Annotated in this window: 56 protein-coding genes and 5 tRNA genes (1 of these 61 only partly in view); 55 read left to right on the plus strand and 6 right to left on the minus strand. The window is 64.3% G+C overall.

Annotation, left to right across the window (positions count from 1 at the left end; translation table 11 throughout):
* Positions 1-754: the 5' portion of a glutamyl-tRNA reductase gene (gene hemA / locus D0Y85_RS03880; RefSeq protein WP_093818983.1), read on the minus strand. The gene continues 530 nt to the left of window position 1, outside the view; only the first 754 of its 1,284 coding nucleotides appear in the window; it begins with the start codon at positions 752-754; the stop codon falls past the left edge of the window.
* 63 nt (positions 755-817) lie between these two features.
* On the opposite strand from hemA, the gene D0Y85_RS03885 reads away from it, so the two are divergent.
* From D0Y85_RS03885 to ychF, 8 genes are all read left to right on the plus strand, one after another.
* On the plus strand, positions 818-2,503 hold the full coding sequence (locus tag D0Y85_RS03885) for a tetratricopeptide repeat protein (RefSeq protein ID WP_205420731.1): 1,686 nt from the start codon (positions 818-820) through the stop codon (positions 2,501-2,503).
* Positions 2,500-3,159: a lipoprotein insertase outer membrane protein LolB gene (lolB, locus tag D0Y85_RS03890; protein ID WP_117309611.1), complete on the plus strand. Its 660-nt coding sequence runs from the start codon at positions 2,500-2,502 to the stop codon at positions 3,157-3,159. Before D0Y85_RS03885 ends, lolB begins: the two co-directional genes overlap by 4 nt.
* On the plus strand, positions 3,156-4,025 hold the full coding sequence (ispE, locus tag D0Y85_RS03895; protein ID WP_117309612.1) for a 4-(cytidine 5'-diphospho)-2-C-methyl-D-erythritol kinase: 870 nt from the start codon (positions 3,156-3,158) through the stop codon (positions 4,023-4,025). The genes lolB and ispE overlap by 4 nt, the downstream gene beginning before the upstream one ends.
* Positions 4,026-4,036: 11 nt before the next feature.
* Positions 4,037-4,113, plus strand: a tRNA-Gln gene (locus D0Y85_RS03900).
* Between the two features lie 138 nt (positions 4,114-4,251).
* Positions 4,252-5,211 carry a ribose-phosphate diphosphokinase gene (locus D0Y85_RS03905; protein WP_025879147.1) on the plus strand — a complete coding sequence of 320 codons (960 nt, stop codon included), beginning with the start codon at positions 4,252-4,254 and terminating at the stop codon, positions 5,209-5,211.
* Between the two features lie 107 nt (positions 5,212-5,318).
* Complete coding sequence (locus tag D0Y85_RS03910; protein WP_117309613.1) at positions 5,319-5,936, plus strand: 50S ribosomal protein L25/general stress protein Ctc; 618 nt, start codon at positions 5,319-5,321, stop codon at positions 5,934-5,936.
* A gap of 50 nt (positions 5,937-5,986) precedes the next feature.
* On the plus strand, positions 5,987-6,565 hold the full coding sequence (pth, locus tag D0Y85_RS03915; RefSeq protein ID WP_093818987.1) for an aminoacyl-tRNA hydrolase: 579 nt from the start codon (positions 5,987-5,989) through the stop codon (positions 6,563-6,565).
* Positions 6,566-6,849: 284 nt separating this feature from the next.
* The gene (gene ychF / locus D0Y85_RS03920; protein ID WP_025879150.1) at positions 6,850-7,941 is read left to right on the plus strand and encodes a redox-regulated ATPase YchF; all 1,092 of its coding nucleotides are present in this window, start codon (positions 6,850-6,852) and stop codon (positions 7,939-7,941) included.
* A 677-nt stretch (positions 7,942-8,618) separates the two neighbouring features.
* Here ychF and D0Y85_RS03925 read toward each other — a convergent pair.
* The 5 genes from D0Y85_RS03925 to D0Y85_RS03945 form a co-directional block, all read right to left on the minus strand.
* Positions 8,619-9,260, minus strand: a complete 642-nt coding sequence (locus D0Y85_RS03925) for a response regulator transcription factor (RefSeq protein WP_117309614.1) — start codon at positions 9,258-9,260, stop codon at positions 8,619-8,621.
* Positions 9,257-12,454 carry a hybrid sensor histidine kinase/response regulator gene (locus D0Y85_RS03930; protein WP_117309615.1) on the minus strand — a complete coding sequence of 1,066 codons (3,198 nt, stop codon included), beginning with the start codon at positions 12,452-12,454 and terminating at the stop codon, positions 9,257-9,259. The genes D0Y85_RS03925 and D0Y85_RS03930 overlap by 4 nt, the downstream gene beginning before the upstream one ends.
* 126 nt (positions 12,455-12,580) lie before the next feature.
* Positions 12,581-13,798 (minus strand): EAL domain-containing response regulator, encoded by a 1,218-nt coding sequence (locus D0Y85_RS03935; protein ID WP_117309616.1) that lies wholly within the window; start codon positions 13,796-13,798, stop codon positions 12,581-12,583.
* A complete protein-coding gene (locus tag D0Y85_RS03940; protein WP_117309617.1) occupies positions 13,795-16,560 on the minus strand; it encodes a response regulator in 2,766 nt (921 codons plus the stop codon). The genes D0Y85_RS03935 and D0Y85_RS03940 overlap by 4 nt, the downstream gene beginning before the upstream one ends.
* Positions 16,561-16,733: 173 nt before the next feature.
* Positions 16,734-19,472 (minus strand): TonB-dependent receptor, encoded by a 2,739-nt coding sequence (locus tag D0Y85_RS03945; protein WP_117309618.1) that lies wholly within the window; start codon positions 19,470-19,472, stop codon positions 16,734-16,736.
* 170 nt (positions 19,473-19,642) lie between these two features.
* Here D0Y85_RS03945 and D0Y85_RS03950 point away from each other — a divergent pair, with 170 nt between their 5' ends.
* The 47 genes from D0Y85_RS03950 to D0Y85_RS04185 all read left to right on the plus strand — a co-directional run bounded on the left by D0Y85_RS03950 (position 19,643) and on the right by D0Y85_RS04185 (position 56,233).
* Positions 19,643-20,659 carry a cyanophycinase gene (locus tag D0Y85_RS03950; protein ID WP_117311843.1) on the plus strand — a complete coding sequence of 339 codons (1,017 nt, stop codon included), beginning with the start codon at positions 19,643-19,645 and terminating at the stop codon, positions 20,657-20,659.
* A 112-nt stretch (positions 20,660-20,771) separates the two neighbouring features.
* Entirely contained in the window at positions 20,772-21,782 is a 1,011-nt protein-coding gene (locus D0Y85_RS03955) for an isoaspartyl peptidase/L-asparaginase (protein ID WP_117309619.1), read from the plus strand.
* Between the two features lie 144 nt (positions 21,783-21,926).
* A tRNA-Tyr gene (locus tag D0Y85_RS03960) sits at positions 21,927-22,012 on the plus strand.
* Positions 22,013-22,038: 26 nt separating this feature from the next.
* Positions 22,039-22,112 (plus strand) — tRNA-Gly (locus D0Y85_RS03965).
* Positions 22,113-22,160: 48 nt separating this feature from the next.
* Positions 22,161-22,236 (plus strand) — tRNA-Thr (locus D0Y85_RS03970).
* Positions 22,237-22,276: 40 nt separating this feature from the next.
* Positions 22,277-23,467 (plus strand): elongation factor Tu, encoded by a 1,191-nt coding sequence (gene tuf, locus D0Y85_RS03975; protein WP_117309620.1) that lies wholly within the window; start codon positions 22,277-22,279, stop codon positions 23,465-23,467.
* Between the two features lie 101 nt (positions 23,468-23,568).
* Positions 23,569-23,644 (plus strand) — tRNA-Trp (locus tag D0Y85_RS03980).
* A 48-nt stretch (positions 23,645-23,692) separates the two neighbouring features.
* A complete protein-coding gene (gene secE / locus D0Y85_RS03985) occupies positions 23,693-24,106 on the plus strand; it encodes a preprotein translocase subunit SecE (RefSeq protein WP_099841962.1) in 414 nt (137 codons plus the stop codon).
* A 10-nt stretch (positions 24,107-24,116) separates the two neighbouring features.
* On the plus strand, positions 24,117-24,677 hold the full coding sequence (nusG, locus tag D0Y85_RS03990) for a transcription termination/antitermination protein NusG (RefSeq protein WP_049469630.1): 561 nt from the start codon (positions 24,117-24,119) through the stop codon (positions 24,675-24,677).
* A 196-nt stretch (positions 24,678-24,873) separates the two neighbouring features.
* Positions 24,874-25,302 (plus strand): 50S ribosomal protein L11, encoded by a 429-nt coding sequence (rplK, locus tag D0Y85_RS03995; RefSeq protein ID WP_004145248.1) that lies wholly within the window; start codon positions 24,874-24,876, stop codon positions 25,300-25,302.
* 4 nt (positions 25,303-25,306) lie between these two features.
* Positions 25,307-26,005, plus strand: coding sequence for a 50S ribosomal protein L1 (gene rplA, locus D0Y85_RS04000; protein WP_025879349.1), 699 nt, complete (start codon positions 25,307-25,309; stop codon positions 26,003-26,005).
* A 388-nt stretch (positions 26,006-26,393) separates the two neighbouring features.
* Positions 26,394-26,930 (plus strand): 50S ribosomal protein L10, encoded by a 537-nt coding sequence (rplJ, locus tag D0Y85_RS04010; RefSeq protein WP_049469632.1) that lies wholly within the window; start codon positions 26,394-26,396, stop codon positions 26,928-26,930.
* Positions 26,931-26,993: 63 nt separating this feature from the next.
* Positions 26,994-27,362, plus strand: a complete 369-nt coding sequence (rplL, locus tag D0Y85_RS04015) for a 50S ribosomal protein L7/L12 (RefSeq protein WP_049469634.1) — start codon at positions 26,994-26,996, stop codon at positions 27,360-27,362.
* Positions 27,363-27,689: 327 nt separating this feature from the next.
* Entirely contained in the window at positions 27,690-31,844 is a 4,155-nt protein-coding gene (gene rpoB / locus D0Y85_RS04020) for a DNA-directed RNA polymerase subunit beta (RefSeq protein WP_117309621.1), read from the plus strand.
* 89 nt (positions 31,845-31,933) lie between these two features.
* Entirely contained in the window at positions 31,934-36,175 is a 4,242-nt protein-coding gene (gene rpoC / locus D0Y85_RS04025) for a DNA-directed RNA polymerase subunit beta' (protein ID WP_117309622.1), read from the plus strand.
* Positions 36,176-36,571: 396 nt separating this feature from the next.
* Entirely contained in the window at positions 36,572-36,946 is a 375-nt protein-coding gene (rpsL, locus tag D0Y85_RS04030) for a 30S ribosomal protein S12 (protein WP_025879344.1), read from the plus strand.
* A 12-nt stretch (positions 36,947-36,958) separates the two neighbouring features.
* A complete protein-coding gene (gene rpsG / locus D0Y85_RS04035) occupies positions 36,959-37,426 on the plus strand; it encodes a 30S ribosomal protein S7 (RefSeq protein ID WP_025879343.1) in 468 nt (155 codons plus the stop codon).
* Positions 37,427-37,562: 136 nt separating this feature from the next.
* Entirely contained in the window at positions 37,563-39,704 is a 2,142-nt protein-coding gene (fusA, locus tag D0Y85_RS04040) for an elongation factor G (RefSeq protein WP_049469645.1), read from the plus strand.
* Between the two features lie 51 nt (positions 39,705-39,755).
* Positions 39,756-40,946 (plus strand): elongation factor Tu, encoded by a 1,191-nt coding sequence (gene tuf, locus D0Y85_RS04045; protein WP_117309620.1) that lies wholly within the window; start codon positions 39,756-39,758, stop codon positions 40,944-40,946.
* A 333-nt stretch (positions 40,947-41,279) separates the two neighbouring features.
* A complete protein-coding gene (gene rpsJ, locus D0Y85_RS04050) occupies positions 41,280-41,591 on the plus strand; it encodes a 30S ribosomal protein S10 (protein WP_010341589.1) in 312 nt (103 codons plus the stop codon).
* 11 nt (positions 41,592-41,602) lie between these two features.
* Positions 41,603-42,253 (plus strand): 50S ribosomal protein L3, encoded by a 651-nt coding sequence (rplC, locus tag D0Y85_RS04055; protein ID WP_059066096.1) that lies wholly within the window; start codon positions 41,603-41,605, stop codon positions 42,251-42,253.
* A 12-nt stretch (positions 42,254-42,265) separates the two neighbouring features.
* Positions 42,266-42,871 carry a 50S ribosomal protein L4 gene (gene rplD, locus D0Y85_RS04060; protein ID WP_049470486.1) on the plus strand — a complete coding sequence of 202 codons (606 nt, stop codon included), beginning with the start codon at positions 42,266-42,268 and terminating at the stop codon, positions 42,869-42,871.
* A complete protein-coding gene (gene rplW, locus D0Y85_RS04065) occupies positions 42,868-43,167 on the plus strand; it encodes a 50S ribosomal protein L23 (RefSeq protein ID WP_117309623.1) in 300 nt (99 codons plus the stop codon). Before rplD ends, rplW begins: the two co-directional genes overlap by 4 nt.
* Positions 43,168-43,177: 10 nt before the next feature.
* The gene (gene rplB, locus D0Y85_RS04070; RefSeq protein ID WP_049470491.1) at positions 43,178-44,005 is read left to right on the plus strand and encodes a 50S ribosomal protein L2; all 828 of its coding nucleotides are present in this window, start codon (positions 43,178-43,180) and stop codon (positions 44,003-44,005) included.
* 6 nt (positions 44,006-44,011) lie between these two features.
* Complete coding sequence (gene rpsS / locus D0Y85_RS04075; protein WP_004145340.1) at positions 44,012-44,281, plus strand: 30S ribosomal protein S19; 270 nt, start codon at positions 44,012-44,014, stop codon at positions 44,279-44,281.
* Between the two features lie 12 nt (positions 44,282-44,293).
* A complete protein-coding gene (gene rplV / locus D0Y85_RS04080) occupies positions 44,294-44,629 on the plus strand; it encodes a 50S ribosomal protein L22 (RefSeq protein WP_004145348.1) in 336 nt (111 codons plus the stop codon).
* A gap of 18 nt (positions 44,630-44,647) precedes the next feature.
* Positions 44,648-45,382 carry a 30S ribosomal protein S3 gene (gene rpsC, locus D0Y85_RS04085; RefSeq protein WP_004145350.1) on the plus strand — a complete coding sequence of 245 codons (735 nt, stop codon included), beginning with the start codon at positions 44,648-44,650 and terminating at the stop codon, positions 45,380-45,382.
* 5 nt (positions 45,383-45,387) lie between these two features.
* The gene (rplP, locus tag D0Y85_RS04090; protein ID WP_025879305.1) at positions 45,388-45,801 is read left to right on the plus strand and encodes a 50S ribosomal protein L16; all 414 of its coding nucleotides are present in this window, start codon (positions 45,388-45,390) and stop codon (positions 45,799-45,801) included.
* On the plus strand, positions 45,801-45,986 hold the full coding sequence (gene rpmC / locus D0Y85_RS04095) for a 50S ribosomal protein L29 (RefSeq protein ID WP_025879306.1): 186 nt from the start codon (positions 45,801-45,803) through the stop codon (positions 45,984-45,986). Before rplP ends, rpmC begins: the two co-directional genes overlap by 1 nt.
* Before the next feature lie 11 nt (positions 45,987-45,997).
* Positions 45,998-46,267 carry a 30S ribosomal protein S17 gene (gene rpsQ, locus D0Y85_RS04100; protein ID WP_004145355.1) on the plus strand — a complete coding sequence of 90 codons (270 nt, stop codon included), beginning with the start codon at positions 45,998-46,000 and terminating at the stop codon, positions 46,265-46,267.
* Between the two features lie 12 nt (positions 46,268-46,279).
* Complete coding sequence (gene rplN, locus D0Y85_RS04105) at positions 46,280-46,648, plus strand: 50S ribosomal protein L14 (protein ID WP_010483978.1); 369 nt, start codon at positions 46,280-46,282, stop codon at positions 46,646-46,648.
* A gap of 16 nt (positions 46,649-46,664) precedes the next feature.
* Positions 46,665-46,982 carry a 50S ribosomal protein L24 gene (gene rplX / locus D0Y85_RS04110; RefSeq protein ID WP_004145359.1) on the plus strand — a complete coding sequence of 106 codons (318 nt, stop codon included), beginning with the start codon at positions 46,665-46,667 and terminating at the stop codon, positions 46,980-46,982.
* 11 nt (positions 46,983-46,993) lie between these two features.
* Positions 46,994-47,536, plus strand: coding sequence for a 50S ribosomal protein L5 (rplE, locus tag D0Y85_RS04115; RefSeq protein WP_049470496.1), 543 nt, complete (start codon positions 46,994-46,996; stop codon positions 47,534-47,536).
* Between the two features lie 18 nt (positions 47,537-47,554).
* Positions 47,555-47,860: a 30S ribosomal protein S14 gene (gene rpsN / locus D0Y85_RS04120; protein WP_049470498.1), complete on the plus strand. Its 306-nt coding sequence runs from the start codon at positions 47,555-47,557 to the stop codon at positions 47,858-47,860.
* A 230-nt stretch (positions 47,861-48,090) separates the two neighbouring features.
* A complete protein-coding gene (gene rpsH, locus D0Y85_RS04125; protein WP_025879311.1) occupies positions 48,091-48,489 on the plus strand; it encodes a 30S ribosomal protein S8 in 399 nt (132 codons plus the stop codon).
* 17 nt (positions 48,490-48,506) lie between these two features.
* Positions 48,507-49,031 carry a 50S ribosomal protein L6 gene (gene rplF, locus D0Y85_RS04130; RefSeq protein ID WP_049470500.1) on the plus strand — a complete coding sequence of 175 codons (525 nt, stop codon included), beginning with the start codon at positions 48,507-48,509 and terminating at the stop codon, positions 49,029-49,031.
* Positions 49,032-49,063: 32 nt separating this feature from the next.
* Complete coding sequence (gene rplR, locus D0Y85_RS04135) at positions 49,064-49,417, plus strand: 50S ribosomal protein L18 (protein ID WP_093817438.1); 354 nt, start codon at positions 49,064-49,066, stop codon at positions 49,415-49,417.
* A gap of 161 nt (positions 49,418-49,578) precedes the next feature.
* A complete protein-coding gene (gene rpsE / locus D0Y85_RS04140; protein ID WP_049470506.1) occupies positions 49,579-50,121 on the plus strand; it encodes a 30S ribosomal protein S5 in 543 nt (180 codons plus the stop codon).
* Positions 50,114-50,305 (plus strand): 50S ribosomal protein L30, encoded by a 192-nt coding sequence (gene rpmD / locus D0Y85_RS04145; protein ID WP_004154497.1) that lies wholly within the window; start codon positions 50,114-50,116, stop codon positions 50,303-50,305. The genes rpsE and rpmD overlap by 8 nt, the downstream gene beginning before the upstream one ends.
* A gap of 6 nt (positions 50,306-50,311) precedes the next feature.
* The gene (gene rplO, locus D0Y85_RS04150; RefSeq protein WP_049470509.1) at positions 50,312-50,755 is read left to right on the plus strand and encodes a 50S ribosomal protein L15; all 444 of its coding nucleotides are present in this window, start codon (positions 50,312-50,314) and stop codon (positions 50,753-50,755) included.
* 7 nt (positions 50,756-50,762) lie between these two features.
* Entirely contained in the window at positions 50,763-52,130 is a 1,368-nt protein-coding gene (gene secY, locus D0Y85_RS04155; protein ID WP_025879317.1) for a preprotein translocase subunit SecY, read from the plus strand.
* Positions 52,131-52,476: 346 nt separating this feature from the next.
* On the plus strand, positions 52,477-52,833 hold the full coding sequence (gene rpsM, locus D0Y85_RS04160) for a 30S ribosomal protein S13 (RefSeq protein ID WP_025879318.1): 357 nt from the start codon (positions 52,477-52,479) through the stop codon (positions 52,831-52,833).
* Between the two features lie 11 nt (positions 52,834-52,844).
* Positions 52,845-53,234, plus strand: a complete 390-nt coding sequence (gene rpsK / locus D0Y85_RS04165) for a 30S ribosomal protein S11 (protein WP_004145443.1) — start codon at positions 52,845-52,847, stop codon at positions 53,232-53,234.
* Between the two features lie 15 nt (positions 53,235-53,249).
* Complete coding sequence (gene rpsD / locus D0Y85_RS04170) at positions 53,250-53,879, plus strand: 30S ribosomal protein S4 (protein WP_025879319.1); 630 nt, start codon at positions 53,250-53,252, stop codon at positions 53,877-53,879.
* Between the two features lie 55 nt (positions 53,880-53,934).
* Positions 53,935-54,933, plus strand: a complete 999-nt coding sequence (gene rpoA, locus D0Y85_RS04175; RefSeq protein ID WP_049470514.1) for a DNA-directed RNA polymerase subunit alpha — start codon at positions 53,935-53,937, stop codon at positions 54,931-54,933.
* A 197-nt stretch (positions 54,934-55,130) separates the two neighbouring features.
* Complete coding sequence (gene rplQ / locus D0Y85_RS04180) at positions 55,131-55,514, plus strand: 50S ribosomal protein L17 (protein ID WP_093817440.1); 384 nt, start codon at positions 55,131-55,133, stop codon at positions 55,512-55,514.
* Between the two features lie 212 nt (positions 55,515-55,726).
* Positions 55,727-56,233 carry a disulfide bond formation protein B gene (locus tag D0Y85_RS04185; protein ID WP_117309624.1) on the plus strand — a complete coding sequence of 169 codons (507 nt, stop codon included), beginning with the start codon at positions 55,727-55,729 and terminating at the stop codon, positions 56,231-56,233.
* The last annotated feature ends 70 nt before the right edge of the window (positions 56,234-56,303 follow it).

The raw sequence follows: 56,303 nt of genomic DNA on the forward strand, positions 1-56,303 counted from the left end.
CACGATGGATCACCGGTTCGCGTGCCGCGGTGGCCGAGAACACTACATCGGCCTCGGCCAGGTGACGCTCCAGTTCGGTCAGCGGCAGCGCCACACCGCCATGGCGGCTTGCCAGTTCCTGCGCATGGGCGAGGGTGCGGTTGGCGATCAGCAGCCGCCGCACCTTGCCTTCGCTGAGGTGGCGTGCGGCCAGTTCGATGGTCTCGCCCGCGCCGACCAGCAGCACGGTGGAATCGTCCAGGCGGGCAAATGCATTCTGCGCCAGGCGCACCGCTGCCGAGGCCACCGATACCGGGTTGGCACCGACCTGGGTATCGGTACGCGCGCGCTTGGCCACCGAGAACGTCTGCTGGAACAGCCGGTCCAGGCGTTGGCCGAGCAGGCCATGGTCGCGCGCGGTCGACCAGGCGTCCTTCACCTGGCCCAGGATCTGCGGCTCACCCAGCACCATTGAATCCAGCCCTGTCGCCACCCGGAACAGATGGCGAACGGCATCGGCATCGGCGTGCTGGTACAGGTAGCCCTGCAGGTCACCGGCCTGGCTCTGCAGCCACTGGTCCAGCGCCTGCGCGGACTCGGCCACGGCATACAGCTCGGTGCGGTTGCAGGTGGACAGCAGCACCGCCTCGGCGATCTGCGGGGTATCGCGCAGCGAACCGAGCGCGCGCGGCAACGCGTCACCGGCGAAGGCTGCGCGTTCGCGCAGTTCCACCGGTGCGGTCTGGTGATTCAGTCCGAGCACCCACAGGGTCATTGTTCAGTTGCTTGCGATAAGCTGCTGGCCATTGGACGACATTTTAAGGCCCCGATGCCGACGATGCCCGCATTGATTCGCATCCCCAGTGTTCTGCTGCTGTCTCTGGCCTGTGCGCAGGCCCTGGCGGCGGTGCCCGCCAAGGCGCCTGCACGGCCTGCGGTGACTGAGGAACTGGCGCTGGAGCCGGTGCTGGCCGGCGAGTTCGCCCTGCAGGCCGGCAAGCTGGCCGAGGCCGCGCGCTGGTACCTGCAGGCGGCCCAGCAGACCGACGGCGACGCCGGCCTGGCCGAGCGGGCGACCCGTATCGCCATGCTGGCCAACGAAGATGGCGCCGCGGCCAAGGGCCTGGCCCTGTGGCAGCAGCGTGCGCCGCGCTCATTGGCGATGCGCAGTGCCGCCGGTGCGCTGGCGATGCGCCAGGGCGATGTGAAGGCTGCGCGCAGCGAGCTTCAGGCCTTGTTGCAGGACCCGGGGGATGAGGGCTGGAAGTTCGCCCTGGGCGCCTTGATCGGCGGTGGCCGCGATCCGGCCGTGCCGGCCCAGGTGCTGGGCGAGCTGGTCGATGCCAACGCCATTCCCCAGAAGATCGAGGCCTGGCAGGAGTTTGGACGCCTTGCACTGCGCATGGAGAAGCCCGAGCTGGCACGGCGCATGATCGATGAGGTGGTCAAGCGCTTCCCCGAGGAGCCACGCGTGGCGTTGCTGCGCGCCAGCCAGCTGCAGCAGGCCGGCCAGACCGACCAGGCGCTGTCGCTGCTGCATGGGGTGGAGCCGAAGACCCGTCAGGACCCGGAGCTGCGCAACGCGGTGGCCATCGCCTATGACAGCCTCGGTCAGCCGGCAGCGGCCGAGCGCGTGCTGGCGGTCGGTCCCCAGGATGTGCAGACGTGGGGCATGCGCGCTTCGCTGCTGGCCAAGCAGGGCGACAAGGCCGCGCTGTCCAGTCTGTACAACGAACTGTCGCGGCAGGCGGCCAAGCCGGACCCGGCGCAGCGCCTGTTGCTGGGCAAGATCGCCGAGTACCTCAAGCGCTACCCGGAGGCGGTCAACTGGTATCACAGCGTTCCCGGCGGTGATGAGCTGAATGAAGCGCGCCTGCGCGCGGCCAATGCGCAGGGTCTGGCGGGCCGACAGTCGCTGGCGCTGGATGAAGTGCGTGCCATCCAGTCCGATGCCAGCGTGGATGACGATGTGCGGCGCGATGCGTATCTGCTGGAAGCCGAGCTGCGCCAGCGCGCCGACGACCTTCCCGGCGAGATCGACGCACTGGCCCGTGGCCTGGCCGCGTATCCGGACGAAAACGGCCTGTTGTATGCCCGTGCGCTGGCCTGGGAGCGTCGCGACGACATCGCCCGCGCCGAGGCCGACCTGCGCAAGATCCTGGTGACCGAGCCGGAGAACGTACCGGCACTGAACGCACTGGGCTACACCCTGGCCGACCGGACCGGTCGCTACCAGGAAGCGCTCGAACTGATCGACCGCGCACGCGTGGCCGAACCGGACAACGCCGCCATCGTCGACAGTTATGGCTGGGTGCTGTATCGCCTGGGGCGCAACGCCGACGCGCTGGTACAGCTGCGCCGCGCCTGGACGCTGGCCAAGGACCCGGAAATCGCCGCCCACGTGGGCGAGGTGCTGTGGGTGCTGGGCAAGCACGATGAAGCCCGTCACTTCTTCGAGGAAGCGGCCAGGCTCGACCCTGAAAACCGCGCACTGCTGCGCGCCCGCGAGAAATTCAATCCATGAGTGTTTCCATGATCCGGCCCCTGCTGCTGGTGGCCGTGACCCTGGCCCTGAGTGCCTGTACCACCGTTGGCCGGCAGAAAACGCCGGCGCCCGCCGTTGTCACCACCGTTTCGGCCGAAGCGGCCGCCGCCGAGGCCGCGCGCGTGGACGCGCTGCGATCGGCGTCGGAGTGGAATTTCCAGGGCCGGGTGGCGGTCAGCAAGGGCAAGGACGGTGGCAGCGGCCGCATCGACTGGAAGCAGGAAGGCCAACGGTATGTGGTTGAACTGAGCGCGCCGGTCACCCGCCAGAGCTGGAAGTTGAGCGGTGATAGCCATCATGAAGCCGGCCGTCTGGAAGGGCTGGCCGGTGGTCCGCGCGAAGGTGAAGACGCGCAGGCCCTGCTGCTGGAGGCCACCGGCTGGAATATCCCGGTCAACCAGCTGCCCGACTGGGTACGCGGTCTGGTCGCTGGGGACAGCGGCGGGCCGGAAAAGATCGATCGTGATGCAGATGGCCGCCCGCGGCGGCTCCAGCAGATGGGCTGGGTGATCCAGTATCTGGACTGGTACCCGGCCGAAGCCGGGCGTCCGGCCCTGCCGCGCAGGGTCGAGGCAGTCAATGGCGACGCCAAGGTGCGCCTGCTGGTCGACCAGTGGGGGCAGGGCGCGCCATGAACCCGCCGGTGGATGACGCGGGCTGGTCCTGGTGGCCGGCCCCGGCCAAGCTGAACCTGTTCCTGCATATCACCGGCCGTCGTGCCGACGGCTACCACGAGCTGCAGACCGTGTTCCGCCTGCTCGACTGGGGTGACCGTATCGGCCTGCGCCTGCGTGAAGACGGCCAGGTGCGGCGGCACGGCGAGGGCCTGGCCGGCGTCGCCGAGGCGGATGACCTGGCGGTGCGTGCGGCACTGGTGCTTAAAGAGACGGCAAATGTCGAGCAAGGTGCCGACATCATCGTCGAAAAGCATGTTCCCGCAGGCGGTGGTTTCGGCGGTGGGTCGTCCGATGCGGCCACCGTGCTGGTGGCGCTGAACCGGCTCTGGGGCGCGGGGCTGGACGACAATGCGCTGGCGGCGCTGGGCTTGCGCCTCGGCGCCGATGTGCCGGTATTCGTGCGCGGCCACAACGCCTGGGCCGAGGGGGTGGGCGAGCAGCTGCAACCGATCGCCCTGCCGCAGGCCTGGTATGTGGTGGTTGATCCGGGCGTTCATGTGCCGACCCCCCTCCTGTTCGCTGATCCGGATTTGACGCGCGACAGTCCACAGGCGAAAATAGAGGACTTCGCTTCCGGCTCGCTGGTCGGGAACGTGTTCGAACCGGTGCTGCGCCGCCGTGAGCCTGCCGTCGAGGCGGTGCTTGCTGCGTTGAGCGACATTGGCACGGCACGACTGACCGGTTCGGGAAGTGGTTGTTTCGTCGAGTTCGATTCGCAGGCTGCCGCCGAGCAGGGACGAGCGAAGTTGTCGAAGGAGTTGCGGGCAAGGGTGGCTGCGGGCGTTGCACGTTCGCCACTGCTGGATGCACTCGAGCAACACTGATTCATCAATGCAGGGGCGTCGCCAAGAGGCCCAAGGCACCAGGTTTTGATCCTGGCATTCGGAGGTTCGAATCCTCCCGCCCCTGCCAATGCGGCTGCGTCCGCGCCTTCCAGCGCATCACCTGCGCGGGACGTGGGAACAGCCGCGGTGTTGTCAGCAGCAGGGGCCGAGGTGGTCCTTGCCGTTACCGGATCCCCGCCACTCGTCCCCGCCCGAGACAATCATGATGCAAGAGTCCCCGAACCTGCTGGTCTTTTCCGGCAACGCCAACAAACGTCTGGCGCAGAACATCTGCAAGGAACTGGGAGTGCGCCCGGGCAAGGCGCTGGTCTCGCACTTCTCCGATGGTGAAGTGCAGGTGGAGATCGAAGAGAACGTCCGCAAGCAGGACGTGTTCGTGATCCAGCCGACCTCGGCGCCGAGCGCGGAAAACCTGATGGAACTGCTGGTGCTGATCGACGCGCTCAAGCGCGCATCGGTGGCCAGCGTGACCGCCGTGGTGCCGTACTTCGGCTACTCGCGCCAGGATCGCCGCATGCGTTCCTCGCGCGTGCCGATCACCGCCAAGCTGGCGGCGAAGATGTTCAGCACCGCAGGCGCTGATCGCGTGCTGACCGTCGACCTGCACGCCGACCAGATCCAGGGTTTCTTCGATATTCCGGTCGACAACGTGTATGCCTCTCCGCTGCTGCTGGCCGACATCTGGCGCGCCTACGGCACCGAGAACCTGATCGTGGTGTCGCCGGACGTGGGCGGCGTGGTCCGCGCCCGTGCAGTGGCCAAGCGCCTGGATGACGCCGACCTGGCGATCATCGACAAGCGTCGTCCGCGCGCCAACGTCTCCACCGTGATGAACATCATCGGTGACGTCGAAGGCAAGACCTGCGTCATGGTCGATGACATCGTCGACACCGCCGGCACCCTGTGCGCCGCTGCCGCTGCCCTGAAGGCGCGCGGTGCGCTCAAGGTCGCCGCCTACTGCACCCACGCGGTGCTGTCGGGCCCGGCGGTGGACAACATCACCAATTCCCAGCTCGATGAGCTGGTGGTGACCGACACCATCCCGCTGAAGGACGCCGCGCGGGTGTGCAGCAAGATCCGCCAGCTGAGCGTGGCGGAAATGCTGGCCGAAACGATGCGCCGCATCGCCTTCGGCGAGTCGGTCAGCTCGCTGTACGTGGATTGATTTTTTCGTCCCCGCCGGCAACGGCAGGGACACGCCGGGCGCTTCTGGTCGCGGAAGTGCCTTCAACCGCCAAGCCGCAAGGCAAGGCAACAACCGAGTAGTCGAAAATGTCGAAGACCCATGAAATCAAGGTCACCAAGCGTGAACTGCAGCGTAAGGGTGCGAGCCGCCGCCTGCGTCACGCCGGTGTGATCCCGGCGATCGTGTACGGCGGCAACGCCGAGCCGGTCGCCATCAGCCTGGACCACAACGAAATCTGGCTGGCCCAGCAGAACGAGTGGTTCTATGCCTCGATCCTGGACCTGAACCTGGACGGCCAGGTGCAGAAGGTGCTGCTGCGTGACATGCAGCGCCATCCGTACAAGCAGCTGATCATGCACCTGGACTTCCTGCGCGTGAACGAGAACGAGAAGCTGAGCGCTTCGGTTCCGCTGCACTTCATCAACGAAGACGCCTCGCCGGCCGGCAAGGCTGCCGACGTCGTGGTCACCCACGAACTGAAGGAAGTGGCCATCAGCTGCCTGCCGAAGGACCTGCCGGAGTCGATCGAAGTCGACCTGGGCGAGCTGAAGGCTGGCGACGTGGTGTACCTGTCGGACATCAAGCTGCCGAAGGGCGTGGAAATTCCGGCGCTGGCGCTGGGCAAGGACCACGACGACGCCATCGTCACTGCCAAGCACGGCAAGCAGGACGCTGCCGACGCTGAAGAAGCAGCGGCCGAGTAATACCCCGCGGCGCCTGTCCTTCGGGGCAGGCGCCGTATCTGGATGGAACGATGGCAGGATTGCGACTGATCGTCGGTCTGGGCAACCCCGGATCGGAGCACGCCCGGACCCGCCACAATGCCGGGTTTCATTTCGTTGAGGCCCTGGCTGAAAAGGCCGGTGCGCGATGGAACGTGGACAGCAAGTTGTTTGGCGAGACCGCCAAGGTCGACATTGCCGGACAGACCGTGTGGCTGCTCAAGCCAGCCACCTTCATGAACCTCAGCGGCAAGTCGGTCACCGCCGCGCAGCGGTTCTGGAAGATCGAGCCGGAGGAAACCCTGCTGGCCCACGACGAACTGGACCTGGCGCCCGGCGTGGCGCGGTTGAAGTTCGACGGTGGCCACGGTGGACAGAACGGCCTGCGCGACACCATCCGTCTGCTCGGCCATGGCAGGTTTCACCGCCTGCGCGTGGGCATCGGCCATCCCGGCCACAAGGACCGCGTGGTCGGCTGGGTGCTGGGACGCCCCTCCAAGGACGATGAGGTACTGATCTCCCGCGCCATCGACGATGCGATCGACGTGCTGCCGTTGGCGGTGCAGGGCGATTTCAGCGAAGCGATGAAGCGGTTGCACACCCCGAAGTAACCGGTAATGCCGGCCGCTGGCCGGCAACGGGTGCCAACCGGCGCCGGTAGGCGCCAACCGGCCCCCGGTAGGTGCCAACCGGTCCTCGGTAGGTGCCAACCGGTCCCCGGTAGGTGCCAACCGGCCCCCGGTAGGTGCCAACCGGTCCCCGGTAGGTGCCAACCGGTCCCCGGTAGGTGCCAACCTTGGTTGGCACAGATGCTGATCGACGACACCGAGATGGATTGGCCAAGCGGCGCGCGCGCTGTTTCACCAATCACTTTCACCCCAGAGAGCTGTCACCCATGGGTATCAAATGCGGCATCGTCGGCCTGCCCAACGTCGGCAAGTCGACCCTGTTCAACGCGCTGACCAAGGCGGGCATCGCCGCGGCGAACTTCCCGTTCTGCACCATCGAGCCCAACGTCGGCATCGTGCCGGTGCCGGATCCGCGCCTGAACGAGCTGGCGGCGATCATCAACCCGCAGAAGGTCATCCCGACCGCGGTGGAGTTCGTCGACATCGCCGGCCTGGTGGCCGGTGCGGCCAGTGGCGAAGGCCTGGGCAACAAGTTCCTGGCCCACATCCGCGAAGTGGATGCGATCACCCACGTGGTGCGCTGCTTCGAGAACGCTGACGTCATCCACGTCAACAACAAGGTCGACCCGATCTCGGACATCGACACCATCGATACCGAACTGGCCCTGGCAGACCTGGACAGCGTGGAGAAGGCACTGAATCGCGCCGAGCGTGCGGCCAAGGGTGGTGACAAGGACGCAGCGGCACGCAAGCCGGTGCTGGCCAAGCTGCAGGCCGCGCTGGCCGACGGCAAGGCCGGCCGTTCGGCGGGCCTGGACGAGGAAGAGAAGGCGCTGGTGCGCGATCTGTTCCTGCTGACCCTCAAGCCGGTGATGTACATCGCCAACGTGCTGGAAGACGGTTTCGAGAACAACCCGCACCTGGACGCCGTGCGCGCCCGTGCCGCCGAAGAAGGCGCGCAGGTGGTGCCGGTGTCGGCGGCGATCGAAGAAGAGCTGTCGCAGCTGGATGACGAAGACCGCGATACCTTCCTGGCCGACCTCGGCCTGACCGAGCCGGGCCTGAACCGCGTGATCAACGCGGCCTACAGCCTGCTCGGCCTGCAGACCTACTTCACTGCCGGTGTAAAGGAAGTCCGCGCGTGGACCGTGCGCAAGGGCGCCACCGCGCCGCAGGCTGCCGCCGTCATCCACACCGACTTCGAGAAGGGCTTCATCCGCGCTGAAACCATCGCGTATGACGACTTCATCAAGTACAAGGGCGAAGCCGGTGCGAAGGAAGCCGGTCGCCTGCGCCTGGAAGGCAAGGAATACCGCGTGCAGGAAGGCGACATCCTGCACTTCCGCTTCAACGTCTGATCCCACGCCAGCGGATCTCGCCGGACGCCCCGCCTTGTGCGGGGCGTTCGCGTTTGCGGCTTCGCCCGAGCAGCGTGGACAAAAATTGACCGCCTTCTGAGGCGCTTGCCGCGCATGGCTCGCAACTGCTTATCCACACCAAACTCCCATCGCTTTCCACCTGCAGTGTGGAAAACCCGGATGACTGTGCGGGGCCTGGCCGATGCGCGGCTCGTGCGGACCGCAACCGGGGCGTGGGCCCGGCGCTTCCGTGCCTGGGCAAGCGTGCATGGACAAAATTTCGCCACGCCCCCAAACGCCTGTGAGACAACACTCCCACCCACTTGTCCACATCAAGTTCCCATCGCTTTCCACGTTGCATGTGGAAAACCCCCAGCGGCATATGGACAAAAAACAGCCATGCCCTGAATCGCCCGCAGCGCAGGGCTCGCAGGCACTTGTCCACATCAAACCCCCATCGCCTTCCACGCGTGGTGTGGAAAACCTTGAGGCCGCCCCGCGTTGCCGTCTCAGGGGCACTGGCAACTTCGGATCTTTCGCATGGAGCGCTTGCGGGCGCTCCTCCATGCTGCCGCCAGACGGACGTTCTGGCCTGGCAGGGGCGATGGAATCAGGCGTGTGCTGAAGCCCTTCGTCCTCCCCCGTGGGCCGGAGGACGGCACAGCGATGGGGATGCCTCAGCCGAACAGTGATGCCTGCAGGCAGTACTCGATCAGCGCCTGGTCGCTGTCCACGCCCAGTTTGCGCATCGCGCTGATTTTCTGGGTGCTGACCGTCTTCGCACTGCGCTGCAGTTGGCGGGCGATGTCGCCTACGCTCATGCCGCCGGTGAACAGGCGGATCACTTCCAGTTCCCGCGGAGACAGGCGTGCCCGCACCACCGCTGCATCGGCAGGTTCTGCGGCTGCCACCGGCAACAGCCCATGCGGGCGATGGATGCGGTCGGCCAATACCGTGCGCAGGGCCTGCACCAGGCTCCCCAGACCGTGACTCTTGAGCACCACGCCGCCGGCGCCTGCGGCATACATCGCCGCTACCAGCGAGGGATTGGAGACCATCGTCAGCACCAGCACATGAGTCTCCGGAAAGCTGCGGCGCAGGAACGAGATCAGCTTGATGCCATCGCCGAAGGTGTCACCGCCGGGCATGCTGTAGTCGGTGATCACCGCGTGTGGGCGCGTGCTTGCCATCAACTCGATCAGCGTCGCCGGATCAGCGGCTGCGCCGACCACTTCCAGGTCCAGTTCGCCGGCCAGCACATCGCGGATGCCGGCAAGCACGATCGGATGGTCGTCGGCGATGAGGATGCGCAGTGTCATGTCGGTGTCGCGTTGCTGGAAGGTGGGGGGACGTCAGCGGGTGCAAACGGTTCAAGCAGCCGCTGCAGGCGACGCTGGAACTGGTTGAGCGCTTCGATGAGCGCCGGCAGTTCGCAACCGTCGCCGAGCTGTTGTTCGATGTGCTGGCCACATGCCACCAGTGCCGGGGCACCAACGATCACCATTGCGCCGCGGATGCGATGCAGCACCTGTGCCACCTGGCCGGGCGAGGCATCGGCAATGGCCCGCTGCAGGCTGTCGAGGTCGGCCTGCATGGTCTGCAGGAACAACGCCTGCATCTTCTCCGGAACCTGCAGGGGACCATCTTCTACGACGACTGGCTCGCTGCGCGGCAACGCCGCAACCTGGCTCAGCAGCCGCTGCAGTGCTTCGAGTGTGATCGGCTTTACCAGAACGCCCTGCATCCCCGCCTCCTGGCAGCGCTGTCGCTCGGCCGGGTCCGCGTTGGCGGTCGCGCCATGGATAGGCACATCTACGCCGCGCGCGCGCAACGCCCGCGCCAACCCGTAGCCGTCCAGGCCAGGCATGTTGAGGTCGCTCAGGACCAGAGCGAAGGGCCGTTGCTGCCAGTATCCCAATGCTTCATTGCCATCGCTGGCGACCACGGCGTGGCAACCCAGCTGTTCCAGCTGGTCGCGCAGGATGGCCTGGTTGATCGGATTGTCTTCGGCAACCAGCACGTGCAGATCGAATCGGCGTGAAGCAGGCAGGTGCCCGCCGAGGCTGCCTGGCAGGGACCGTCCGGCTGCAGCAGCCAGCGCGATCACGATCGCATCAAAGTGCTGCAGGCCGACCTGCCAATACCCCCGCACGTGCTGCGGCCGCAGCCCGCCCTGAGGACAGGCGATCACGCGCGGGCCATCCCAGGCAGGTATGGAGTCATCGAGCAGCACGTCGAGCATCACCGCCGATGGATCGAAAAGCTCGGGTGCATCCTCGCGGTACACGCTGGCCTGCGCGCCGCGCTGCTGCAGTCGTTCGCACAAAGACTGCACGAGTTCGCGGACACTGCCGCGCACCTGCACCGGCATTCCCGTCGGCAACTGCGATGACGGCGCCTGCAGCGGGTCCGGGCTCGTCGGAGGCAGAGGCAGCTCGACGGAGAAGCTGCTGCCGAGCCCGCTTTCGCTGACCACCCGCAGGTGGCCTTCCATCATGGTGGTCAGGTGGGCACAGATTGCCAGGCCCAGTCCGGTGCCACGCATGGCGTCGGTGCGCGGATTGGCCTGGAAGAAGGGTTCGAACAGGTGTGCCTGGTGTTCGCTGGCAATGCCGATGCCGGTATCGGCAACCTGCCAGCGCAGCCAGCTGCGATCATCGATGCGCTGCACGCCCAGGCGCACGACAACCCGCCCGCTGTCGGTGAACTTCAGTGCATTGCTGATCAGGTTGTTGAGGATCTGGCGGACGCGTGCGGCGTCACCGTTGACCGCAGCCGGTACGTCCGGGTCTATGCAGGCGTAGAACTGCAGATCCTTGCGTGCGGCGGCAGCGGCATAGGAATCCAGCGCATCCTCGGTCAGCCGTACCGGATCGAACGCGCCGGGCTCCAGGCTCAGCTGGCCGGCCTCGGCCTTGCTCACATCGAGGATGTCACTGATCAGCTGCATCAACGTCGAGGATGAGCGCTGGATCGTGTCCAGGTAGTCCTGCTGGCGAGCATCCAGCGGGGTCAGGCCGAGCAGTTCCAGGGTACCCAGCACGCCGTACAGAGGGGTGCGGATTTCATGGCTCATGGTGGCCAGGAACTGGCTCTTGGCCCGGTTGGCCTGGTCGGCCGCACGCCGGGCCTGCTGCAGTACCTGCTCCGCTTCGTGCTGGCTGCTGAGATCGATGAACAGGCAGAGTATCGCCGGCTCACCGCGATAGCGCGCGGGCGTGGCGGTGATCAGCAGGTGGCGATTGTCCGGGGTGGTGTAGGCCAGTCCATTGCCGCCGGTGGTGCCACCGGCGGCCAGCACGCTGCGCCGCCACGGCCCGTGCCAGCCGCCTTCGCCATGGTCTTCGCCCAGCCAGTGACGCGCCAGCGCATTGTCCAGCAGCACGCGGCCATCCGTGCGCCGCAGCAGGCACAGCCCGATCGGTGCGTTGTCGAGAATGGTGCGGCTGAAGGCTTCGCTCTCAAGCAGTCGCGCGTGGTTGCGGCGCAGCGGTTCGATCACCGACCGCCGGTAAGCGCGCAGGATCAGCGCGCCCCCAACGGCCAGCAGCAACGCCACCAGCATGCTCCCCAGCAAGGGGCCATGCGGGTGCTGGAACACCTGTTGCCAGCTGACGTGGTACACCGCCAGCCATCCCTGTTCGCTGCGCATGCGGAACAGCAGGCCGCCCACGCCCGCGCGCCAGGAGGTGTCGGCGCTGCTGGCGTCGGCCGCATCGCCGAGCAGCAACCGGCCGCTGCCGTCGAAAAGGGACATCCGTTCAAAGACCGGTGTGCCCATTACCTGGCGGTAGTCATCAACCCGGGCGGGATCCAACAGGCAGGCTACTGCCGCCAGTGACTGGTCCTCGCTTTCGCCCCACAGGTGGGCATCCTGCGGCGTGTGGGCGATGGCGAGCAGGCGGTTCTTTCCATCGCGCCAGGCCACCGGCGTCCAGACGATGCTGCCGCGTCGCAGAGCTGGTTGTTCGCCGAGCATCCGATGGACCAGCGCCAGGGCAGGTTGCAGGTGATGCGGGCTGCTCTGGCCGGCATCACGTAGCGACATCTGGATGGGTGCAAGCAGTCCACGGCGGCCCTGGCCATCGACCAGCAGGCAATGAGGAGGCGGAAACCGGGAGGCCGTCCAGAAGGCGCCATAGAAGCGCAGGAAGCGATCGCCCAGTTCGGTCGTTGCCGGTGTTGCCGCACCGCCGCCAGCACCGATGGCGGCGAAGCTGGTGAACAGCGGCCCCGATGGTGCCGGCGGAGCGGCATCGTCGGCCGCTAGTCCGCTGCTGCCCACGTCATGCAGCCGCCATTGCCGCAGGAAGCGTTCCTGCTCCTGCAGCGTGCCGTCCAGACGGCGGAAGTGGTACCGGATTTTGCCCTGTTCCTCGTTGAACAACTGGCTGCCGGTGGACAGCAGCAGGCCGGCCTGCAGCGTCGCCAGCACCACCACGCCGATCAGCAGGGCATGTACGCGCAGGGAGCGCCGCGCAAGTCGGCGTACAGGAGCGGCCTCGGCCGGCATGGGCAGGTCTCGGAAACAGAAGGCGGTCGATTGCGGCCGGAAGGGTCCAAGGCACGGCCGGTACCGCCGTGTGCACAGGATCGTCAATGACTCTTGATGGAATTGTGAAGTTTTTCAGCCACGATGTCAGTGCGACGCCGCCCGGGTGTTGCCGGCAGCCTCGTGCGGGTTTTCTTCATCCAGCAGACGGGTGAACTCGTCCGATGGCAGCGCCTGGGAAATCAGGAAACCCTGCACCTGACTGCAGCCGAGCTGGCGCAGCGCAGCCAGGTCGGCATCGCATTCCACCCCTTCGGCGACGATGGTCAGGCCAAGCCGATTGGCCAGGGCGATGACAGTGGCCAAGGTCAGATGCAGGGCGGGATCGCGCGCACAGCCGCTGACCAGCGCACGATCGATCTTGACCTCGGTGAAGGGGGTGTTGACCAGGTTGTGCACCGAACTCAGCCCTTGGCCGAAGTCGTCCTGGGCCAGGCCGAACCCCTTCATCCGCAACCGGCATGCGCCTGCATAGAAGTCGCTGACGTGGCGGGTGGTGCTGTTCTCCATCAGTTCGAAGCACAGATCAGCCGGATTGCCGCCCGCGGCCAGGGTCAACGCCAGCAGCTCATCGGGAAGGTCGGACTGCTCCAGCAGATGCGGTGGCAGGTTGATCGATACCGGTACGTGGAAACCCTGGGAGCGCCAGCGCGCCTGCGTCTGGATGCTGGCGGTGAGCATCGCGCGCAGCAGTTCGCCCTCCAGGCCATGGCGGCACAGCGCAGGCAGAAAGCTGCCAGGCGCCAGTGTTCCCAACTGCGGATGGCACCAGCGCACCAGAGCCTCGGCGGCGACCACGCGCCCGGACTGCAATGACTTCTTCGGCTGGAACCACGCGGTCAGGCTGCCGTCGGCCAGCGCCTGCCGCAGCTGCGCCGCGTCCGGCTCGGGCGCCAGCGCAGCCGGAGGCAGACGCACCGCCAGCCGGGTCTGGGCCAGTGCATCGAGCAGCGCATCGACATCGCTGGCGGCGACCGGCTTGGCCAACAGCCCGATCACGTCCAGGCCCAGTGATTGGGCCATCAGCCGTGCCGAACTCATCATCCGCCGCGAGGCTGCGCTGACCACGGCAAGCCGGGGCGGGCGCGGCTGCGCGGCCAGTGCCTGGATGAACTGGATGCCATCCTGGCCGGGCATCAACAGATCGCTTACCACCAGGTCATAGGCCTGGCAGGCACACAAGGAGATAGCTGCGTCCACATCTTCGCAGGCGTCGACCTGGACGCCCGTGTGCGCGCTGAACAGATTGACCAGATAGCCGCGCTGGAACGGCTGGTCTTCCAGGATCAGGACACGGCGGGTCACGCTGGATCTCCTTGGCGAACGGCGGAAAGCGCCTGACGCAGGCGTGCGATGTCGATGGGTTTGCTCAGATAACCCTGCATCCCGCTGGCCAGGCAGCGCTCGCGCTCCTCGGCGGTGGCGTTGGCAGTGGCGCCTATCACCGGCAGCAGAGTGCCCTCTGCCCGCAGCCGGCGCGCCAGAGTGTGGCCGTCCATGCGCGGCATGTTGATGTCGGTGACCACCAGGTCGAAGTCGTGGGTCTGGCACAGCTGCAACGCCTCGACACCATCCTGCGCGAGTTCCACCTCGCAACCCAGAGCCCGCAGCTGTTCGGCCAGGATCACCCGGTTGATGGGATTGTCCTCCACCGCCAGCACCCGCAATCCCAACGGGCCCGGTTGCACATCGCGCGCTGCGGTGGGCAGCGTTGCGCATTGCCGCTGCTGGCGTGCGACCGCCAGGGCGATCGAGGAAATGCCATGCAAGGTGACCATCAGCGCGCCATCGGCGGTAGGTGCCGGTTGGTCGCCAGCATCGATCGAAGCCAGCACCCGCGGTCCCTGCCAGGCCAACGGTTGCTCCGCCTCGCCATCCATCAGGATTGCGCCGTCATGGTCGAGCAGGGCAGGATCGCCGTGCAGGGGCTGCGCATTGGCACCCCAGCGGCGCAGCCAGCCACAGGCACTGTCCACCAGCTCGCGATCGCGGCCGCGCACGTAGACAGGCGGTTCGGCCAGCAACGCGGGCCCATCCTCGGCCGCCGCCAGCACCGGCAACGGCAGGCGCACGGTGAAACTGCTGCCCAGTCCCGGTTCGCTGACCACGCGCAGTTCGCCACTCATCAAGCGCACCAGGCGGTCGCTGATCGACAGGCCCAGCCCGGTGCCCTGTGCACTGGCAGCGCCACGGACCTGGCGGAAGGGTTCGAACAGGCGCGCCTGTTCCTCGGTGACGATGCCCACGCCGGTATCGGTGACCTGCCAGGCCAGCACGCTCGACTCGCCTTCGCGCTGCACCAGTCGCACGCGCAGCACCACCCTGCCATGCTCGGTGAACTTGATGGCATTGCTGAGCAGGTTGCCCAGCACCTGGCGGATCCGGTCGGCATCGCCGAGCACCCGTGTCGGCAACCGGGGATCGGTGCAGACCAGTACCTGCAGGCCCTTGCGCGTCGCCGCAGCGGCGAAGCTGCGCAGCACGCTTTCGGTCAGCTCGCGCGGCGAGAACGATGCCGGCTCCAGGCTCAGCTGGCCCGATTCGATCTTGGACACATCCAGCACGTCGCTGATCAGTTGCAGCAGCACCGACGAAGAACTCTCGATGGTGCGCAGGTACTGCGACTGGCGCGCATCCAGGGGCGTTCGGCCGAGCAGCTCCAGCGTGCCAAGCACGCCGTACAGCGGTGTGCGGATTTCATGGCTCATGGTCGCCAGGAACGCGCTCTTGGCCTGGTTGGCAGCGTCGGCCGCCTGCCGCGCCGAGGACAGCGCCGCCTGCGCCTGTCGATGGCGTGAGATGTCATGGAATACGCACAGCAGCACGTCGTCATCCTGGTAACGGCAGGCAGCATGCAGTACCTGCAGCTGGCGACCGTCGCGTGCGGTGAACTCCAGCCCGCGACCGCGTTCGCCGGCATGCCCGCGCCACGGTGCCTGCCAATCGCTGTCCGTGCCGTCTTCGCCCAGCCAGTCGCGCAGCAGCTGGTTGGACAGCAGCAGCTGGCGGTCGCTGCGGCGCAGGACACAGATGCCAACCGGCGCCAGATCGATCACCGTGGAACTGAAATCCAGGCTTTCCAACAAGCGCCGGTGCTGCAGCAGGGCCGGTTGGATCAACTGGCGGTCGACGCGACGCCGCAGCAGACGCAGCGCCATTCCTGCAAGCATCAGCAATGCACCGCTGATCAGCAGCGAGGTCGCCATGTCGCCGAGCAGCAGGCGCGGAGGCAGGTGATAGACCAGTCGCCAGCCGTCATTGCCGACGCCCTTCACCAGGGCCACGCCGCGTGGCAGGCCCGCGCTCCAGAGCACGCCGAAACTGTCGTCCTGTCGCTGCTGCAACGCCTTCCAGCCTGCGTTGTCCAGGTGCGGCGCCGGGCTCGACAGGGCAGGCTGCCCATCGCGATCCAGCAAGGCGTAGCCGCCGATGTGCTGGCCATCGATCATGTCCGAGGTGGCCGCCCTGTCAAGCAGCAGTATCAGCCACTGGTTCGAATCCGGTCCGGTCTGCACCGGCTGCGCCAAAGCGACCCCGGCATTGTCCGGACGCAGCCAGTACACCGGGTCGGTGCCGGCAAGCGTGCCGCTGCGCTGACGCAGCACCTGCAACGTGGGCAGGCTGGTGATGTCCGCGTCGGCCTGACGGCCGGCCAGCCAATGCGTTCCCTGCGAATCGAGAAGCAGCAGATGCGTCTGCAGCACGTTCAGCGTGTGCTCGGCGCGCGGTGACAGCAGCAGGCGCTGGCCCGGCTTCCCGCCCGGCCCGTCCAGTGGCAGCTGGCGCACGCCTTCGCTGGGAGGAGCCGACGGATCACCGACCACCACCGAATCGCCCAGATAGCGCAGCAGGGCTTCGCGCTGGTCGAAGTAGATCTGCGCCCTGTAGGCAGCGGCGTTCATGTCACGCCGATGGGTGGAAATGTCTTCGGTGAGCGCCGTGAGCAGGTAGAAGCCAGTGGCCGCGGTCAGGCACAGGAACACGCACAGCGTCAGCCAGCTCAGCAGCACCGAGGCGGCGGTCGGTGGCGCGATCTGGGGCAGGCAAGGGCGAGGGAGACGGAACATGCACCGATGCTAGGCAGAACGGTCACCGGCCCGGAATCAGCCACATCCTAAAAACAGCCGGCACCGCGCGGTCGTGCCCGCGGGCGTGGCACGGTTCAGGGTAGGGAGGGGGCAGGGCAAAAAAAGACCCCCGCCGAAGCGGGGGTCTGTGGCGGGCCAGCAGCAGGGCGTCCTTACAGCGCGCCGCCGCCGAACTTGTGGGTGTACTGCAGGTTGATGGTACGGCCGACGCTGTCGAACCAGGACACGTCGTAGTACGGGTACGCCGTATAGGTCTTGTCCTTCGGCGGCATCTTGTTGAACACATTGACCACCGACAGCGACAACCGCGAGTGATCGTCGAAGCGGTACTGCAGCGAAGCGTTGTAGCGGTAGGTCGCCTTGATCCACGGGCTGTCGCCGCTGTCCTCGTCGAACACCTGGTCGTAGCTGTCCGAGGTCGGCAGCCTGCCCAGGCGCGAGCCGTACACGGTGGCCGACCAGGCGTCCTTTTCCCAGGTCACGCTGACGCTGGTCTTGGTGCGGGGAATATCGAAGCCGCTGTTGATCGCGAACTGGTCTTCGGTCACATCGCCGGCATAGCGCTGGAAGTCATGCTTCTTCACCCAGGTGTGGGTGCCATTGAAGATGAAGTCGCCGATGCCGGTCTGCAGGCGGTAGCGCAGGCCGACGTCGATGCCGGAGGTGGACTCGCGCGCCACGTTGATCGGATTGACGTGCACACCGTACAGGCGGCCGTCTGCGGTGCGGGTGATGCGGGCCAGGGCATCCACGCAGGTCGGCGAGCCGATGTCGGCGCTGCCCAGGCGGCAGTTCGCTTCGCTGGCCAGGATCGTACGCACGTCCATGTCCTGCACCTGGTCGCGCATGTCGATGTTGAACCAGTCGGCCGACAGGTCCAGGCCGGTGGCCGGCGACCACACGAAGCCCGCGCTCCAGGAGGTGCTGGTTTCCGGTTCCAGCTCGCGGTTGCCACTGCGGCTGCGGATCACGTTGCGCTCGTAATCGGCGCAATCATCGGCGGCGTCGGCGCGGCAGTTGTACAGATCTTCCGCGCTGGTCTCGTCGTTGCCCGGGCCGGCGAACACATAGTGCAGGTCCGGCGCACGGAACGCGGTGCCGTACGAGCCGCGCACCAGCAGCGTGTCGATCGGGCGCCATTCCAGGCCGCCGCTCCAGGTCGCCTTGCCGATGGTGTGGCCCGAATAGCGATACTGGTCGTAACGGCCGGCCACGCTCAGGTTGACCGTCTCATGCAGCGGCATGCGCAGCTCGGCAGCGGTCGCCCAGCGGTTGCGCGACCCCGTGCCGTCCGAATCCTTCCAGCTGTAGTAGTAATAGCCGGTCGCCAGCGGGTCCGGGTTGAGCGCGTAGGCCTGCTGCCCCACTTCCACCGTCGCGGCAAAGCCGGCATCGCCGCCGGGCAGGGTGAACAGCGACCCATTGGTCAGGGTCAACGCAGCCGTCTCGGTGCGCGACTTCGGCGTATAGGTGGTGCGTGCGGCGATCGAATCGTACTCGGCACGGGTCAGCGGCCGGTACAGGCGCGACGGATCGGCGTTGTAGATCGGGAAGCCGTCCTCGTCCTCGCCCAGCTGCGGGCCCAGGAACAAGTCGTTGGCCTTGGATGCGATGATCTGCGCCCAGCTGATCCGCGACTGGTACTGCGAATGGCTCAGTGCTGCTTCGTAGTCCCAGTTGCCGGTCAGGTTGCCCTTGAAGCCGGTGGTCACGCTTAAGGTCTTCTGCGTGCTGCGCACCATCGCATTGTCCAGCCCGCCCATTTCCTCGGGCGAGAACTGGCGCTGCCAGAACTCGATCTCGCCGGTGGCTTCATTGTTGAAGTAGCCCGACTCATCGCCGTCGGCGGCCATGCGGCCCCACTTGGTGACATCGCGCATCAGCGACATCGTGTGGTAGCCCAGCTGCACGTCGGCGAACCACTGCTGGCCGTTGTCGAAGTCGTAGCTGAGCGAGGCATAGCCGTTGGCGCCACGGCGCTTGCTGAGGATCGTGCCGTAGCCGATCGCGCTGTCGCTGCCACAGTAGTAGCCGTAGCGCGGACGGAACGCGCGGTAGGTGCTGCCCTGGTTCTGCGCGGCCAGCGCCTCGCAGGTCGCCGCGCCCGGGTCCAGGTAGTCATCGTTGTAATCGGTGCGCAGGTAGGAACGACGGGCGATGCGCGCGCCTTCGGTCGGGCCGTCCTGCGTCGAGTCCTGGATGTCGCGGTCGTAGGCCCACAGCGGCGTCTGCGACTGCAGTTCGACGCTGTACACCGCGTTGAAGTTGCCGCTGCTGAAGCCGCTGGCCAGGCTCATGTCGAACGACTCACCACCGCCTTCGGTGGTGGTGCCCATGCGCATGTCGATGGTGGTGCCATCGGCCTGCTTCTTCAGGATGAAATTGACCACGCCGGCGATCGCATCCGAGCCGTAGATGGCTGACGCACTGCCGGTCAGCACTTCAATGCGATCGATCATGCCCAACGGAATGTTGGACACATCGGTGAAGTTGCTGCGGCCCTTGAACGGCATCGGGAAGTCGGCGATGCGACGGCCGTTGACCAGCACCAGGGTGTGGTTCGGCCCCAACCCGCGCAGGTCGACCTGCTGCGCACCCGGCGAGAAATCGGCCCCTCCGGAGGACTGCTGGCTCTGCGTCTCACCGCCGTTCTGGGTCATCGCGCGCAGCACGTCCGGCACGGTGGTGAAGCCGCTGGAGCGGATCTGCTCTGCGTTGATGACAGTGATCGGCGCCGGTCCTTCCACCTGGGCGCGCGGGATGCGTGAGCCGGTTACCTGCACCGCATCCAGCTGTTGTACCGAAGAGGAAGCGGGAGTCTGTGCCGCCGCCGACGCAGCAACGCCCATCAACGCCAGCTGGATCGACCACGCCATCGCCTGTCTACGCATGAGAAATTCCCGGAAGTAATGCCGGCCCGCAGAGGAGGGGCCCTGTCCCCCATTCACATTTCAGGAATAGGCGCGCGCATTTAACGCCTTTTTCATGTCCTTGACTACCGGAGATATGTCTGGCAAAGAGCGAAAACGGTTGCAGGTCGTTTTTGTTCAGGGAGATCAAGATGCGACGCCTTCGCCACGGGCCGCGTGGCCCGCTCATCGCCTTGCTGCTGTCGGCGCTCTGGTCTTCACCTGTCGCGGCGCAGGAACTGGTGGACGCGGGCTTCGCCTACTACGAAGTGGGCGATCTGGATGCTCCGCGGCCCGGGCCGCGGGCACCCGCAATGATGCTGATGGGCGGCGGCGAATGGGTACCTGAAGCCTTCCAGTGGTGGCTGCGCCAGGCCGGCAATGGCCGCGTGCTGATCCTGCGCGCCTCGGGTACCGATGAACTGCAGGACCGTCTGTATCGTGAGGTCGGCGGCACCACCGCCGTGCAGACGCTGGTATTCGACAGCCGCCGCGGCGCCGATGACCCGGCCGTGCTGCGGGTCGTGGCAGCAGCCGATGCGATCTTCATCGCCGGCGGAGACCAGTCCCGCTACATCCGCTTCTGGAAGGGCACCGCGCTCAATCGCGCGCTGAACGCCCACGTGCGCGCCGGCAAGCCGATTGCCGGCACCAGCGCCGGGCTGGCCATCCTCGGCGGCTACGCCTATGGTGCGCTGGACGGCGGCAGCATCGATTCGGCCAGCGCCATGGCCGACCCGATGGGCGAGGCGGTGACCCTGGACCGCGGCTTCCTGCAGCTGCCCTACCTGCAGCGGGTGGTCACCGACACCCACTTCGACAAGCGCGACCGTCTCGGTCGCCTCATCGTGTTCGTGGCCCGCGCCGCGCATGACAGCGGCGACCCGGACATGGTCGGCATCGGCGTCGACGAAGACACGGCCCTGTGCGTGGAGCCTGACGGCCAGGCCCAGGTCTACAGCGCCGACGGCGAAGGCAGGGTCTGGGTGGTCAGTCCCGGACGCGATGCCGACCGGCTGGTGGAAGGCGAACCCCTGCGCTTCCACGCGGTGCCGGTCGCCGTGGTTGCCAGCGGCAGTCGCATGCGCCTGGACGACCTGCAGGCCGACGTGGCCTACCAGGCGCTGGCCGATGTCGATGACGGCCAGATCGAACTGATCCGACAATGATCCGATAGCGCCGGGCCATGCCCGGGCGGATGCCGCCGCGCTGTGCCTTCCACCGGGCCCGGCCCGGCGCTACCGTGCAATCCAATCCCTGTCCTTCTGGAGATCTGCTTCCATGAAACTGCGCCTGGCGCTGTCTGCTCTGCTGTCCCTGCCACTGCTGGCCCAGGCCGCCCCCGCTGCATCACCCGTGCTGGTCATCCACGGCGGCGCCGGCGTGGAGCGCAGGGCTCTCTCCGCGGCGGAAGAACAGGCCGCACGCGCGGCGCTGAAGGCGGCATTGTTGAAGGGCCATGCCGAACTGGCAGCGGGGCGTCCGGCACTGGCCGCGGTCACCGCTGCCATCACCGTGCTCGAGGATGATCCGACCTTCAACGCGGGCAGGGGCGCAGTGTTCACCCACGAAGGCCGCAATGAACTGGATGCGGCGGTGATGGACGGCGCCACCCGGGCAGCCGGAGCGGTGGCCGGCGTGCAGCGCGTGCGCAACCCGATCCTGCTTGCGCAGACGGTGATGCAGAAATCCAGGCACGTCATGATGGTGGGGCAGGGCGCCGAAGCCTTCGCCGCCGAGCAGGGCGTGAGCCTGGTCGACCCCTCGTACTTCCGCACCGACAAGCGCTGGCAGCAGCTGCAGCGTGCATTGAAGGAAGAGGCGGGCGGCCAGGCCCATTCCGACCTGGAGACCGCAAAACACTTCGGCACGGTCGGTGCGGTCGCCCTGGATGCGCAGGGGCATCTTGCGGCAGGTACCTCCACCGGCGGCATGACCAACAAGCGCTATGGCCGTGTCGGCGATTCGCCGATCATCGGCGCCGGCACCTGGGCCGATGCGCGTTGTGCGGTATCGGGTACCGGCTGGGGCGAGTACTACATCCGCACCGCGGCAGCCCATGAGATCTGCGCGCGCATGCGCTACCTCGGTCAGTCGCCGGAACAGGCAGGCAAGGGCGTAATCAACGACATGATTCCGCAGATGGGCGGCGACGGCGGAGCGATCGTGCTGTCCGCAGACGGAAAAGCAGCAGCGCCGTTCAACACCCAAGGCATGTATCGGGGCTGGATCGGGGCCGATGGCGTTGCCCATGTGGCCATCTTTGCCGACGAGACAATCGCGATGCCTTGAGCAGAGCCTTGCGTATCAAGGGGTTTGCGACGCGCGTGAAAAAAAGTGAAAAAAAGCGTTGACAGACCCCCGCTTCATCTCCAGAATTGCGGGCTCACCACCACACACCGCAACGCTTCGGCGGCACGGGACGGGGTGGTAAAAGGAGGGATACCCAAGCGGCCAACGGGGGCAGACTGTAAATCTGCTGGCTTACGCCTTCGGTGGTTCGAATCCACCTCCCTCCACCAGCTTCACGTTGTGGCACATTCCCGGTGCGGGAGTAGTTCAATGGTAGAACCTCAGCCTTCCAAGCTGATGGTGCGGGTTCGATTCCCGTCTCCCGCTCCATTGAATGAACTTTGAATATTATCGAGTTCATGCCATAATGCAAAACTCGCTCACGTAGCTCAGTCGGTAGAGCACTTCCTTGGTAAGGAAGAGGTCGAAGGTTCGATTCCTTTCGTGAGCACCATCTACCAGCACCACACCAGACGAATTCGAGATAAGCAGCCATGGCCAAGGGTAAGTTCGAGCGCACCAAGCCGCACGTCAACGTCGGCACCATCGGTCACGTCGACCACGGCAAGACCACGCTGACCGCCGCACTGACCAAGATCGGTGCCGAGCGCTTTGGTGGCGAGTTCAAGGATTACTCCGCGATCGACGCCGCGCCGGAAGAAAAGGCACGTGGCATCACGATCTCGACCGCGCACGTCGAATACGAATCCACCACCCGTCACTACGCCCACGTCGACTGCCCGGGCCACGCTGACTACGTCAAGAACATGATCACCGGTGCTGCCCAGATGGACGGCGCGATCCTGGTGTGCTCGGCCGCTGACGGCCCGATGCCGCAGACCCGCGAGCACATCCTGCTGTCGCGTCAGGTCGGCGTGCCGTACATCGTCGTGTTCCTGAACAAGGCCGACATGGTTGACGATGCCGAGCTGCTGGAACTGGTCGAAATGGAAGTCCGCGAGCTGCTGAGCAAGTACGACTTCCCGGGTGACGACACCCCGATCATCTCGGGTTCGGCCCGCCTGGCGCTGGAAGGCGACCAGAGCGACATCGGCGTGCCGGCCGTCATCAAGCTGGTCGAAGCGCTGGACACCTGGATCCCGACCCCGGAGCGTGACGTCGACAAGGCATTCCTGATGCCGGTCGAAGACGTGTTCTCGATCTCGGGCCGCGGCACCGTGGTGACCGGTCGTATCGAGCGCGGCGTGATCAAGGTCGGCGAAGAAATCGAAATCGTCGGCATCCGTCCGGTGCAGAAGACCACCGTGACCGGCGTGGAAATGTTCCGCAAGCTGCTGGACCAGGGCCAGGCAGGCGACAATGCCGGTCTGCTGCTGCGCGGCACCAAGCGTGACGACGTCGAGCGTGGCCAGGTTCTGGCCAAGCCGGGTTCGATCAAGCCGCACACCAAGTTCGACGCCGAAGTGTACGTGCTGTCGAAGGACGAGGGCGGCCGTCACACCCCGTTCTTCAAGGGCTACCGTCCGCAGTTCTACTTCCGTACCACCGACATCACCGGTGCGGTCGAGCTGCCGGAAGGCGTCGAGATGGTGATGCCGGGCGACAACGTGAAGATGGTTGTCACCCTGATCAACCCGGTCGCCATGGACGCCGGCCTGCGCTTCGCAATCCGCGAAGGTGGCCGTACCGTCGGTGCTGGCGTGGTTGCCACCATCCTCGAGTAAGCCTGCATGCCGGCGGTCGCATAGCGCTGCCGGTCTGGCGAGTGGCGGGCCGGGAACCTCGGTCCGCCTTCGCCGTCTAAGGGAAGGCAAGTTTTCAACGTACGCCAGTAGCTCAATTGGCAGAGCAGCGGTCTCCAAAACCGCAGGTTGGGGGTTCGAGTCCCTCCTGGCGTGCCATCTGCCCACCTTATCGAGCGGCCCTGCCGCTAAAGCAGACACAGCCTGATGAATAGCAAGATCGAACATTCCAAGGACACCTCCGCGCAAGGCGGGGATATCGTCAAGTACGTCCTCGCATCGCTGCTGGTGCTGGCAGGTCTGTTCGTCTGGTTCTGGTTCTCCGCCGACTCCGGTCGCGCTGCCCAGCTGGGCGCGTGGGCGGGTCAGCTGCGTGCGTTGGCGGTCGTGGTCGGCCTGGTTGGCGGTATCGGCGTGTTCATGCTGACCGGCAAGGGGCGCGACACCCGCGAATTCCTCTCCGAGTCGCGTTTCGAACTGCGTAAAGTGGTTTGGCCGACCCGTCAGGAAGCCATTCGCATGACCTGGGTGGTGATTGTCGTCGTCCTGATCCTCAGCCTGTTGCTGGGTGGGTTCGACTTCCTCATCCAGAAACTGACTCAGTGGTTCCTGAGCCGCTAAGGAGAAATGCATGAAGCGTTGGTACGTCGTTCACGCCTATTCGGGCTTCGAGAAGTCGGTGGCGCAGGCTCTGCGCGATCGCATCGTCCGTGACGGCATGGAAGAGCGCTTCGGCGACGTCCTGGTTCCGACCGAGGAAGTGATCGAAATGCGCGCCGGCCAGAAGCGCCGTTCCGAGCGCAAGTTCTTCCCGGGTTACGTGCTGGTCCAGATCGAGACCCACGAAGAAGCGGGCATTCCGCGCATCGACAACGAAAGCTGGCACCTGGTCAAGGAAACCCCGCGCGTCATGGGCTTCATCGGCGGAACCGCCGATCGTCCGCTGCCGATCGCCGATTCCGAGGCCGAGTCGATCCTGAACCGTGTCCAGGAAGGCGTCGAGAAGCCGCGTCCGAAGGTGCTTTTCGAGCCGGGCCAGATGGTCCGCGTCACCGACGGTCCGTTCAACGACTTCAACGGTGTGGTCGAAGAAGTCAATTACGAGAAGAGCCGTCTGCGCGTCTCGGTGCTGATCTTCGGTCGCGCCACCCCGGTCGAACTCGAGTTCGGTCAGGTCGAAAAGGCCGTCTGACCAGAATTCACGTGCTGCTTCAGGCATGTGAAGAAAAAACCTGATATGCTGCGCGGCTCCCGTTGGGAAGCTGGCGGGACGAGGCCACCGAAAGGTGGCCTTCGGCATGATTTCAAAACGCGATGCCGGGACGCGTGATTCCCGGTCCGATGGGGAGCCTGTTGTCGCAAGGCGCTAGCACCCGGAGAGTACTCACATGGCAAAGAAAGTTGTCGGTTATATCAAGCTGCAGGTGAAGGCCGGTCAGGCCAACCCCTCGCCGCCGGTCGGTCCTGCGCTGGGTCAGCGCGGTCTGAACATCATGGAATTCTGCAAGGCCTTCAATGCCGCCACGCAGAAGCTCGAGCCGGGTCTGCCGGTTCCGGTGATCATCACGGCCTATTCGGACCGTACGTTCACCTTCATCACCAAGAGCACCCCAGCTACCACCCTGCTGAAGAAGGCCGCTGGCATCTCGTCGGGCTCCAAGCGCCCGAACACCGAGAAGGTCGGCAAGGTCACCCGTAAGCAGCTGGAAGAGATCGCCAAGGCGAAGGAACCGGATCTGACTGCCGCCGATCTGGACGCCGCCGTGCGTACCATCGCTGGCTCTGCCCGTTCCATGGGCCTCGTGGTGGAGGGTTAAGAAGATGGCACAGACCAAGCGTGAGAAGGCCATCAAGGCCGCTATCGTTCCGGGCAAGGCATACGCCTTCGAGGACGCGATCAACATCCTGAAGACCGCCACCAAGGCCAAGTTCGTCGAGTCGATCGACGTTGCCGTGCGCCTGGGCGTCGACGCGAAGAAGTCCGACCAGCAGGTCCGTGGCTCCACCGTGCTGCCGGCAGGTACCGGCAAGTCGGTTCGCGTCGCTGTCTTCGCTCCGGCCGGTGCCAAGGCTGACGAAGCCCTGGCCGCTGGCGCCGAAGCCGTCGGCATGGACGACCTGGCCGAGAAGATGCAGGCCGGCGATCTGAACTACGACGTCGTGATCGCGACCCCGGACGCAATGCGCGTTGTCGGCAAGCTGGGTACCGTGCTGGGCCCGCGCGGCCTGATGCCGAACCCGAAGGTCGGCACCGTCTCCCCGAACCCGGGTGAGGCTGTGAAGAATGCCAAGTCGGGTCAGGTGCGTTACCGCACCGACAAGGCCGGCATCATCCACTGCACCATCGGCAAGGCCGACTTCGCCGAAGACGCGCTGAAGTCGAACCTGACCGCGCTGCTGCTGGACCTGATCAAGGCCAAGCCGGCTACCTCGAAGGGCACCTACCTGCAGAAGGTTTCGGTCAGCTCGACGATGGGCCCGGGCGTCACCGTCGACCAGTCGTCGCTGAGCCTGAAGTAATCGTTTCAAGCGGTCGCGGGTCCCTCGGGTCCCGCGACCGTGACATTTGAAGGCATCGCCGGCAACCCATCGCCGGTGGTAGCCGTCAAAGACCGCAGGTGCGGTCGTGGCATGCCGGCGACGGGCACGGAAGCTCGATTTGGCAGGGAGTCGCCGCCGGAGCAGTCACGAACGCTTAATCGATTCCCCGGAATCACCCTGCGTAGATGGTGCCCTTCTGGAGTTTTTCTGGTTCACGCACGTCTGGGGTTACCCAGGTTGGCCCACTCCAGGTCTAGAACGGCCCACCCCCCGGAACATCATTCCGATGTTCCCGGCGTCCAGGACGGATGCCGCACAGGACCGCACACGGCAGGAGCCGTAAGCGGAGTTCAATCGGAGGAGTGCAATGGCTCTCAATCTGTCCCAGAAGCAAGAAGTAGTCGCGGAGCTGGCAGACATCGCCGCCAAGGCCCACTCCTTGATCGCAGCCGAATACGCTGGCACCACGGTCGCCCAGATGACCGCGATGCGCAAGCAGGCTCGTGAAACCGGCGTTTTCTTGAAAGTTGTCAAGAACACCCTGGCTTCGCGTGCTGTTGAAGGCACCGAGTTCGCAGTCGCACAGGACCAGATGGTTGGTCCGCTGCTGTACGCGTTCTCGCTCGAGGAGCCCGGTGCAGCCGGTCGCCTGATCAAGGATGCCGCCAAGGGCAACGACAAGCTGAAGGCCAAGGTCGTCGCAATCGGTGGTGAAGTGTTCCCGGCGAGCCACGTCGAGGTTCTGGCATCGCTGCCGACCCGCGACCAGGCCCTGGCAATGCTGGCACGTGTCCTGACCGAGCCGGTCACGATGTTCGCCCGCGCCATCAAGGCAATCGGCGACAAGCAGAATGGTGGCGACGTCGCCGCCGACGCTGCTGAACCGGCCGCCGAGACCGCCTGAGTTTCGACCAATCGTGGTTCCTGACGGAACCTCAATCCAGAAAAACATCCAAAGGTAATTATCATGTCCCTTACCAACGAACAGATCGTCGACGCCATCGCCGAGAAGTCCCTGATGGAAGTGATGGAGCTGGTCAAGGCCATCGAAGAGAAGTTCGGCGTTTCCGCCGCTGCTCCGGTTGCCGTTGCTGGCCCGGCCGGCCCGGCCGCTCCGGTCGAAGAGCAGACCGAATTCGTCGTCACCCTGAAGACCGCCGGCGACAAGAAGGTTGAAGTCATCAAGGCCGTCCGCGCCATCACCGGCCTGGGCCTGAAGGAAGCGAAGGACCTGGCCGAAGCCGGCGGCGTCCTGAAGGACAACGCTTCGAAGGACGAAGCCGAGAAGATGAAGAAGGACCTGGAAGCTGCTGGCGCGACTGTCGAAGTCAAGTAAGCACTTCCTTTGCGTCGCCATCGAAATCCGGCGATGCAGCCAAGGCTGGGGGCGTAAGCCCCCGGCCTTTGGTCGTTGTTGCGGTGCTGTAGATCCACGCCATGCGTGGATGTGAAAAACGGCAAAAAAGCCCAACACGGGCTGCGGTCAAACCCTGGCCGGCCAGCGCAACGCGCGGCGGCGGGGGCGTGGATGCAGACGAGTTGGCAGTTGGAAGTAGCGGGAGAAGGCGTGCTGGTGCCGGCAATACCAGCGACTTCCAACTGACAATTTCAAGTTCCCTTCGGGTCGTGGGCGCACGACCCGCACAACAAGGTGGAAGACCTCATGACGTCCTATTCGTTCACCGAAAAAAAGCGTATCCGCAAGGATTTCGGCAAGCAGCGTTCGATTCTCGAAGTGCCGTTCCTGCTCGCCATCCAGGTGGATTCCTACCGTGAATTCCTGCAGGAAAACGTCGATCCGGCCAAGCGCACGGACCACGGCCTGCACGCTGCACTGAAGTCGGTCTTCCCGATCGCCAGCTACAGCGGCAATGCTGCCCTGGAATACGTCGGCTACAAGCTGGGCGATCCGGTCTTCGACGAGCGTGAGTGCCGTCAGCGTGGCATGAGCTACGGTGCGCCGCTGCGCGTGACCGTGCGCCTGGTGATCTACGACCGCGAGTCGTCGACCAAGGCCATCAAGTACGTGAAGGAGCAGGAGGTCTACCTCGGCGAAATCCCGCTGATGACCGACAACGGCACCTTCATCGTCAACGGCACCGAGCGCGTCATCGTCTCGCAGCTGCACCGCTCGCCGGGCGTGTTCTTCGACCACGACCGTGGCAAGACCCACAGCTCGGGCAAGCTGCTGTACAGCGCCCGCATCATTCCTTACCGCGGTTCCTGGCTGGACTTCGAGTTCGACCCGAAGGACGCGCTGTTCACCCGTATCGACCGTCGCCGCAAGCTGCCGGTGTCGATCCTGCTGCGCGCGCTTGGCTACAGCAACGAAGAGATGCTGGCCGAGTTCTTCGAGATCAACACCTTCCACATCAACCCGGATGAAGGCGTCCAGCTGGAGCTGGTGCCCGAGCGCCTGCGCGGCGAAACCCTGGGCTTCGACCTCGCCGACGGCGACAAGGTCATCGTGGAAGCCGGCAAGCGCATCACCGCGCGCCACATCAAGCAGCTGGAAGCCTCGGGCATCGCCGCCCTGGCCGTGCCGGACGACTACATCGTCGGCCGCATCCTGTCGCACGACGTGGTCGATGCCTCGACCGGCGAACTGCTGGCCCAGGCCAACGACGAAATCACCGACGAACAGCTGCAGGCCTTCCGCAAGGCCGGCGTCGATGCCGTGGGCACCCTGTGGGTGAACGACCTGGATCGTGGCCCGTACCTGTCCAACACCCTGCGCATCGATCCGACCAAGACCCAGCTGGAAGCCCTGGTCGAGATCTACCGCATGATGCGTCCGGGCGAGCCGCCGACCAAGGATGCCGCGCAGAACCTGTTCCACAACCTGTTCTTCACCTTCGAGCGCTACGACCTGTCCGCGGTCGGCCGCATGAAGTTCAACCGTCGCGTGGGCCGCAAGGAAACCACCGGCGAAGCCGTGCTGTACGACCGCAAGTACTACGGCGAGCGCAACGACGAAGAGTCCAAGCGCCTGGTTGCCGCCCACGGCGACAGCTCGGACATCCTGGACGTGATCAAGGTCCTGACCGAGATCCGCAACGGTCGCGGCGTGGTCGATGACATCGATCACCTGGGCAACCGTCGCGTGCGTTCGGTCGGTGAAATGGCCGAGAACGTGTTCCGCGTGGGCCTGGTCCGCGTCGAGCGCGCGGTCAAGGAACGTCTGTCGATGGCCGAGTCGGAAGGCCTGACCCCGCAGGAGCTGATCAACGCCAAGCCGGTGGCTGCGGCGATCAAGGAATTCTTCGGCTCCTCGCAGCTGTCGCAGTTCATGGATCAGAACAACCCGCTGTCGGAAGTCACGCACAAGCGTCGCGTCTCGGCCCTGGGCCCGGGCGGCCTGACCCGTGAGCGCGCCGGCTTCGAAGTGCGCGACGTGCATCCGACCCATTACGGCCGCGTCTGCACCATCGAAACGCCGGAAGGCCCGAACATCGGCCTGATCAACTCGCTGGCCGTGTATGCCCGCACCAACCAGTACGGTTTCCTCGAGACCCCGTACCGCAAGGTCGTGGACGGCAAGGTCTTCGACGAAGTCGAGTTCCTGTCGGCCATCGAAGAAAACGAGTACGTCATCGCCCAGGCCAACGCCCTGACCGATGCCAACAGCGTGCTGACCGAGCAGTTCGTCCCCTGCCGTTACCAGGGCGAATCGCTGCTGAAGCCGCCGGCGGAAGTCCACTTCATGGACGTCTCGCCGATGCAGACCGTGTCGATCGCGGCCGCGCTGGTTCCGTTCCTGGAGCACGATGACGCCAACCGCGCACTGATGGGCGCCAACATGCAGCGTCAGGCCGTGCCGACCCTGCGTGCGCAGAAGCCGCTGGTCGGTACCGGCATCGAGCGCGCCGTGGCGCGTGACTCGGGCGTGACCGTGAACGCCCGTCGTGGTGGCGAGATCGTGCAGATCGACGCCGCCCGCATCGTGGTCAAGGTCAACGAAGCCGAGATCACCGACGCCTCCGACGCCGGCGTCGACATCTACAACCTGATCAAGTACACCCGCTCCAACCAGAACACCTGCATCAACCAGCGTCCGCTGGTGGAAGTGGGCAACGTGGTGGCGCGTGGCGACGTGCTGGCCGATGGTCCGTCCACCGACATCGGTGAACTGGCCCTGGGCCAGAACATGCTGATCGCCTTCATGCCTTGGAACGGCTACAACTTCGAAGACTCCATCCTGCTCTCCGAGCGCGTGGTGGAAGAGGATCGCTACACCACGATCCACATCGAAGAGCTGACCTGCGTTGCGCGTGACACCAAGCTGGGGCCGGAGGAAATCTCGGCCGACATCCCGAACGTCTCCGAGCAGGCGCTGAACCGCCTGGACGAGAGCGGCGTGGTGTACATCGGCGCCGAAGTCCGCGCCGGCGACATCATGGTCGGCAAGGTCACCCCGAAGGGCGAAAGCCAGCTGACCCCGGAAGAGAAGCTGCTGCGCGCGATCTTCGGCGAGAAGGCTTCGGACGTGAAGGACAGCTCGCTGCGCGTGCCGCCGGGCATGGACGGCACCGTCATCGACGTGCAGGTCTTCACCCGCGACGGCATCGAGAAGGACAAGCGCGCCCGTCAGATCGAAGAGTCTGAAATCAAGCGCGTCAAGAAGGACTTCGACGACCAGTTCCGCATCCTGGAAGCGGCCATCTATGCCCGTCTGCGTTCGCAGATCGTCGGCAAGGTGGTCAACGGTGGCGCCGGCCTGAAGAAGGGCGACGTCATCTCTGACGCCTACCTGGATGGCCTGAAGAAGGCCGACTGGTTCGTGCTGCGCATGAAGGACGAGGACGCCGCCGAAGCCATCGAACGCGCACAGAAGCAGATCCAGGCGCACGAGAAGGAGTTCGAGCGTCGCTTCGCCGACAAGCGCGGCAAGATCACCGCGGGCGACGACCTCGCCCCGGGTGTGCTGAAGATGGTCAAGGTGTTCCTGGCCGTGAAGCGCCGCATCCAGCCGGGCGACAAGATGGCAGGCCGCCACGGCAACAAGGGTGTGGTGTCCAACGTGGTGCCGGTCGAGGACATGCCGTACATGGCCTCGGGCGAAACCGTGGACATCGTGCTGAACCCGCTGGGCGTGCCGTCGCGCATGAACATCGGGCAGATCCTGGAAGTGCACCTGGGCTGGGCCGCCAAGGGTCTGGGTCGCAAGATCCAGGCCATGCTGGAAGCCCAGGCTGCGGTCGCCGACCTGCGCAAGTTCCTGGACGACATCTACAACCACGATGACACCAACGTGGCCAACCGTGTCGACCTGTCGCAGTTCAGCGACGAGGAACTGCTGCGCCTGGCCCGCAACCTGACCGACGGCGTGCCGATGGCTACGCCGGTGTTCGACGGTGCCACCGAAGCGGAAATCAAGCGCATGCTGGAACTGGCCGACCTGCCCAGCAGTGGCCAGACCCAGCTGTACGACGGCCGCACCGGTGAAGCCTTCGATCGCCACACCACCGTTGGCTACATGCACTACCTGAAGCTGAACCACCTGGTCGACGACAAGATGCACGCCCGTTCGACCGGTCCGTACTCGCTCGTCACCCAGCAGCCGCTGGGCGGCAAGGCGCAGTTCGGCGGCCAGCGCTTCGGTGAAATGGAAGTCTGGGCGCTGGAAGCCTACGGCGCGGCCTACACCCTGCAGGAAATGCTGACGGTGAAGTCCGATGACGTGCAGGGCCGCAACCAGATGTACAAGAACATCGTCGACGGTGAGCACGAGATGGTCGCGGGCATGCCGGAATCCTTCAACGTCCTGGTGAAGGAAATCCGCTCGCTGGCCATCAACATGGAACTGGAAGACAACTGATCCATGCCGGCGCGGCGGCCACCGCCGCCGCGCCGCTGGCAGTGAACTGAAAGCCCATCGACACAGCATTCCTCCTTCTGGAGAACACCATGAAAGACCTGCTCAACCTCTTCAACCAGCAGCGCCAGACGCTGGACTTCGACGCGATCAAGATCGCGCTGGCTTCGCCGGACCTGATCCGTTCGTGGTCCTTCGGCGAAGTGAAGAAGCCGGAAACCATCAACTACCGTACCTTCAAGCCGGAACGTGACGGCCTGTTCTGCGCCGCCATCTTCGGACCGGTCAAGGACTACGAGTGCCTGTGCGGCAAGTACAAGCGCATGAAGCACCGCGGCGTGGTCTGCGAGAAGTGCGGCACCGAAGTGACCCTGGCCAAGGTGCGTCGTGAGCGCATGGGCCACATCGACCTGGCGTCGCCGGTCGCGCACATCTGGTTCCTGAAGTCGCTGCCGTCGCGCATCGGCCTGATGCTGGACATGACCCTGCGCGATATCGAGCGCGTGCTGTACTTCGAAGCGTACGTGGTGACCGAGCCGGGCCTGACCGCCCTGGAGCGCCGCCAGCTGCTGACCGAAGAACAGTACCTGCAGGCCCGCCAGGAACATGGCGATGATTTCGACGCCGCCATGGGCGCCGAGGCCGTGTACGAGCTGCTGCGCACCATCGACCTGCAGTCGGAGATGACCCGCCTGCGCGAAGAGATCGCCAGCACCGGTTCGGAAACCAAGCTGAAGCGACTGACCAAGCGCATCAAGCTGATCGAAGCCTTCCTGGAATCGGGCAACCGTCCGGAATGGATGGTCATGACCGTGCTTCCGGTGCTGCCGCCGGACCTGCGTCCGCTGGTTCCGCTGGATGGTGGCCGCTTCGCGACCTCCGATCTGAACGACCTGTACCGCCGCGTCATCAACCGCAACAACCGCCTGCGCCGCCTGCTCGAACTGAGCGCGCCGGACATCATCGTGCGCAATGAAAAGCGCATGCTGCAGGAATCGGTCGATGCGCTGCTGGACAACGGCCGTCGCGGCCGTGCCATCACCGGTACCAACAAGCGCCCGCTGAAGTCGCTGGCCGACATGATCAAGGGCAAGCAGGGCCGCTTCCGCCAGAACCTGCTCGGCAAGCGCGTGGACTACTCGGGCCGTTCGGTCATCGTGGTCGGTCCGTACCTGCGCCTGCACCAGTGCGGCCTGCCGAAGAAGATGGCGCTCGAACTGTTCAAGCCGTTCGTGTTCGCCAAGCTGCAGCGTCGTGGCCTGGCCACCACCATCAAGGCCGCCAAGAAGCTGGTCGAGCGCGAAGAAGCCGAAGTCTGGGACATCCTGGAAGAGGTCATCCGCGAGCATCCGGTGATGCTGAACCGTGCGCCGACCCTGCACCGTCTGGGCATCCAGGCCTTCGAGCCGGTCCTGATCGAAGGCAAGGCCATCCAGCTGCACCCGCTGGTCTGCACCGCGTTCAACGCCGACTTCGACGGTGACCAGATGGCCGTCCACGTGCCGCTCTCGCTGGAAGCCCAGCTGGAAGCGCGTGCGCTGATGATGTCGACCAACAACATCCTGTCGCCGGCCAACGGCGAGCCGATCATCGTGCCGTCGCAGGACGTCGTGCTGGGTCTGTACTACATGACCCGCTCGCTGGAAAACAAGAAGGGCGAGGGCATGGCCTTCGCCAACATCGCCGAAGTCAAGCGCGCCTACGACAACCGCGTGGTGGAACTGCACGCACGCGTCAAGGTCCGCATCACCGAGGTGGTGACCGACGAAGAAGGCAACAAGCAGAACAAGACCTCGATCGTGGACACCACGATCGGTCGCGCCCTGCTGGCTGAAATCCTGCCGGAAGGCCTGCCGTTCGCGCTGGCCAACACCGAGCTGACCAAGAAGAACATCAGCCGCCTGATCAACTCCAGCTACCGCCAGCTGGGTCTGAAGGACACGGTCGTGTTCGCCGACAAGCTGATGTACACCGGCTTCGCCTACGCGACCCGCGCCGGCGTCTCGATCGGCATCGACGACATGCTGATCCCGGACGAGAAGAAGGGCATCCTCACCGAGGCCGAAGCCGAAGTGCTGGAAATCCAGGAGCAGTACCAGTCGGGCCTGGTCACCGCCGGCGAGCGCTACAACAAGGTGGTCGACATCTGGTCGCGCACCAATGAGCGCATCGCCAAGGCGATGATGGACACCATCGGTACCGAGAAGGTCATCAATGCCAAGGGCGAGACCATCGACCAGAAGTCGATGAACTCCCTGTACATCATGGCCGACTCCGGCGCACGAGGCAGTCAGGCGCAGATCCGCCAGCTGGCCGGCATGCGTGGCCTGATGGCCCGTCCCGATGGCTCGATCATCGAGACGCCCATCAAGGCGAACTTCCGCGAAGGCCTGAACGTGCAGGAGTACTTCAACTCCACCCACGGTGCCCGTAAGGGTCTGGCCGATACCGCGCTGAAGACCGCGAACTCGGGTTACCTGACCCGTCGTCTGGTCGACGTGGCGCAGGACGTGGTGATCACCGAGGTGGATTGCGGCACCACCGAAGGCCTGATCATGACCCCGATCGTGGAAGGCGGCGATGTGGTCGAGCCGCTGAAGGACCGCGTGCTGGGTCGCGTGGTTGCCGAGGACGTGTTCCTGCCGGGCAACGACGAAGATCCGATCGTCACCCGCAACACCCTGCTCGACGAAGCCTGGGTCGCCAAGCTGGAAGACGCCGGCGTGCAGAGCATCAAGGTGCGTTCGACGATCTCGTGCGAATCGGCCTTCGGCGTCTGCGGTCGCTGCTACGGCCGCGATCTGGCCCGTGGCCACCTGGTCAACATCGGTGAAGCGGTCGGCGTCATCGCCGCCCAGTCCATCGGTGAGCCGGGTACCCAGCTGACCATGCGTACGTTCCACATCGGTGGTGCGGCGTCGCGAGCTGCTGCGGTCGACAACATCACCGTCAAGACCACCGGCTCGGTCAAGTTCAGCAACCTCAAGTCGGTCGAGCACGCCAATGGCTCGCTGGTGGCAGTGTCGCGCTCGGGCGAAATCTCGGTGCTCGATGCCCACGGTCGTGAGCGTGAGCGTTACAAGCTGCCGTACGGTGCGACCATCACCTCCAAGGATGGTGATTCGATCAAGGCTGGCCAGACCGTGGCCAACTGGGATCCGCATAACCACCCGATCGTTTCGGAAGTGGCCGGCTTCATCCGCTTCATCGACTTCGTCGACGGCATCACCGTCATCGAGAAGACCGATGAGCTGACCGGCCTGGCCTCGCGCGAGATCACCGACCCGAAGCGCCGCGGCGCCCAGGCCAAGGATCTGCGCCCGATCGTCCGCATCGTCGATGGCAAGGGCAACGACCTGTCGATTCCGGGCACCGACCTGCCGGCGCAGTACCTGCTGCCGCCGCGCTCGATCGTCAACCTGCAGGACGGCGCTGCCGTCGGCGTGGGTGACGTGGTTGCCAAGATCCCGCAGGAAGCGTCCAAGACCCGCGACATCACCGGTGGTCTGCCGCGCGTGGCCGATCTGTTCGAAGCGCGCAAGCCGAAGGATCCGGCCGTGCTGGCCGAGCGTTCGGGCATCATCAGCTTCGGCAAGGACACCAAGGGCAAGCAGCGCCTGATCATCAAGGACACCGATGGTTCGGAGCACGAAGAGCTGATTCCGAAGTACCGTCAGGTCATCGTGTTCGAAGGTGAGCACGTGACCAAGGGCGAAACCATCGTCGACGGCGAGCCGAGCCCGCAGGACATCCTGCGCCTGCTGGGTGTCGAGCCGCTGGCCGCCTACCTGGTGAAGGAAATCCAGGACGTGTACCGCCTGCAGGGCGTGAAGATCAACGACAAGCACATCGAGGTGATCACTCGCCAGATGCTGCGCAAGGTCGAGATCACCGATCAGGGCAACAGCAAGTTCCTGAACGGCGAACAGGTCGAACGTCAGCGCGTCATCGAGGAAAATGCTCGCCTCACCGCCCGCAACGAGCTGATCGCCCGTTTCGACCCGGTGCTGCTGGGCATCACCAAGGCTTCGCTGGCAACCGAGTCGTTCATTTCGGCTGCTTCCTTCCAGGAAACCACCCGCGTGCTGACCGAGGCTGCCGTCCGTGGCACCAAGGACAACCTGCGCGGCCTGAAGGAGAACGTGATCGTCGGCCGTCTGATCCCGGCCGGTACCGGCCTGACCTACCACGCCAACCGCCGCCGAAATGCGAGCGGGCTGACGGACTCGGAAATGCAGACCCTGGCCGGCACCCCGGCAGCTGCAGCCGCCGTGGACGTGGCAGCACCGGAAGTGGTGGTGGAGTCGACCGACGCCGAGCAGGCCGAGGATTGATCGTTGGGTCCGGCTTCGGCCGGACCGCGATCGGGCAGGGGCCCGGCCATCGGCCGGACCCTGCTGGATGTCCCGGCTCCGTGCCGGGCACGTATCACGCAGGACCCGCTTCGGCGGGATCTGCACTCGAGGGCGCAGGCCGCTGGTCTGTTCGCCGTCGATGAGGTAGGATGCCGCCCCGGCCCAGCGATGGGTCGGGCGACAACCTGAACGGGGGGCATGGAGAAGGCTCCCCTGTAACGGCCCTGGATCAGGGCTGGCTTGGCGTGTGCGCATTTGACCGCGTTTTCGTCAAGTTGCTACAATCGTCTGTCTCAGCAGGCCGGTTTTTCGCCTGCTCGCACATATCCGCATTCATGGCCGGTTTTTTTCGGCCTCTCTCAGAAGAACATACTGATGGCGACGATCAATCAGCTTGTCCGCAAGCCGCGGCAGGCAACCACTTATAAGAGCGCCTCGCCGGCTCTCGAAAAGTGCCCCCAGCGCCGTGGCGTCTGCACGCGCGTTTACACCACTACTCCGAAGAAGCCGAACTCGGCCCTTCGCAAGGTTGCCAAGGTTCGCCTGACCAACCAGGAAGAAGTGATTTCCTACATCGGCGGTGAAGGCCACAACCTGCAGGAGCACTCCGTGGTCCTGATCCGTGGCGGTCGCGTCAAGGATCTGCCGGGTGTGCGTTACCACACCGTTCGTGGTTCGCTGGACGCCTCCGGCGTTGCCAAGCGTCGCCAGGGCCGTTCCAAGTACGGCGCCAAGCGTCCGAAGAGCTAAGGGAAAGCACACATGTCTCGTAAAGGTAATACGCCGCAGCGCGCAGTCCTGCCGGATCCGAAGCACGGAAGCGAAACCATCGCCCGTTTCATCAACATGGTGATGCTGAGCGGCAAGAAGTCCGTCGCTGAGAAGATCGTCTATGGCGCCATGGACGTGATCGGTGAGAAGAACCCGAATTCCGTCGAGCTGGTTCAGAAGGCTCTGGAAAACGTGGCTCCGTCGGTCGAAGTCAAGTCGCGTCGTGTCGGTGGTGCCACCTACCAGGTGCCGGTCGAAGTGCGCGCTTCGCGCAAGATGGCGCTGGCCATGCGTTGGCTGATCGACTCCGCGCGCAAGCGTGGTGAGAACACCATGCCGAAGAAGCTGGCCGCTGAACTGATCGATGCCTCGGAAAACCGCGGCGGCGCCATCAAGAAGCGCGAAGAAACCCACCGCATGGCCGAAGCCAACAAGGCATTCGCCCACTACCGCTGGTGAGTTTGACGGCCTTGTAAAACAGGCAGGGCAGCACCATCTCGGTGCTGCCTCGCGGCCCCAGAAGGGCTGCGCCAATCCGAAGGCCGCCGAAAGGCGGCGTTCGGCCATCCGAATTCCAAGAAATTGAGAGGCTCCCGTGGCCCGTTCCACTCCCATCGAGCGTTACCGCAACTTCGGCATCATGGCTCACATCGATGCCGGCAAGACCACCACGTCCGAGCGCATCCTGTTCTACACCGGCAAGAGCCACAAGATCGGTGAAGTGCATGACGGCGCCGCCACCATGGACTGGATGGAGCAGGAGCAGGAGCGTGGCATCACGATCCAGTCCGCTGCCACCACCGCGTTCTGGAAGGGCATGGACAAGTCCCTGCCGGAGCACCGCTTCAACATCATCGACACCCCCGGGCACGTCGACTTCACCATCGAAGTGGAGCGCTCGCTGCGCGTGCTCGACGGTGCGGTGTTCGTGCTGTGCGCCGTCGGTGGCGTGCAGCCGCAGTCGGAAACCGTGTGGCGCCAGGCCAACCGCTACAAGGTGCCGCGCATCGCGTTCGTCAACAAGATGGACCGCACCGGTGCCAACTTCTACAAGGTCCGCGACCAGCTGAAGGCCAAGCTCGGCGCTGTCGCCGTGCCGATGCAGCTGCCGATCGGCGCTGAAGAAGGCTTCAAGGGTGTTGTCGACCTGCTGAAGATGAAGGCCATCCATTGGGACGAAGCTTCCCAGGGCATGAAGTTCGAGTACGGCGAAATCCCGGCCGACCTGCAGGAAAAGGCTGAAGAAGCCCGTACCTTCATGATCGAAGCTGCGGCCGAAGCCAACGAAGAGCTGATGGAAAAGTACCTGGGCGGCGAAGAGCTGGCCGAGGCTGAAATCATCAATGCGCTGCGTATCCGTACCCTGGCCACCGAGATCGTGCCGATGTTCTGCGGCTCGGCGTTCAAGAACAAGGGCGTGCAGGCCATGCTCGACGGCGTGGTGCAGCTGCTGCCGTCGCCGGTCGACGTGCCGGACGTGACCGGTACCGACGTTGACGACGAAACCAAGGAAATGAGCCGCAAGTCCGACGACAAGGCTCCGTTCTCGTCGCTGGCCTTCAAGATCATCACCGACCCGTTCGTCGGCGCACTGACCTTCTTCCGCGTGTACTCGGGCACCCTGAACGGTGGCGACACCGTGCTGAACTCGGTCAAGGGCAAGAAGGAGCGCATCGGCCGCATCCTGCAGATGCACTCGAACAACCGCGAGGAAATCAAGGAAGTTCTGGCCGGTGACATCGCTGCTGCCGTGGGCCTGAAGGACACCACCACCGGTGACACCCTGTGCTCCATCGACCAGCCGATCATCCTGGAGCGCATGACGTTCCCGGAGCCGGTGATCTCGATGGCCGTCGAGCCGAAGACCAAGTCGGACCAGGAAAAAATGGGCCTGGCCCTGGGTCGTCTGGCCCAGGAAGATCCGTCGTTCCGCGTCAAGACCGACGAGGAATCCGGCCAGACCATCATCTCGGGCATGGGCGAGCTGCACCTGGACATCATCGTCGACCGCCTGAAGCGCGAGTTCAACGTTGAAGCCAACGTCGGCGCGCCGCAGGTGGCCTACCGCGAAACCATCACCCTGGCCGACGTCAAGTCGGACTACAAGCACGCCAAGCAGTCCGGTGGTAAGGGTCAGTACGGTCACGTCGTGATCGAGCTGTCGCCGCTGACCGCTGCCGACCGTGCCGATGCCAAGCTGGCCCCGGCGATCAAGGACGACTTCCTGTTCGTCAACGACATCACCGGCGGCGTGATCCCGAAGGAATTCATTCCTTCGATCGAAAAGGGCCTGCGCGAAACCATCACCAGCGGTCCGCTGGCTGGCTTCCCGGTCGTGGACGTCAAGGTCAAGCTGGTGTTCGGTTCGTACCACGACGTCGACTCCTCGGAAATGGCGTTCAAGCTGGCTTCGTCGATGGCCTTCAAGCAGGGCTTCGCCAAGGCCAAGCCGGTGCTGCTGGAGCCGATCATGAAGGTCGAGATCGTGACCCCGGAGGATTACCAGGGTGACGTGATGGGCGACGTCAGCCGTCGTCGCGGCGTGCTGCAGGGTTCCGACACCACCGGTGACGGTTCGGCCAGCATCATCAACGCGATGATCCCGCTGGGTGAAATGTTCGGCTACGCCACTGCGCTGCGTTCGCAGACCCAGGGCCGCGCCACCTTCACCATGGAATTCGACCATTACGAGCCGGCGCCGAACAACATCGCCGAAGCCGTCATGAAGAAGGGCTGAGCCTCGCTCAGCCTCTCCTGAAAACCACTTACATAATCAAGGTATAGAACAATGGCAAAGGGTAAGTTCGAGCGCACCAAGCCGCACGTCAACGTCGGCACCATCGGTCACGTCGATCACGGCAAGACCACGCTGACCGCCGCACTGACCAAGATCGGTGCCGAGCGCTTCGGTGGCGAGTTCAAGGATTACTCCGCGATCGACGCCGCGCCGGAAGAAAAGGCACGTGGCATCACGATCTCGACCGCGCACGTCGAATACGAATCCACCACCCGTCACTACGCCCACGTCGACTGCCCGGGCCACGCTGACTACGTCAAGAACATGATCACCGGTGCTGCCCAGATGGACGGCGCGATCCTGGTGTGCTCGGCCGCTGACGGCCCGATGCCGCAGACCCGCGAGCACATCCTGCTGTCGCGTCAGGTCGGCGTGCCGTACATCGTCGTGTTCCTGAACAAGGCCGACATGGTTGACGATGCCGAGCTGCTGGAACTGGTCGAAATGGAAGTCCGCGAGCTGCTGAGCAAGTACGACTTCCCGGGCGACGACACCCCGATCATCTCGGGTTCGGCCCGCCTGGCGCTGGAAGGCGACCAGAGCGACATCGGCGTGCCGGCCGTCATCAAGCTGGTCGAAGCGCTGGACACCTGGATCCCGACCCCGGAGCGTGACGTCGACAAGGCGTTCCTGATGCCGGTTGAAGACGTGTTCTCGATCTCGGGCCGCGGCACCGTGGTGACCGGTCGTATCGAGCGCGGCGTGATCAAGGTCGGCGAAGAAATCGAAATCGTCGGCATCCGTCCGGTGCAGAAGACCACCGTGACCGGCGTGGAAATGTTCCGCAAGCTGCTGGACCAGGGCCAGGCAGGCGACAATGCCGGTCTGCTGCTGCGCGGCACCAAGCGTGACGACGTCGAGCGTGGCCAGGTTCTGGCCAAGCCGGGTTCGATCAAGCCGCACACCAAGTTCGACGCCGAAGTGTACGTGCTGTCGAAGGACGAGGGCGGCCGTCACACCCCGTTCTTCAAGGGCTACCGTCCGCAGTTCTACTTCCGTACCACCGACATCACCGGTGCGGTCGAGCTGCCGGAAGGCGTCGAGATGGTGATGCCGGGCGACAACGTGAAGATGGTTGTCACCCTGATCAACCCGGTCGCCATGGACGCCGGCCTGCGCTTCGCAATCCGCGAAGGTGGCCGTACCGTCGGTGCTGGCGTGGTTGCCACCATCCTCGAGTAATCTGCTAGACTCTGCGCCCCGATGTTGCCTGGGTAGGGCATCGGGGCGTATCAAAACGGGAAAGTAGGCACAGGATGTGCCTTGTGTTCCCCGGACCAGGAAGGGTCAATGCCATTCAGGCGGCGTCAACAGGAGACTGTTGACAGCTGCCTTGCGTGCCATTATGCTTCTCCGTCTGGGCAGGCCGGGTAACGGGTCTGCCTACGTTTTTGGGGTCTACGGATTGACCTTGTCGGCCTGCGGGAATGCGGGCCGTCTGTATTCACGGATTTCATGGGGCAAAGCAACCCAGAGGCTTTGTCTGTCGCTCTTTTAACGAAGGAACCTACCGCCATGGCGGACCAAAAGATCCGGATCCGGCTGAAAGCGTTCGATCATCGTCTGATCGACCGTTCGGCCAGCGAGATCGTTGAGACGGCCAAGCGGACCGGCGCGCAAGTGCGTGGCCCGATCCCGCTGCCGACCAAGATCGAGCGTTACACCATCCTCGTCTCCCCGCACGTCGACAAGGACGCGCGTGACCAGTACGAGACCCGCACGCACAAGCGCGTGCTCGATATCGTTGACCCGAATGACAAGACCGTGGACGCGCTGATGAAGCTCGAACTGGCTGCCGGCGTCGACGTTCAGATCAAGCTGACCTGAGGACTACGACCATGACGAAGAAGTATTCGTTGGGCTTCGTGGGCCGCAAGGCTGGCATGAGCCGCGTGTTCACCGAAGATGGCCGTTCCATCCCGGTGACCCTGATCGAAGCAACCCCCAACCGCATCGCGCAGATCAAGACCGTCGAAACTGACGGCTACAGCGCCGTGCAGGTGACCGTCGGTGCGCGTCGCGCTGCCCTGGTCAACAAGCCGGAAGCCGGCCACTTCGCCAAGGCGAAGGTGGAAGCGGGTCGTGGCCTGTGGGAATTCCGCGTTGAAGACGCCCAGCTCGGCGATTTCGCCGTCGGTGGCGAAGTCAAGGCGGACATCTTTGAAGTCGGCCAGATCGTCGACGTCCAGGGTGTCACCAAGGGTAAGGGCTTCCAGGGCACCATCAAGCGCTACAACTTCCGTATGGGTGACGCTACCCACGGCAACTCGCTGTCGCATCGCGCGCCGGGTTCGCTGGGTCAGCGCCAGACGCCCGGTCGCGTGTTCCCGGGCAAGAAGATGTCCGGTCACATGGGCTCGGTGCAGCAGAGCACCCAGAACCTGGAAGTTGTCAAGGTCGACGTCGAACGCGGTCTGATCGCGGTTCGCGGCGCCGTTCCGGGCGCGGCGGGTGGCGACGTGATCGTCCGTCCGGCGAGCAAGGCATAAGGAGAGATGACGATGGAACTCGTTATCACGGGTAGCAACAACAAGGTCTCGGTCTCCGACGCCGTGTTCGGTCGCGATTTCAGCGAAGATCTGGTCCACCAGGTCGTCGTTGCTTACCGCAACGCCGGTCGCGCCGGCACCAAGGCGCAGAAGACTCGCTCCGAAGTGGCAGGTACCACCAAGAAGTCGAAGAAGCAGAAGGGCGGCGGCGCGCGTCATGGCGCACTGACGGCTCCGATCTTCGTCGGCGGCGGTGTCACCTTCGCGGCAAAGCCGCGCAGCTTCGAGCAGAAGGTCAATCGTAAGCAGTACCGTGCCGCCATGTGCGCGATCCTGTCCGAGCTGAACCGTCAGGGCCGTCTGACCATCGTGGAGTCCTTCGATGTCGAAGCGACCAACACGAAGGGTCTGATCGCCAAGCTGGCCGGCCTGGAAGTGGGCAAGCGCCCGCTGATCGTCACTGAGGAAGCCTCCGAGCACCTGTACCTGTCCGCCCGCAATCTGCCGTATGTGCAGGTGCGTGACGTGCAGGGTCTGGACCCGGTGTCGCTGGTCGGTGCCGACACGGTCGTCATCACCGCTGACGCGGTCAAGAAGGTCGAGGAGTGGCTGGCATGAACAGCAACGAAAAAATCTTCAGCGTGCTGCGTGCCCCGCGTGTCTCCGAAAAGACCGCGCGCCTGCAGGAACTCTCCAACCAGTACGTCTTCGAAATTTCGAACGAAGCCACCAAAGCCGATGTAAAGGCCGCGGTTGAGCAGCTGTTCGACGTCAAGGTCGAAGCTGTCAACGTGGTCAACGTCAAGGGCAAGAACAAGTCCTTCCGTAACCGTGCTGGCCGCCGCGGCGATTGGCGCAAGGCGTACGTTCGCTTGGCCGACGGCCAGGCGATCGATGTAACGGCCAAGGCCTGAGGTACATCCCATGCCATTGATGAAATTCAAGCCCACCTCCCCCGGCCGCCGTTCGGCCGTGCGCGTGGTCACTCCCGACCTGCACAAGGGTGCTCCGCACGCCGCGCTGGTCGAGTCGCAGAGCCGCTCGGGTGGTCGTAACCACCACGGTCGCATCACCGTGCGTCACGTCGGTGGTGGCGCCAAGCAGCACTACCGCCTGATTGACTTCAAGCGCAACAAGCTGGGCATCCCGGCGCGCGTGGAACGCATCGAATACGATCCGAACCGCACCGCCCACATCGCCCTGCTGTGCTATGTCGACGGCGAGCGTCGCTACATCATCGCCCCGAAGGGTCTGAAGGCTGGTGATCAGGTGATCGCTGGTTCGGACGCCCCGATCAAGGCGGGCAACACCCTGCCGCTGCGCAACATCCCGGTCGGTACCACCATCCACTGCATCGAGCTGAAGCCGGGCAAGGGCGCTCAGATCGCTCGCGCTGCAGGTGCTGCCGTGCAGCTGGTTGCTCGTGAAGGCATCTACGCCACCCTGCGCCTGCGCTCGGGTGAAATGCGCAAGGTTCCGGTCGAGTGCTGCGCGACCATCGGCGAAGTCGGCAACGACGAGCACAGCCTGGAAAAGCTGGGCAAGGCCGGTGCCAAGCGTTGGCGCGGTGTCCGCCCGACCGTTCGTGGTGCTGCCATGAACCCGGTTGACCACCCGCACGGTGGTGGTGAGGCGAAGGCCGGCCAGGGTAATCCGCATCCGGTCACCCCGTGGGGTGTTCCGACCAAGGGTTACAAGACGCGCCATAACAAGCGCACTCAGCAGTTCATCGTCCGCGATCGTAGGGGCTAATCGACCATGGCACGTTCACTCAAGAAGGGCCCGTTTGTCGATCACCACCTGGTTGCTAAGGTGGCTGCCGCTGCGGGTAGCAAGCGTCCGATCAAGACCTGGTCGCGTCGTTCGATGATCCTGCCTGACATGGTAGGCGTCACCATTGCCGTGCATAACGGCAAGAACCACATCCCGGTTCTCGTCAACGAGAACATGGTCGGCCACAAGCTTGGCGAATTTGCCATCACCCGGACCTTCAAGGGTCACGGTGGTGACAAGAAGTCGGGCAAGTAAGGAGAGATGACAATGGAAGCGAAAGCCATCCTGCGCACCGCGCGCATCTCCCCGCAGAAGGCACGTCTGGTCGCTGACCAGGTGCGCGGTCTGCCGGCCGAGCGTGCCGTCAACCTGCTGAAGTTCTCGGACAAGAAGGCTGCCCACCTGATCAAGAAGGTGGTGGAGTCGGCTATTGCAAATGCCGAGAACAACCAGGGCGCCGACGTCGACGAGCTGAAGGTTCAGACCATCATGGTAGATGAAGGTCCGACCCTGAAGCGTTTCATGGCGCGGGCGAAAGGCCGCGGTACCCGCATCCTCAAGCGCACCAGCCACATCACTGTGGTTGTGGGCGCCGCCAAGTAAGCGGATAAGGAAAAGACCATGGGTCATAAAGTTCATCCGATTGGTATCCGCCTCGGCATTTCCAAGGACTGGAACTCCAAGTGGTACGCCAACAAGGCCGAGTTCGCTGGTTACCTGGCAGCCGACCTGAAAGTGCGCGAAATGCTGCGCAAGAAGCTGGCCCAGGCCGGCATCAGCAAGATCCTGATCGAGCGTCCGGCCAAGACCGCTCGCGTGACGATCCACACCGCCCGTCCGGGCGTGGTGATCGGCAAGCGCGGTGAGGACATCGAGAAGCTGCGCAAGGAAGTGAGCGAAATGATGGGCGTCCCGGCGCACATCAACGTCACCGAAGTGCGCAAGCCGGAACTGGACGCACAGCTCGTTGCCGAGTCGATCGCCCAGCAGCTGGAGCGTCGCATCATGTTCCGCCGTGCAATGAAGCGCTCGGTCGGCAATGCGATGCGCCTGGGTGCTCTGGGCATCAAGGTCAACGTCGGTGGCCGCCTCAACGGTGCAGAAATCGCCCGTTCGGAGTGGTACCGCGAAGGCCGCGTGCCGCTGCACACCCTGCGTGCCGACATCGACTATGGCTTCGCTGAAGCCAAGACGACCTACGGCATCATCGGCATCAAGGTCTGGATCTACAAGGGCGAGGTCTTCGATTTCTCCCAGGTTGGCCAGGAAAAGCAGGACGACACCCCGTCGCGCAACGATCGTCATGATCGCGGCGACCGCGGTGACCGTCAGCGCCCGGCTCGTGAAGCGAGGTAACGACAATGTTGCAACCCAAGCGAACCAAGTACCGCAAGGTGCACAAGGGCCGTAACGAAGGCCTCAGCTGGAGCGCAAACGCTGTCAGCTTTGGCGAGTACGGCCTGAAGGCAACCGCCCACGGTCAGCTGACCGCGCGTCAGATCGAAGCGGCTCGCCGCTCGATCAGCCGCTACGTCAAGCGCGGCGGCAAGATGTGGATCCGAGTGTTCCCCGACAAGCCCATCACCAAGAAGCCCATCGAAGTTCGAATGGGTTCCGGTAAGGGCAACGTGGAATACTGGGTGGCCCAGATCCAGCCCGGCCGCATGATCTATGAAATCGAGGGTGTAACCGAGGAAGTGGCACGCGAGGCGTTCCGCCTGGCCGCGGCCAAGCTCTCGGTCACCACCACTTTCGTGACCCGGACGGTGCGCTGATGGATATCAAAACTCTCCGTGAAAAGTCGGCTGACGACCTCAAGGCCCACCTGATCGACCTGCGTAAGGAACAGTTCTCTGTCCGTATGCAGCAGGTCACCGGCCAGCTGCCGAAGACACACGACATCCGCCGGGTCCGTCGCGAGATTGCTCGCGTCAAGACTCTGCTCGGCAGCACGAAGTAAGGATGGCCGCTATGAGCGACAATACTGAAAACAAGGCGCTGCGCACGGTCGAAGGCCGTGTCGTCAGCAACAAGATGGACAAGACGGTTACCGTCCTGGTTGAGCGTCAGGTCAAGCACGCGCTGTACGGCAAGTACATCAAGCGTTCGACGAAGCTGCACGCCCACGATGCCGACAACGCCTGCAAGGAAGGCGATGTCGTCCGCGTGACCGAGATTGCTCCGATGTCCAAGACCAAGAACTGGCGCGTGGTGGAAGTCATCACGCGTGCGGCTGAATAAGGAGTCTGAATCATGATCCAGATGCAGAGCTACCTTGACGTCGCGGACAACTCTGGTGCCAAGCAGGTGATGTGCTTCAAGGTGCTGGGTGGTTCCAAGCGCCGTTACGCCGGCATCGGCGACATCATCAAGGTCACCGTGAAGGATGCGATCCCGCGCGGCAAGGTCAAGAAGGGCGAAGTGTATGACGCCGTCGTGGTGCGTACCCGCAAGGGTGTGCGTCGCGCCGACGGCTCGCTGATCCGCTTCGACGGCAACGCTGCCGTTCTGCTTAACAACAAGCAGGAGCCGATCGGCACCCGTATCTTCGGGCCGGTGACTCGTGAACTTCGTTCGGAGAAGTTCATGAAGATCGTCTCGCTCGCTCCCGAAGTGCTGTGAGCGACAGGAGATAATCATGGCTAACCGTATCAAGAAGGGCGACCAGGTTGTCGTCAACGCCGGCAAGGACAAGGGTAAGCAGGGCGAAATCGTCCGCGTCGACGGCGACCGTGTGGTCGTCGCCAACGTGAACATCGTCAAGCGCCACACCAAGCCGAACCCGCAGGCAGGTGTTGCCGGCGGCGTGGTCGAGCGTGAAGCGTCGATCCATATCTCCAACGTGAATGTGCTGAACCCGGCTTCGGGCAAGGGCGAACGCGTTGGCTTCAAGGTGCTGGAGGATGGACGCAAACTGCGTGTGTTCCGCTCCAGCGGTGAGGCGCTTGACGCCTGAGGAATGAGAAGATGACTTCCCGTCTCGAAAAGTTTTACAAGGAAGAAGTGGTGCCGGCGCTGATGAAGCAGTTCGGCTACACCAATTCGATGGAAGTGCCGAAGCTCGTCAAGGTCACCCTGAACATGGGTGTCGGCGAAGCGGCCACCAACAAGAAGATCCTGGAAAACGCCGTCGGCGACATGACCAAGATTTCCGGCCAGAAGCCGGTTGTCACCAAGTCGCGTATCTCGGTTGCGTCGTTCAAGATCCGTGATGGTTGGCCGATTGGTTGCAAGACCACGCTGCGTCGCCACAAGATGTACGAGTTCCTGGACCGCCTGATCAACATCTCGCTGCCGCGCGTGCGCGACTTCCGTGGTGTTTCCGGTCGTTCCTTCGACGGTCGCGGCAACTTCAACATGGGTGTGAAGGAACAGATCATCTTCCCGGAAATCGACTTCGACGCTGTCGACGCGATCCGCGGCATGGATATCGCCATCACCACCACTGCGAAGACCGACGCGGAAGCGAAGGCGCTGCTGGCAGCGTTCAAGTTCCCGTTCCGTAACTGATTCGTCGAGGAAACCGAAATGGCAAAGACCTCCATGGTCAACCGCGACATCAAGCGGGAAAAGCTGGCCAAGAAGTACGCTGACAAGCGTGCGGCTCTGAAGAAGATCGTGTCCTCGGTGGACGCGAGCTACGAAGAGAAGATCGACGCCGCAACCAAGCTGGCCAAGCTGCCGCGCGATTCGTCGCCGAGCCGCCAGCGCAACCGTTGCGAACTGTCGGGCCGTCCGCGTGGCGTCTACAGCAAGTTCGGCCTGGGCCGCAACAAGCTGCGTGAAGCCACCATGCGTGGTGACGTTCCGGGCCTGCGCAAGGCCAGCTGGTAATCCCAGCCGGTCCTGCCGGCGAGGGCTCCTCCGGGGGCCTTCGCAGCCGGGGAGGGGCGTTCAGCTTTCCCTCTGCAAAAAACCCGAAGAGCCCGACGCAAGTCGGGCTCTTTTGGCGTATACTCCCGCGTCTTGCCCTGCGCGAAGACGTAAGGGGAGGGGCCTGGCCCGTTTCCAGGAGACAACAGATTTTCGCGAAAGCGGATATCGGTGCACTCAAAGGTACTCATATGAGCATGACTGATCCCATCGCCGACCTGCTGGTCCGCATCAAGAATGCGGCAGCGGTGGGCAAGCAGACGGTGAAAGCCCCGTCGTCCAAGATCAAGGTAGCGATCGCCCAGGTCCTGAAGGACGAGGGTTACATCGCCGACCTGCGCGTGACCGCGCTCGAGAACAACAAGTCCGAGCTGGAAATCGTGCTGAAGTATTTCGAAGGCAAGCCGGTCATCGCGACCCTGAAGCGCTTCTCGCGTTCGGGCCTGCGCCAGTACCGCGGCAAGAGCGAACTGCCGAAGGTCATGAACGGCCTGGGTATTTCCATCATTTCCACCTCCAAGGGCATCATGACTGATGCGCAGGCGCGCCAGCTGGGCGTCGGCGGCGAAGTCCTGTGCTTCGTGGCCTAAGGCGAAAGGAGTAGACCATGTCCCGCGTAGCCAAGAAGCCGATCGACCTGGGTAAGGTTGAACTGAACGTCCAGAACGACAACGTCACCGCCAAGGGCCCGAAGGGCACCCTGTCGCTGGCCAAGCCGGCTGGTATCAACATCAACGTCGAGAACGGCGTTGCCACCCTGAGCACCGACAACGTGGATCTGATCCCGCTGACCGGTACCGTCCGCGCCATCCTGTCCAACATGGTCAAGGGTGTTTCCGAAGGCTTCGAGCGCAAGCTGGAGCTGGTCGGCGTGGGTTACCGTGCCGCCATGCAGGGCAAGGACCTCAGCCTGTCGCTGGGCTTCTCGCACCCGGTTGTGTTCGTGGCGCCGGAAGGCATCACCATCACCACCCCGACCCAGACCGAAATCCTGGTGCAGGGCGCTGACAAGCAGGCCGTCGGTGAAGCTGCCGCCAAGATCCGTGCGTTCCGCAAGCCGGAGCCGTACAAGGGCAAGGGCGTGAAGTACTCCGACGAAGTCATCATTCGCAAGGAAGCCAAGAAGGCCTAATTAGGACCTTCCGCTTTCCAGGGAAAAAGATCATGAACAAGAACATCGCCCGCCTGCGTCGCGCCAAGTCGACCCGTGCCCACATCCGTGAGCTCGGCGTTGCACGCCTGTCGGTGCTGCGCACCGGCCAGCACCTGTACGCGCAGGTCTTCACCGCTGACGGCTCGAAGGTGCTGGCTGCTGCCAACACCACCCAGGCCGACGTCAAGGACGGCCTGAAGAACGGCAAGAACGCTGATGCCGCTGCCAAGGTTGGCCGCATCGTCGCTGAGCGCGCCAAGGCCGCCGGCATCGAGAAGGTTGCCTTCGATCGTTCGGGTTACCGTTACCACGGCCGCATCAAGGCCCTGGCTGACGCCGCCCGCGAAGCCGGCCTGCAGTTCTAAGGGATAAGGGCAGGGGGCTTGATGCCCCCTGTCCGCCTGCTCGCCAGCCTGAGTGAGGCTGGGCGGCGCCGCTCTTCTGCAGTGGCCCACCGCAACAACGCACCACTCCACAACCATAAGCGGCCTCGAGCCGTACATAACCCAACAACCAAGGAATAAACATGGCAGAAGAACGTCAGCAGCGGGGTCGCGATCGCGACCGTAACCGCGAAGAGAAAGTCGACGACGGCATGATCGAAAAGCTGGTCGCGGTCAACCGCGTCAGCAAGACCGTCAAGGGTGGCCGTCAGTTCACCTTCACCGCCCTGACTGTCGTCGGCGACGGCGAAGGCAAGGTCGGTTTCGGTTATGGCAAGGCCCGCGAAGTGCCGGTCGCCATCCAGAAGTCGATGGAACAGGCTCGCAAGAACCTGGTTACCGTTGACCTGAACAACGGCACCCTGTGGCACACCATCAAGGATGGTCACGGCGCAGCGCGCGTGTTCATGCAGCCGGCTTCCGAAGGTACCGGCGTCATCGCCGGTGGTGCCATGCGCGCCGTCCTGGAAGCGGTTGGCGTGAAGAACGTGCTGGCCAAGGCCACCGGTTCGCGCAACCCGATCAACCTGGTGCGTGCCACCGTGAAGGGCCTGACTGCAGCGCAGTCGCCGGCTCGCATCGCGGCCAAGCGCGGCAAGAAGGTGGAGGAACTCAACCATGGCTAATGAGTCCAACAAGACTGTGAAGGTGCGCCTGGTGCGTGGCCTGCGTGGTACTCAGTCGCGTCACCGCCTGTCGGTGCGTGCCCTGGGCCTGAACAAGCTCAACGATGTCCGTGAACTGAAGGACAGCCCGCAGGTTCGCGGTCTGATCAACACCGTTCACTACCTCGTCAAGGTTGAGGAGTAATCGATCATGACTCTGCGTCTCAATGAACTGAGCCCGGCACCGGGCGCCCGTCAGGAACGTACCCGCGTCGGTCGCGGTATCGGCTCCGGCCTGGGCAAGACCTGTGGCCGCGGCCACAAGGGTTCGTTCGCCCGCAAGGGTGGCGGCAAGATCAAGGCTGGCTTCGAAGGCGGCCAGACCCCCATGCAGCGTCGTCTGCCGAAGATCGGCTTCCGTTCGCCGATCGCCAAGGACACCGCTGAAGTGCTGCTGTACCAGCTGGACAAGCTGCCGGCCGGCGAGATCGACTTCGCTGCCCTGCGTGCGGCCAAGCTGGTCCCGAGCACTGCCAAGAAGGCCAAGGTCGTCGTCAAGGGCGAAGTGACCAAGGCGTTCACCCTGAAGGGTGTTGCTGCCACGGCCGGTGCCAAGGCTGCGATCGAAGCTGCCGGCGGCAGCGTAACGGAGTAAGAGAATCATGGCGCAAGCTGGCATCGGTAACCTCGCGGGCGGAATGGGCAAGTTCACTGAACTTCGCCAACGTTTGCTGTTCGTCGTCGGGGCTTTGATCGTCTATCGCATCGGCTGCTACGTGCCGGTGCCGGGCGTCAATCCCGATGCCATGCTTGCCATGATGCAACAGCAGGGCGGCGGCATCGTGGACATGTTCAACATGTTCTCGGGCGGCGCCCTGCACCGTTTCAGCATCTTCGCGCTGAACGTGATGCCGTACATCTCGGCATCGATCGTGATGCAGCTGGCCGTGCACATCTTCCCCGCCCTCAAGGCGATGCAGAAGGAAGGTGAGTCCGGCCGCCGCAAGATCACCCAGTATTCGCGCATCGGCGCCGTGCTTCTCGCAGTGGTGCAGGGCGGCTCGATCGCGCTGGCGCTGCAGGGCCAGGTCTCGCCGACCGGCGCACCGGTCGTGTACATGCCGGGCATGGGCTTCGTGCTCACTGCCGTGGTCGCATTGACTGCCGGCACCATGTTCCTGATGTGGGTCGGTGAGCAGGTCACCGAGCGCGGTATCGGCAACGGCGTGTCGCTGATCATCTTCGCCGGTATCGTGGCGGGCCTGCCGGGTGCGGTCATCCACACCTTCGACGCCTACCGCGACGGCAACATCCAGTTCATCCAGCTGCTGCTGATCGCCATCGTCGTGCTCGCCTTCACCTTCTTCGTGGTGTTCGTCGAGCGCGGCCAGCGCCGGATCACGGTGAACTACGCGCGCCGCCAGGGCGGTCGCAACGCGTACATGAACCAGACCTCGTTCCTGCCGCTGAAGCTGAACATGGCCGGCGTCATCCCGGCGATCTTCGCCTCAAGCCTGCTGGCGTTCCCGGCCACCCTGGCCATGTGGTCCGGCCAGGCTGCCAACCAGAGCACCTTTGGCCAGACCCTGCAGAAGGTCGCCAATGCCCTGGGCCCGGGCGAGCCGCTGCACATGATCGTGTTCGCTGCGCTGATCACCGGTTTCGCGTTCTTCTATACCGCGCTGGTGTTCAACTCGCAGGAAACCGCCGACAACCTGAAGAAGTCCGGTGCGCTGATTCCGGGCATCCGTCCGGGCAAGGCCACCGCCGACTACATCGACGGCGTGCTGACCCGACTGACAGCTGCCGGTTCGGCGTATCTGGTGATCGTCTGCCTGCTGCCGGAACTGATGCGCACCCAGCTGAATGCCTCGTTCTACTTCGGCGGTACTTCGCTGCTGATCGTGGTGGTGGTGGTGATGGACTTCATCGCTCAGGTGCAGGCGCACCTGATGTCCCACCAGTATGAGAGCCTGCTGAAGAAGGCCAACCTGAAGGGCGGCAACCGCGGTGGTTTTGCTCGCGGCTGATTAGCCTGTTATACTTTCGTCTTCCTGACGTGATGGTCCTCCGCTTCGCGGACTCCGGCCACACAAACGAAGGGCGGCCCCCGCAGCGGTTCCGGGTGGGGGTGTGATGTGGTGGTCCCGCGCTGGAGTAGCGCGGGCGGCCCCGGAGGAAACTCCAGGTCCAACCCCATCCGGCGCCGGAGCCTGGGCACACTCCCCGGGCCGGGTTCATGAAACCTCTGGTTTCACGGGCTTCCAAGTAGACCGGAACCTTGTTAGTATCACTGGTTCACTTTTTTGATCCATCCTGCCGGATCGGCGTGCCTCGAGCGCGCTGTCGGCCATCACTCAGCTGGAGAACCGCGTCATGGCGCGTATTGCAGGCGTCAACCTGCCAGCCCAGAAGCATGTCTGGGTCGGGTTGCAAAGCATTTACGGCATCGGCCGTACCCGTTCGAAGAAGGTCTGCGAAGTCGCAGGTGTCACTTCGACCACCAAGATCCGCGATCTGTCGGAGCCGGAAATCGAGCGCCTGCGCGCCGAAGTCGGCAAGTACATCGTGGAAGGCGATCTGCGCCGTGAAATCGGCATCGCGATCAAGCGCCTGATGGACCTGGGCTGCTACCGCGGCCTGCGTCACCGTCGCGGTCTGCCGCTGCGTGGCCAGCGCACCCGTACCAACGCCCGCACCCGCAAGGGCCCGCGCAAGGCGATCAGGAAGTAAGGGACCTATAAATGGCTAAGCCTGCTGCTAAGACCAAGAAGAAGATCAAGCGCGTCGTCACCGACGGCGTTGCCCACGTCCACGCTTCGTTCAACAACACCATCGTGACCATCACCGACCGCCAGGGCAACGCTCTGTCGTGGGCGACCTCCGGTGGCGCTGGCTTCCGCGGTTCGCGCAAGTCGACCCCGTTCGCAGCCCAGGTGGCTGCCGAAAAGGCCGGTCGTGCTGCGCTGGACTACGGCGTGAAGTCGCTGGAAGTCCGCATCAAGGGTCCGGGTCCGGGCCGTGAGTCGGCCGTGCGTTCGTTGAACAACGTCGGCTACAAGATCACCAACATCATCGACGTGACGCCTATCCCGCACAACGGGTGCCGTCCGCCGAAGAAGCGTCGCGTCTAAAGGGAGCGATAAGAAATGGCTCGTTATATCGGTCCTACCTGTAAGCTCGCCCGTCGCGAAGGCGCCGACCTGTCCCTGAAGAGCCCGGCGCGTGCGCTGGACTCCAAGTGCAAGTTGGAGCAGAAGCCCGGCCAGCATGGCGCCACCGCCCGCAAGGGCAAGCTGTCCGACTACGCTACCCAGCTGCGTGAAAAGCAGAAGGTCAAGCGTATCTACGGTCTGCTGGAGCGTCAGTTCCGCAACTACTACAAGAAGGCCTCGACCAAGAAGGGCAACACCGGCGAGAACCTCCTGCAGCTGCTGGAAACCCGCCTGGACAACGTTGTCTACCGCATGGGCTTCGCCGTGACCCGTCCGGCTGCCCGTCAGCTGGTGTCGCACCGCGGCGTCACCGTGAATGGCAAGTCGGTCAACCTGGCCTCGTACCAGGTCAAGGCTGGCGACGCCATCGCCCTGTCTGAAAAGGCTGCCAAGCAGCTGCGCGTCCAGGAAGCCCTGACCGTCGCCGCCCAGCATGACCTGAGCCCGTCGTGGGTTGAAGTGGATTCCGGCAAGTTCTCCGGCATCTTCAAGGCTGTTCCGGATCGTTCGGATCTGCCTGCGGACATCAACGAAGCGCTGATCGTCGAGCTGTATTCGAAGTAATTCACATTGGAGAGCCCCCGGCGACGGCCGGGGGTTCACTAGGAGAACCCGCAACATGACGGTTACCGCCAACCAGGTTCTGCGTCCTCGCGGTCCGCAGATCGAACGCCTTACCGACACCCGTGCAAAGGTCGTTATCGAACCTTTGGAGCGGGGTTACGGGCATACGCTGGGTAATGCCCTGCGTCGCGTGCTGCTGTCGTCCATCCCGGGCTTCGCCATCACGGAAGTCGAAATCGACGGCGTGTTGCATGAGTACACCACGGTCGAAGGTCTGCAGGAGGACGTGCTCGAAGTCCTGCTGAACCTGAAGGACGTGGCCATCCGTATGCACTCCGGCGACAACGCGACGCTGTCCCTGTCCAAGCAGGGTCCGGGCGTTGTCACCGCTGCCGACATCAAGGTCGACCACAACGTGGAGATCCTGAACGGCGACCACGTGATCTGCCACCTGACCAAGGACACGGCAGTGAACATGCGTCTGAAGATCGAGCGTGGTTTCGGCTATCAGCCGGCCGCTGCGCGTCGTCGTCCGGACGAAGAAACCCGTGCCATCGGCCGCCTGGTCCTGGACGCCTCGTTCTCGCCGGTCCGCCGTGTCGCCTATGCCGTGGAAGCGGCTCGTGTCGAACAGCGCACCGACCTGGACAAGCTGGTCATCGATATCGAGACCAACGGCACCATCGACGCCGAAGAAGCAGTGCGTACCGCTGCCGACATCCTCAGCGATCAGCTGTCGGTGTTCGGTGACTTCACCCACCGCGACCGCGGTGCGGCGAAGCCGGCCAACAACGGCGTGGATCCGGTGCTGCTGCGCCCGATCGACGATCTGGAGCTGACCGTGCGTTCGGCCAACTGCCTGAAGGCCGAGAGCATCTACTACATCGGCGATCTGATCCAGAAGACCGAAGTCGAGCTGCTGAAGACCCCGAACCTGGGTAAGAAGTCGCTCACCGAGATCAAGGAAGTGCTGGCCCAGCGTGGCCTGTCGCTCGGCATGAAGCTGGAGAACTGGCCGCCGGCCGGCGTCGCCAGCCACGGCATGCTGGGCTGATAACGCCTTTCTGCAAGACCGCGTGGCCCCGTCGGCAACGACGGGGCCATTGCACCAAGGCAACACCGCCACGACGAACGAAGGTTCGCGGGCAGGTCGTCCAGGACGGATGGCCAGGACCAACCGCAGTCCGAGCAGCAGCGCCAGGAAGGCGACAACGATCCGCAAAGCCACATCATTAACCAAGGAATATCACCATGCGTCACCAGAAATCCGGCCGTAAGTTCAGCCGTACCAGCGCCCACCGCGAAGCGATGTTCAAGAACATGGCTGCCTCGCTGTTCAAGCACGAGCTGATCAAGACCACCCTGCCGAAGGCCAAGGAACTGCGCCGCGTCGCCGAGCCGCTGATCACCCTGGCCAAGGTCGACTCCGTCGCCAACCGTCGTCTGGCCTTCGCCCGCCTGCGCGACAACGAAGCCGTCGGCAACCTGTTCACCATCCTGGGCCCGCGCTACGCGAATCGTCCGGGTGGTTACCTGCGCCTGCTGAAGTGCGGCTTCCGCGCTGGCGACAACGCGCCGATGGCCTACGTTGAGCTGGTTGACCGTCCGGCCGTGGCTGAAGCCGTCGAAGAGTAATCGACGCGCAACACCCGTCATTCGGTGAAGAACCCGGCCTCGTGCCGGGTTTTTCCGTTTCTGGGCGACGGATGGAGATCCACGCCGGGCGTGGATGATCCCGCATGTTGCCGCGCGCGCACCGGCGTGTTCCGACGGGCGCGACGTTGTGGCGGTTCGAACGGCGCGCACTCTCGGTTACGCTTGCGGTCCGTACTACACGAGCGTTGCCGATGAATCCTCTGCGCTGGCCTTTCCGCGCCCAGTTCCTGCTGGGCTTCCTGATCTGCGCGGGCCTGCTGGGCTACGCCATCTTCCTGCAGCTGAAGATGGGGCTGGAGCCGTGTCCGCTGTGCATCTTCCAGCGCCTGGCATTCGCGGCCCTGGGCCTGCTGTTCCTGATCGGCGCCCTGCATGGGCCGTCCAACCGTCCGGGACGGGCGACCTACGGCATCCTCGCGTTCATCGCTGCCGCCGTGGGCGTGGGCATCGCCGCACGCCATGTCTACGTGCAGATGCTGCCGCCGGAAATGGGAGCGACCTGTGGCCCGCCGCTGGCCTTCCTGCGCGAGACCATGGGGCCGCTGGAAGTGTTCCGCACCGTGCTGACCGGCACCGGCAACTGCGGCAACATCGACTGGACATTCCTTGGCCTGACCATGCCGATGTGGTCGGGCGTGTGGTTCGTGCTGCTGGCGCTTTGGGCGCTGGTGGTGTCGCTGAGCAAGGTCAAGCACTGAGCCAGTCCGGAGCCACGCATGGCGCGGCTCTACTGTTTTCCGGTAGTGCCGGCCGCTGGCCGGCAATCCC

The organism is Stenotrophomonas sp. G4 (genome assembly GCF_003428825.1).
Lineage (GTDB): Bacteria > Pseudomonadota > Gammaproteobacteria > Xanthomonadales > Xanthomonadaceae > Stenotrophomonas > Stenotrophomonas indicatrix.

Coding starts and splice junctions, on each gene's coding strand:
- rpsJ (WP_010341589.1), top strand. CDS start 41,280: ATGGCGGACCAAAAGATCCGGATCCGGCTGAAAGCGTTCGATCATCGT.
- rpsG (WP_025879343.1), top strand. CDS start 36,959: ATGTCTCGTAAAGGTAATACGCCGCAGCGCGCAGTCCTGCCGGATCCG.
- secY (WP_025879317.1), top strand. CDS start 50,763: ATGGCGCAAGCTGGCATCGGTAACCTCGCGGGCGGAATGGGCAAGTTC.
- rplW (WP_117309623.1), top strand. CDS start 42,868: ATGAACAGCAACGAAAAAATCTTCAGCGTGCTGCGTGCCCCGCGTGTC.
- rpsN (WP_049470498.1), top strand. CDS start 47,555: ATGGCAAAGACCTCCATGGTCAACCGCGACATCAAGCGGGAAAAGCTG.
- D0Y85_RS03885 (WP_205420731.1), top strand. CDS start 818: ATGCCCGCATTGATTCGCATCCCCAGTGTTCTGCTGCTGTCTCTGGCC.
- rplA (WP_025879349.1), top strand. CDS start 25,307: ATGGCACAGACCAAGCGTGAGAAGGCCATCAAGGCCGCTATCGTTCCG.
- D0Y85_RS03925 (WP_117309614.1), bottom strand. CDS start 9,260: ATGACACTGCGCATCCTCATCGCCGACGACCATCCGATCGTGCTTGCC.
- rpsS (WP_004145340.1), top strand. CDS start 44,012: ATGGCACGTTCACTCAAGAAGGGCCCGTTTGTCGATCACCACCTGGTT.
- rpsM (WP_025879318.1), top strand. CDS start 52,477: ATGGCGCGTATTGCAGGCGTCAACCTGCCAGCCCAGAAGCATGTCTGG.
- rplR (WP_093817438.1), top strand. CDS start 49,064: ATGAACAAGAACATCGCCCGCCTGCGTCGCGCCAAGTCGACCCGTGCC.
- lolB (WP_117309611.1), top strand. CDS start 2,500: ATGAGTGTTTCCATGATCCGGCCCCTGCTGCTGGTGGCCGTGACCCTG.
- tuf (WP_117309620.1), top strand. CDS start 39,756: ATGGCAAAGGGTAAGTTCGAGCGCACCAAGCCGCACGTCAACGTCGGC.
- pth (WP_093818987.1), top strand. CDS start 5,987: ATGGCAGGATTGCGACTGATCGTCGGTCTGGGCAACCCCGGATCGGAG.
- rpsC (WP_004145350.1), top strand. CDS start 44,648: ATGGGTCATAAAGTTCATCCGATTGGTATCCGCCTCGGCATTTCCAAG.
- rplJ (WP_049469632.1), top strand. CDS start 26,394: ATGGCTCTCAATCTGTCCCAGAAGCAAGAAGTAGTCGCGGAGCTGGCA.
- rpoB (WP_117309621.1), top strand. CDS start 27,690: ATGACGTCCTATTCGTTCACCGAAAAAAAGCGTATCCGCAAGGATTTC.
- rpoC (WP_117309622.1), top strand. CDS start 31,934: ATGAAAGACCTGCTCAACCTCTTCAACCAGCAGCGCCAGACGCTGGAC.
- ispE (WP_117309612.1), top strand. CDS start 3,156: ATGAACCCGCCGGTGGATGACGCGGGCTGGTCCTGGTGGCCGGCCCCG.
- rplL (WP_049469634.1), top strand. CDS start 26,994: ATGTCCCTTACCAACGAACAGATCGTCGACGCCATCGCCGAGAAGTCC.
- rplP (WP_025879305.1), top strand. CDS start 45,388: ATGTTGCAACCCAAGCGAACCAAGTACCGCAAGGTGCACAAGGGCCGT.
- D0Y85_RS03950 (WP_117311843.1), top strand. CDS start 19,643: ATGCGACGCCTTCGCCACGGGCCGCGTGGCCCGCTCATCGCCTTGCTG.
- rplF (WP_049470500.1), top strand. CDS start 48,507: ATGTCCCGCGTAGCCAAGAAGCCGATCGACCTGGGTAAGGTTGAACTG.
- D0Y85_RS03910 (WP_117309613.1), top strand. CDS start 5,319: ATGTCGAAGACCCATGAAATCAAGGTCACCAAGCGTGAACTGCAGCGT.
- rpsE (WP_049470506.1), top strand. CDS start 49,579: ATGGCAGAAGAACGTCAGCAGCGGGGTCGCGATCGCGACCGTAACCGC.
- D0Y85_RS03945 (WP_117309618.1), bottom strand. CDS start 19,472: ATGCGTAGACAGGCGATGGCGTGGTCGATCCAGCTGGCGTTGATGGGC.
- rplO (WP_049470509.1), top strand. CDS start 50,312: ATGACTCTGCGTCTCAATGAACTGAGCCCGGCACCGGGCGCCCGTCAG.
- rplN (WP_010483978.1), top strand. CDS start 46,280: ATGATCCAGATGCAGAGCTACCTTGACGTCGCGGACAACTCTGGTGCC.
- rpsL (WP_025879344.1), top strand. CDS start 36,572: ATGGCGACGATCAATCAGCTTGTCCGCAAGCCGCGGCAGGCAACCACT.
- D0Y85_RS03905 (WP_025879147.1), top strand. CDS start 4,252: ATGCAAGAGTCCCCGAACCTGCTGGTCTTTTCCGGCAACGCCAACAAA.
- rplX (WP_004145359.1), top strand. CDS start 46,665: ATGGCTAACCGTATCAAGAAGGGCGACCAGGTTGTCGTCAACGCCGGC.
- ychF (WP_025879150.1), top strand. CDS start 6,850: ATGGGTATCAAATGCGGCATCGTCGGCCTGCCCAACGTCGGCAAGTCG.
- D0Y85_RS04185 (WP_117309624.1), top strand. CDS start 55,727: ATGAATCCTCTGCGCTGGCCTTTCCGCGCCCAGTTCCTGCTGGGCTTC.
- D0Y85_RS03955 (WP_117309619.1), top strand. CDS start 20,772: ATGAAACTGCGCCTGGCGCTGTCTGCTCTGCTGTCCCTGCCACTGCTG.
- rplD (WP_049470486.1), top strand. CDS start 42,266: ATGGAACTCGTTATCACGGGTAGCAACAACAAGGTCTCGGTCTCCGAC.
- rpsQ (WP_004145355.1), top strand. CDS start 45,998: ATGAGCGACAATACTGAAAACAAGGCGCTGCGCACGGTCGAAGGCCGT.
- rpoA (WP_049470514.1), top strand. CDS start 53,935: ATGACGGTTACCGCCAACCAGGTTCTGCGTCCTCGCGGTCCGCAGATC.
- rplV (WP_004145348.1), top strand. CDS start 44,294: ATGGAAGCGAAAGCCATCCTGCGCACCGCGCGCATCTCCCCGCAGAAG.
- secE (WP_099841962.1), top strand. CDS start 23,693: ATGAATAGCAAGATCGAACATTCCAAGGACACCTCCGCGCAAGGCGGG.
- rplB (WP_049470491.1), top strand. CDS start 43,178: ATGCCATTGATGAAATTCAAGCCCACCTCCCCCGGCCGCCGTTCGGCC.
- D0Y85_RS03930 (WP_117309615.1), bottom strand. CDS start 12,454: ATGCCGGCCGAGGCCGCTCCTGTACGCCGACTTGCGCGGCGCTCCCTG.
- rpsH (WP_025879311.1), top strand. CDS start 48,091: ATGAGCATGACTGATCCCATCGCCGACCTGCTGGTCCGCATCAAGAAT.
- rplC (WP_059066096.1), top strand. CDS start 41,603: ATGACGAAGAAGTATTCGTTGGGCTTCGTGGGCCGCAAGGCTGGCATG.
- rplK (WP_004145248.1), top strand. CDS start 24,874: ATGGCAAAGAAAGTTGTCGGTTATATCAAGCTGCAGGTGAAGGCCGGT.
- tuf (WP_117309620.1), top strand. CDS start 22,277: ATGGCCAAGGGTAAGTTCGAGCGCACCAAGCCGCACGTCAACGTCGGC.
- rpmD (WP_004154497.1), top strand. CDS start 50,114: ATGGCTAATGAGTCCAACAAGACTGTGAAGGTGCGCCTGGTGCGTGGC.
- D0Y85_RS03940 (WP_117309617.1), bottom strand. CDS start 16,560: ATGTTCCGTCTCCCTCGCCCTTGCCTGCCCCAGATCGCGCCACCGACC.
- rpsD (WP_025879319.1), top strand. CDS start 53,250: ATGGCTCGTTATATCGGTCCTACCTGTAAGCTCGCCCGTCGCGAAGGC.
- nusG (WP_049469630.1), top strand. CDS start 24,117: ATGAAGCGTTGGTACGTCGTTCACGCCTATTCGGGCTTCGAGAAGTCG.
- rpsK (WP_004145443.1), top strand. CDS start 52,845: ATGGCTAAGCCTGCTGCTAAGACCAAGAAGAAGATCAAGCGCGTCGTC.
- rpmC (WP_025879306.1), top strand. CDS start 45,801: ATGGATATCAAAACTCTCCGTGAAAAGTCGGCTGACGACCTCAAGGCC.
- rplQ (WP_093817440.1), top strand. CDS start 55,131: ATGCGTCACCAGAAATCCGGCCGTAAGTTCAGCCGTACCAGCGCCCAC.
- rplE (WP_049470496.1), top strand. CDS start 46,994: ATGACTTCCCGTCTCGAAAAGTTTTACAAGGAAGAAGTGGTGCCGGCG.